The organism is Pseudomonas chaetocerotis (assembly GCF_015712105.2).
GTDB classification, from domain to species: domain Bacteria; phylum Pseudomonadota; class Gammaproteobacteria; order Pseudomonadales; family Pseudomonadaceae; genus Aquipseudomonas; species Aquipseudomonas chaetocerotis.
The window spans coordinates 55991-111353 of sequence record NZ_JACFYX020000015.1; the positions used below are offsets into that span (position 1 = coordinate 55991).

Below are 55363 nucleotides of genomic sequence, written 5' to 3' on the forward strand. Positions count from 1 at the left end.
GAGGGCGGCATTACGTCCTGCACCAGGCCGCCGCGCAGCTCGAACACCGTCACCGGGGCCAGTTCCTTCTGCTTCGCCCGCATCGTCGCGGTCAGCTCGGCATTGCCGGTTGCCTCTGCCTGCTTCAGCGTCGCCGTCACCAGCTTGTGCTTGCTACCGTCCGGGTCGAGCGGGTTGGGCCATACCAGGGAATGCCGGCTCAGCTCCACGCCCTCCGGCACACGGAACATCAGGCGGAAGCGCGCCGGGTTGCCCACCAGCGTCGGGTACACCGCCGCCAGGTCATCCAGCTGCAGGTCGAGCACATGCAGCAGCACATGGCGCGTGTACTCCACATGGTCCACGTCCAGCGAGCAAACGCGGCTCGGCCCGAGCACCACGCCCATATTGTGGTTGGGGTTCTTCGTCCAGAATTGTTCGGCCTTGTCGGCGTCGGTGAAGTAGCCACCCGGCTTGTTCCAGCCGTTGCCCTTCGGCGCCTTCTGGCCGGGCTCGATCTTAACCAGGGCCAGCCCGAAGGCTTCGATGTAGCGCCGCGCCCAAGCAGCCATGCTTCCAGGAGCTTTTGGAGCCGTCATTCTTCTTCCTCGCGCTCACGATCCTGCTGCTGCTCCCACTCGCACATGCTCACATGCTCGAACCAAGCGTCCTCGTCGCGGAACTCGTAACGATCACAGTGCGGGCAATCCGCGTAGAAAACATCCTCATCCACGGCTCACCTCCGGCAGCTCCTGCCAGCCGAGCAACTGAGCGGCAGGCACGTAGGTGTGGGAGATGGCAGTGTCATTCCACTGCCCGAGGTACAGGTCTATTTCCAGTTCGGTAACGCAGAACTGGCCAGCAGGTTCGTTCCAGATCGCGAGGCACGCCCATGGCATACCGATATCAGCCAGAATCAAACGGTCACGCGGCACAGTGGCCGCTGGCTGCCACTCAACCACGGCGCACCTCCTGCCGGCTCTGGCACTCCACGCAAAAACGGCAACCCGGCACTGCTTTGCGCCGGGCTTCGGGAATGTCGTCACCACAGCTGTCGCACTCGGTCGCGCTCTCGCCCTGGTAAATCACACGGTTATCGATGGCCTGCTGCAGGCGCTCTTGCTGCACCGCCTCGGCCATCTCCAGATAGCGCTCATCCATCGTGGCGTTCCCCCCCGGCCAGCATGGCCTGCTCGGCGCCGGCAATGATCCCGAGAATCTTGCGGATCACCTCGTGCCCGTGGTGCTTCAGCGCTTCCACCTCATGCCGCTGCCAGCGATTGTCCGCCGCCCCGTCATGCAAGCTGCCCACGAAATCTGCCAAGCGCCCCGTCAGCTTGGCCAGCGCTTGCAAGGCGTCGTTAGTCGCTTCAACCGGCACCGGCTTGAACCACACCACACCGGCCGGACGATTGAGGGCGTCCAGCAGACGCGGGTCTTGGGTCAGGCGGATGATGTCTTCAAGCTCGTCCGGGTTTGGCCAGCGGCGTTCCTCGGTCGGGTTCAGCTTCTTCTGCAGGGTGTCGTAACCCGTTACCAGGTCGAGATGCATATCAGTGGCCAGGGCGCCAATGCCGCCCCGATAGTCGCGCCCCGCGCGGTAAAGCGCATGGCGCAGGGAGAGCACCGGGCCAGCGCCCGGCAGCAGATCTTGTCGGCTCATACCTACCCCAAGCCGGCCCCAGGCGGGGCCGGCTGTTGTGTGCTGTGTCTGCCGAGCTGGGCAGTCAGAGTTGCCCCTCTCGACCCCTTCCGTGCCGAGGGTCAGAGTCCCCGGCGCGGTACTACCTAAAACCGCCGTTTAACGACATAGCCAGGCAACCAGGGTTTCCCCTACTATTCCGGCTACGGCGACTCGATGTTTCCACGTGCTGTGTCGGCATCGAGCGTCGTGCGCCAGTCGAGGGGTCAGAGCCTCGCCTGGCACCGGTGCAAGGGGTCAGAGCCTTGCACCACCCCGCTCGCCTGTGTGTCAGAGCTCAGGCGAGCACCCCGCTGGCCCCTTCGGGGGCCGGCACCTTAAGCCGCCTTGCGGCGGCTACCAACCGGACGAATCTCGTAAGCCTGCCAGCCACCAGAAGGCAGCTGACGAACACGAATATCGCGCCCGGACTTGATCATCTGGGACACCGCACTCTGCGTTACCCCGATCATCACAGCCAGTTCAGGCTGCGTTTTACCTTCAGCAAATGCGGCCAGGGTCTGGCCAGTAAATTCATCCATCACCATGCCCTCGATGGGTAGTGCTGACGATATTAGTGCCACTTCTTTTAATTGGCAAGAAAAAGAAGTCCGACTGTTTGCTGCGAATAAGCGGTGCTTATACAGTGTGCGTATGGACATAACACCCGAAATACAGCAAGCCGAAGCAGCGGCTCTCAAAGCCATCATGAAGGCGCGCAAGCAGGCCGATGCCACCCTCACCCAGGATCGCATCGCGGATCTTTGCGGCTGGTCCGGCCAGAGCGTCGTCAGCCAGTACGCCAACGGCAAAATCCCGCTGAACATACCGGCCCTGATCAAATTCTCCCAAGTGCTCAACTTCGACCCGATGGACGTCAGCCCGAGGCTGGCCAAGCTATTCGGCGATAAAAGCCATCCGCCGTCACAGATCGCCTACCAGCTAACCCGCCCAGCGCAAGAGCACCCGCACGCGGTAACTGAACACGCCGCTATATATCCCATCGAGGTATGGGACGATGACACACCACTCGGCCCAGACGAGGTCGAGCTGCCCTTCTTCAAGGAAGTTGAGCTGTCAGCTGGCAAGGGATCGGAAGTAATGCTGGAAACGAGCGGTAGGAAGCTGCGATTTGGGCGCCGAAGCCTGCAACGCAAAGGCGTAGAACCATCGTCCGCAGCCTGTGCTGCAGTCACTGGCAACAGCATGGAGCCTGTGCTGCCTGATGGCTCCACAGTCGGTATAGATACAGGCCGCAAGCAGGTGCAGGACGGCAAGATGTACGCCATAGACCACGCCGGCCAGTTGCGCGTAAAACTTCTCTATCGCCTTCCTGGTGGAGGCCTGCGCGTGCGCAGCTACAACGATACCGAGCACCCCGATGAGCGCTATGAAGGCGAGTATGTGGCCGAACACATCCGCGTCATCGGCCAGGTGTTCTGGTACTCGGTGCTGCTCTGACCTAAAGCATCACCCGATCAAGCCGCCGTCTGGCGGCTTTTTCATGAGCCCAATAAATTTTATAAGTATCACTGTTGACTTGATGAATTAGTAAAGCTAATTTTGCACCCGTACCCCCACTCTGACCTCTGGAGTACGCGATGCAACAGACACAGCACACATCCGCCCAGGTGCTCCTGCACCCGGCATGCACCACCAACCCGGACGCCGTCCGCGCTGTTCAGCAGGCCACTGGCCGCTTTGTAGTGCTCGTAGGCGGCCGCCCCACGCTGAAGCAGCCCCAAACCCTGCCCGCCTTCGAGGACTTCGGCCCTTGGGGAGGTGCAGCGTGAGCACCCACAACGAGCACGAACTCAACGCCTATCGCGCCCGCCTGCTCAGCCTGCTGACGCGGGTTCGCACTGCGCCCGACCTTACATCGCTGGACGCCGACTTCTACATCGTCCTCGGCTGGATCAGCGCCGCCCACTGCCTGGGCGCGATCCGCATCGGCGCAAGTGACAGCCTGCATGAGCTGGCACTCAACGCCAGCCAACATCGCGCCGCCGAGTTCGCCCAGCAGGCCGAGGCGCGCCGGATGTCCAGTGCTCAGGAGCGTGCAGCATGACCTACACCCTGACCCAGCAGTCCATCCACGGGCTGCGCCGTGCACTCAACGCGCCCATGGCTCTGCAGGCCACGCTCCACCTTGAGCGCCCTGCCTCGCGCGTTGCGGTCATGCTTGAGCTTGAGCAAGTCGCGGACAAGCTGGCAGTCAGCATCGTGCTGGGCCATCACCGTTCGACAATCCGCCTGCAGGCCAACGACCCGGCCAATACCGCCCACATCTGCGAGCAGATCGAAGCCATCGCCAACGGCACAGCCGACACCGCCGAAACCGGCGCGATTGGCACCCCGACTGCCCCGGCACGTGAGCCGTTCGCCCTCGACGCAAACGACGAGGCCAGCCTGCGCCACTTGGTGCGCATGGGCGGCACTCGCCACTTGCAGTGCGGCGTATCGATCACCGTGCACAACACGCTGCAATCCATGCAGCGCGACGCGCTGGTGACAACACAGGTCGGCACCGCGCACCTGCAAGCCGGCACACCGGGCGAGCTGTACGTGGTCGCCGCCCAGCACATCGAAGCCGCGTTCAACGCAGCCTGAGGCCCGCCGCCATGAACCGCACCGTGAGAGAGGCCGCCCAGGTACTGGGCATCGCCGAGAGCCAGCTACGCGCCCACCTGCGCAGCATCAACGCCCTCAACCGCGACGGCACCCTGGCAGCCCGCCACATCGGCGGCGGCAAGCTGTTCATGGATCCGCGCGTGACCACTATCAAGCGCATCGGCATCCGCAAGCACTACGCCACACTAATGGTCACCGAGGCCGGTATCGACTGGCTGGCCAAACAGCTCGGCATCGAAATCACCGAAGTACCCGCAAAGGACAGCGCCGCATGAACAAGCCCAACCCAATCGCCGACGCCATTGGTGTCGTCAAGCTGGTCAGCCTGCACCACGCCAACCCGGGCACCGTCAGCGCCGCCACCGTGCGCGACGCCGCAGATGAATGCATCCAGCGCCTGCAGGGCATCCCGCCCCAGGCGCTGGAGCTGGCCGCGCTGTACTGCGCCCTGTTCGCCCTGCTGCCACATCGCTGGCTGCCTTACGTCACCCTCACCGGCGACACCGAGCGGCCCTTTGGCGCGGTGATCACCGACGAGGCCGGCAACATCGCCGCCACCACCATCGGCAAGAGCGTCGAAGGCGTCACCGCAATCATCGCCACCAAGCTCAGCCGCCCCACGGCGGGGTGCGGGGAGGTGGCGCAGTGAGCACAACACTTGCCCTGCTTCAGCTGCGCCACAAGGCCAACAGCCTGCCGCTGGATGAAGTCCGCGCCGAGTACTTCTCGCACATCAAGACCGAGAAGCGCCTGCGCCACCTCATCCGCACCGGCGAGGTGCCGCTGGCCACCTTCAGGATTTCCGATTCGCGCCTGGCGCCGCTGCACGTGCGCCTGGCCGACCTCGCCGCCTACCTCGACGCTCGCGCCGAGCAAGCGGCTTAACCCCCGCGCCCGGCGGTACCGGGCAACTCTCTGACAATCGAGGCACAGCACATGAAACCCACTGACAGCTCAGACTTCATCCAGTCCCTCAACGCCGGCGTATTCGCCGAGCAGTTCGGCCGCGCCGTTTCCGACGTCGCCGCCGGCGTGATCGACCACGGCAAGGAAGGCACCGTAACCCTCACCTTCAAGTTCAAGCAGATCGCGCAGACCAACCAGGTGAACGTGACGCACAAGCTCGACTTCTCGCAGCCGACCAAGCGCGGCAAGAAGCGCGAGGACACCACCCTCGACACCCCGCTGTATGTCACCCCCGAGGGCCTGCAGTTGATGCAGACCAACCCGACCGATCAGCTCTTCCGCAAGGAAGACACGCCCGTTCACGCGCGCAGCTGATCACCCCGAACCGCAACACAGCACCACCTAACCATCCTTACTCTGACAAGGACTACAACGATGTTCGATCACAAAACCCTTGAAACCCTGAACGCCCAGGCCCTGGCGGCCGCCCAGGTGCGCATCCAAACCAGCGGCAACCAACTTATGGTTCTGCCGGGCAGCTGCACCACCCTGAATCTGGAACAGTTTCAGCACGGCCGCGACCGCTTCCGCGGCGCGCTGCACACCCACGCCCTCAAAGCCTTCGCGGCCTACGTCGAGCGCCACATCGGCGGCGAAGACGACAAGAGTGCATCTGGCTTCGTCGATCAGGATGCCATGCGCGCCACTGTCATCTTCAACCTGGGCACCCCGGACGATGCCGGCCACGGCGACGACCGCGCAACCCTCACCCTCAAGCCTACTGCCGCCTACAAGGCGCTCACCGAGATGGTTGGCCGCTCGCTCAGCCAGCAGCAACTAGCCGAGTTCCTCGAGGACTGGGCGCCGCACATCACCGCCAGCGCGGGCGACCAGAAGCTCAACACCCTCGCTGCTATCAACGCTGTGCGTCGCATGCAGATCAAGGCCACCTCGGAGCTGAACAGCGAAGTGGGCGACATGAGCAACCGCCGCAGCGCGATGGAAGAGATCGAAGCGCGCAGCCTCGAAACCCTGCCGACCACCTTCGTGTTCAGCACCAAGCCCTACGACCCGCTGAGCGTCGCCGACATCACCCTGCGCCTGTCGGTGATCACCGGCGAGAAGGCCCCGGTGCTCAAGCTGCGCTGGGTCGGCCAGGAAGCCCAGCAAGAAGCCTTCGCCGAAGAGTTCCAGCAGGTGCTCGAAGGTGAAATCGGCGGCCTGCTGCCGCTGACCATCGGCACCTACCAGCAAGGCAACTAATCCCCAACTCCCTGCGCCAGAGACTCTGACACCTGGCGCAGGGCACCAACGGAGACACAGCACATGACCGTTTCACTCATCACCCTCGCCGTTATCGGCGCACTCGCCATCATCGCCCTGCTCGGCCTGGCTGCACTGGCTTACGTCAACGCACAGACCGCCCGCACCAGCGGCTATGACCAAGGCTACGACGACGCCCGCAAGGCAGCCGCCGACTACACCGCCAGCCTCGAGGAACAACTCTCCGGCGCCGTAGGCCGCCTGGCCAAGGCCAACCGCGAGCATGACCAGCAGCTGCAGGACGCCGACCGCCGCATCGCCATCTACGCCGGCCGGAGCTACACCCGCACAGAGCTGGACTCTATCCGCCGCGCAGCCAAGCACCTCAAGGTCGCCGCCCTCACCTACGACCAACTTAAAGTTGCAGAGATACTGGATCTGAGCGACCAGGCGCAGCGCCACCTCACCGTATGCGGCGAACTGGAGCAGATCGCCCAACGCATCGAGGATCAGCTCGAAGGCAACGCCCCGACCGCACTGCCCAATACCCAGCAAGAAGCAGAAGCCGCCCTGCTTAAAGCGGCTGCCTTCGCCGCTGGCGTACCCAACGGCAAAAGCTGGCTCGTCTACGGCCCCGAACGCTGCGGCAAAACCACCAACGCCCAGGCCATCGCCGCCGCTCTCGGTCTGACGGAGATCGTTGACGACTGGCAGCCAGGCGACCCCGCGCCGATCACCAAAGCCTTGGTACTGACCAACGACCTCGGCCCTGACTTCCCGCCTTTCTACCGCCGCGTGCTCTCGTATGACCAGGCCATGTCGCTGGTGGCTGCAGCCAAGGCAAAGCAGGGGGTGGCAGCATGAAAACCCTGTGCATCTACCACGCCAATTGTGCCGATGGCTTCGGCGCCGCCTGGGTCGTTCGCCAAGCCCTGGGCGCCGAGAATGTCGACTTCCACGCCGGCCACTACGGCAAGCCCGCACCGGACGTTGAAGGCCGCGACGTGATCATCGTGGACTTCTCCTACCCCTATGAACTGCTGGTGCTGCTCGGCCACCAGGCGCGCTCGATCCTGATCATCGACCACCACAAGACTGCGGCCGAAGCGCTGGCCCAACTGCCAACGGCCCCGTCCTGCTTCGCCGAGTGGGCGCCCTCTACCCAGCGTGTGGGCACCGTGTTCGACATGAATCGCAGCGGCGCCGGCCTCACCTGGGACTACTTCAACCCAGGCCAGCCCCGCCCTGCCCTGATCAACCACATCGAGGACCGCGACCTCTGGCGCTTCAAGCTGGAGGGCACGCGCGAGATCCAGGCCAACCTGTTCAGCTACCCCTACGACTTCGAGGTATGGGACGCGCTGATGAACACGCCGACCAGCCAGCTACTGGCGGACGGCAAGGCCATCGAGCGCAAGCACCACAAAGACGTGGCCGAGCTGGTGGCGGGCAGCAAGCGCCGCATGGTCATCGCCGGGTTTGACGTGCCGGTAGCGAACCTGCCCTACATCCACTCCAGCGATGCCGGACACCTGATGGCCATCGGCGAACCCTTCGCCGCCTGCTACCAAGACACCAGCGAGCACCGCTACTTCTCCCTGCGCAGCACCAGCATGGGCCTCGACGTGGGCGAGATCGCCAAGCAGTACGGCGGTGGCGGCCACCGCAACGCGGCCGGCTTCAAGGTGCCGTTCGATCATGAGCTGGTGACAGGCCACGTGCAGGCGACGCTGGAGAGCACAGACGAGCTGAGCGCCGAAACCCTGGTCATCACCAAGGCGCAGCTTGAGGCCATCCGCCGCGATCTCGACGCCTGCCAAAAGGTCATCTGGCTGGCCGGCTGCCGGCCACGCGTACCAGGCGGCTTCGATCCAGCTTACGTGACTGACGCGCAAGAGCGCCTGGCTGAGATCGACGCACTTATGGGAGGTGCCCGCCCATGACCTGGATCCTCACCAACCAAGGCCAGCGCTTCGAACTTATCGACCCGTCGCCAGACATGGTTCACCCGGCTGACATTGCCCACAGCCTGGCCCATCAGTGCCGCTTCAACGGCCACACGGGCACCCACTACTCGGTAGCGCAGCACTGCTACCTGGCCTCTGAACTGGTCGCCCCCGAGCACCAACTTGCCGCCCTGCTGCACGACGCCACTGAGGCCTACGTAGGCGACATGGTACGTCCGCTCAAAATGGAGATGCGCAACTACGCCGAAGCCATGCACATCGAGGACGTCTATGGCGCCATCGAGCGCCGCGTCTGGCTCGCCATCTGCGCCCGCTTCGACCTTGAGCCCGAGCTGCCCGAGGAAGTCCACGAAGTGGATATGTACATGCTCGCCGTTGAGCGCCGCGACCTCATGCCGGAGCACTCTGACGCCTGGGATTGCATTCAAGGCATCGAGCTGCCCGCCTGGCGCATCAAGCCCTGGAGCGCAGCAGAAGCCCGTGACCGCTACTTCCAGCGCCTGCTTTCGCTGCTGAGCACCACCCACCGCGCGAGGGCTACAGCATGAGCACCGTTCACGACCCAATGAAGGCGCCGATCAGCCTGCACGGCCTCGGCTTCATTCAGGTGCAGCTCCAGGCCGGGCAGCGCCTGCACGTTTGGCACCCAGACCTGCCGCGGCGTAGCTGCTTCGAGCACTCAGCCATCCACAACCATCGATTCGACTTCACCAGCACCGTGCTGGTTGGTACGCAGATCAACATCGACTACGGCGACATTCCCGAAGGCGCCTATCACAACGTGCCACCAACCCACGTTCTGTATCTGCACGAAGGCGCCCGCTCGGCCAATGGCGGCAGGCCCTGGACCCCAAACGGCAAGGTGTGCATGAGCGAGCTGGAGTGCACCGAGATCCGCGCCGGCAGCAGCTATCACATGAAGGCTTACAGGTTCCACCGAACCGAGCCAGGTGGCGACGGCAGGGTGGCCACCCTCATGACCAAGGGCTGGGAAGGTCCGAAGGGCGCGCAATCCAGCTGCCTGATCGGCATCGAGCCCGACACCGACTTCGACCGCTTCCAGCTCAGCCCGGCCGAGCTGTGGGCTTATGTGATTGATGTCCTGGGTAGCCGCGGAGGTGACCTATGAAAATGGCCAAGCCCTCGGCCCGCGATATCGAGGCCGCAGAAGAACTGCACCAGTTGCTGCAGATGCTCGATGCCCGCTTCGGCGGGCCATTCCAGAATCACGAAGCCGGCGATGACCTCGCCATGCTGCTGGACAACGGCGACAACGCCTTCGACAGCGACAACCTCCAGCATCTGCAGACGCTCTATAACCACCTGGCGCGCCTGCTACGCAACGCGCCCAACTTCTACGGACGCGTTATCGGCGGCATGGTGTGGGTGATCATGAACGAGGCCAACCAGATCCTCGACCCGGAGTCTGACTGCATCGACCTGCACCCGCGCTTCCAGCAAATGGCAGACCAGCTCAAGGAAGCCGAGCGCGGCAACGCCGCCTTCAACGCAGTGATCCAGTACATGCTCGGCGAAGGCTACAGCGAAGAACCCATGGAATTCTTGCGCGTCTGGAACGACGGCAACTTCGACGCCCTGCGCAATGAATGGCCTAAAGCCCCAGCCGAAATCTACTACGCCGACCCGCTGGCGGATCACGGTGCAATCGAGGCCAAAGCGGAGGCCAGCAGCCATGACTGAACGCGCCCCACTCCCACGCACTGGCGACGACATGGACTTGCCAGCCGGCAAAACCTGCGGCGACTGCGCCCATTGCCGACGCTGCACGCTGATGTTCGGGCATATCCCTGCCGACGAATCCTGCGACTGGTCGCCGTCCCGATTCACCCCCAAGCGCACGGAGGCGCCGCAGCCATGACCGCCACCACCTACCGCATCCACCCCCAACCCAGCTTCAACTTCGGCGGCCTGGTCATCGACAACTTCGCCGGTGGCGGCGGCGCATCCACCGGCATCGAAATGGCCCTCGGCCGGCCGGTGGATATCGCAATCAACCACGACCCCGAAGCGATCGCCATGCACGAGATCAACCACCCCCACACCAAGCACTACTGCGAGAGCGTGTGGGAGGTCGACCCGCGCGAGATCACTGGTGGGCGCCCTGTCGACCTCTGCTGGTTCAGCCCGGACTGCAAGCACTTCAGCAAGGCCAAGGGCGGCAAGCCGGTCAAGAAAGAGATTCGCGGCCTCGCCTGGGTGGCCATCCGCTACGCCGCCACCGTGCGCCCGCGCGTCATCATGCTGGAGAACGTCGAAGAGTTCGTCACCTGGGGTCCGCTCGCCGAGGGTCGCCCCTGCCCGAAGAACAAGGGCCGCACCTTCAACAGTTTCGTCAACGCCCTGCGGCGTCACGGCTACCAGGTGGAATGGCGCGAGCTGCGCGCCAACCAGTTCGGCGCCGCCACCATCCGCAAACGCCTGTTTCTGATCGCCCGTTGCGACGGCCTGCCCATCGTCTGGCCCGAACCGACACACCTGCCGATCGGCAGCCCCGAGGTCAAAGCCAAACAAACCAAGCCCCAGCGCCTGGCAGCGGACATCATCGACTGGTCGCTGCCCTGCCCGTCGATTTTCACCCGTAAGAAGCCCCTGGCCGAGGCCACCCTGCGACGCATCGCCCGGGGCATTCAGCGCTATGTGATCGATGCGGCAGAGCCCTTTCTGGTCAAGGTCAACCATGGCTATGACTATTTCCGTGGCCAACCCCTGGACGAACCGCTGCAGACCATCACCAGCAAGCTGGGCACCGGCCTGGTAGTGCCGACCCTGGCCCCCTTCATCACCGAACACGCCAACGCCAGCACCCAGCGCAACATGCCAGTGGAAGCCCCACTGCGTACCATCTGCGCCCAGGTCAAGGGCGGCCACTTCGCCGTGGTTGCCCCCACCCTGGTGCAGCTCGGCTATGGCGAGCGCCCAGGCCAGGCGCCACGCGCGCCCGGGCTGGACAAGCCACTGGGTACCGTAGTGGCCGGCGGCGGCAAGCATGGCCTGGTGGCGGCTTTCCTCGCCAAGCACTACGGCGGCAACTACACAGGCCCGGGCGCACCGCTGGACGCCCCCGCGCCAACCGTCACCACCGTGGACCATAACGCCCTGGTCACCAGCCACCTGGTCAAGCTGCGTAACAACTGCATCGGGCAGGACGTGCGCGAGCCCATCCACACCCTGACCACGGGCGGCCACATGGGCGAAGTCCGCGCCTTCCTGCTCAAGTATTACGACACCGCAGTCGGCCAAGCCCTGGACGAGCCCCTGCACACCATCACCACCAAGCACCGCCTGGGCTTGGTGATGGTCAAGGGCGAGCCCTACCAGATCGTCGATATCGGCATGCGCATGCTGGAGCCCCACGAGCTCTACGCCGCTCAGGGCTTCCCAGCCAACTACATCCACGACCGCACCATAGGCGGCAAGCGCCTGAGCAAAGCCAGCCAGGTACGCATGTGCGGCAACAGCGTCTGCCCCCCAGTCGCCGCCGCGCTGGTACGCGCCAACCTCGTTGAACAGCAGCAGAGCGAGGTGGCGGCATGAGCAACCTCAGGCGCATTACCACACCGAACGGTGCCCCACTGCAGAACCTCGAACTGCCGTCTCGCTGCGATCAGTGCGGCAACCCGCGCAACAAGGGCAACCACCGGCGCTGCTCGCAACGCCGGCAGGCACTCAACAAGCACAAATGGATGGGCAGACCATGAGTTGCACCATCACGTACATCACCAACGCCCAGCCTGGGCAGGATGACCGCGCTCATAAGCGCGGTCGGATCCCGCGCAAGCCGGTGCAGTGGCAGGCTAGTGTCTGGATGATTGCTCCAGGCGGCGAGAAGACCACGCACTCCATCACCGTCCCGGCCTGCACCGCACAGGATCTTATCCCTGCTATTGGTGACCGCATCGATGACCTGGCGCGCGAGAACGGTCAGCTTTGCGTCCAGTTCGGCTGGACGGCAAGCGCCCACGGCGGCTTGAAAAAGAATCGCAAGGGAGGAAAACGCTGATGTTCCTCACAGAGTCCGAACTTCAAATCCTCTCCGGCAAGGTGAAGCCCAGCGCCCAGGTGCGCTGGCTCAAGGCCGAGAAGATCGCCCACATCATCGGCGGGGACGGCAAGCCCAAGGTGCTGCGCGACCTGGTGGTTGCACGCCTCGGTGGCACCGCCCAAACTCGCCCTGAACCACAGCTCCGCCTGGCTTCCTGATCATGCGACCACGCAAGAAAGACAGAGACCTGCCCGCCAAGGTCTACCGCAAGCACGGCGCCTTCTACTACGTTCACCAGAACAAGTGGGAGCGCATCGGCAGCACGCTCGAGGAAGCGCTGGAGACCTACGCCCGCAAGGTTGCCGCTGCCAGCACCGGCGCCGGCATGCCCAAGCTGATCGACGACGCCCTGGGCGAGATCAAGAAGACGATCAAACCCAACACCCTGGAGCAGTACGAGGCCGCCGCCCGCCGGCTCAAGCAGATACTGGCCGAGTTCGAGCCGTACCAGCTGAAGTCGAAGCACGTCGCCGCCATCAAAAACAGCATGTCCGATACCCCGAACATGGCCAACAGGGTGATCAGCTTCCTGCGCAGCGTCTGCGCCTATGGCGTTGAACAGCAATTGATGGACAGCAACCCCTGCGTGGGCATCCGTCGCTTCGAGGAGAAGAAGCGCGACCGCTACCTCACCGACGCCGAGCTGGCTGCCATCCTCGCCGTGTCGACGGAGAATATGCGCGTCATCTACCTGATGGCCTACCTCACCGCGCAGCGCATCAATGACGTGCTCAGCATCAAGCTGGCCGACATCACCGAAGAAGGTATTGCCTTCAAGCAGCAGAAGTCGGACAAGCGCCTGATCGTCGCCATGACGCCAGACATCAAGGACGTCATCGCCCGCACCAAGGCCTTACCGCGCTCCGCCCGTGGCCTGACCCTGTTCACCACCAAGCGCACCTGCAAGCCTGTGATCTATGAAACGGTGAAGCAGCAATTCAAGAAGGCCGCCATGCGCGCTGGCGTGAAAGACGCTACCCTGCACGACCTTCGAGCGAAGTCGATCACCGACGCCAAAAAGCAGGGCCACGACCCGCAAAAGCTGGCCGGTCACTCGTCCGCCCGAATGACAGAACGATACATCCGGCTGCGCGAAATCGACGTCGCCCAAGGCCCTGCACTGGCCAAGATCGCAGCCGACGAACGGTAACTCAGAGCAAAAAGTATTAGACACAAATGCTCTGTCAAATAGACAACTTACGCTAAGTTATTGATTTATGGACGTTTCAGCTCACACCCCGATGATGCAACAGTACTGGAAGCTGAAGAACCAGCACCCGGATCAGTTGATGTTCTATCGCATGGGTGACTTCTACGAGATTTTCTACGAAGACGCGAAGAAAGCAGCCAAGCTGCTCGACATCACCCTGACCGCACGCGGCCAGTCGGCCGGCCAATCGATTCCCATGTGCGGCATTCCTTTCCATTCGCTCGAAGGCTACTTGGCCAAGTTGGTCAAGCTCGGCGAATCGGTGGTGATCTGCGAACAGATCGGCGACCCGGCCACCAGCAAGGGTCCGGTGGAACGTCAGGTGGTGCGTATCATCACCCCCGGCACCATCAGCGACGAAGCCCTGCTCGATGAGCACCGCGACAACCTGCTTGCTGCAGTCCTGGGTGATGAACGCCTGTTCGGTCTGGCCGTGCTGGATATCACCAGCGGTCGCTTCAGCGTGCAGGAGATCAAGGGCTGGGAAAACCTGCTGGCCGAACTGGAGCGCCTCAGCCCCGCCGAGCTGCTGATTCCGGACGACTGGCCGCAGGGCCTGCCCGCCGAGAAGCGCAAGGGCTCGCGCCGCCGCGCCCCCTGGGACTTCGACCGCGACAGCGCCTTCAAGAGCCTGTGCCAGCAATTCAGCACCCAGGATCTGAAAGGCTTCGGCTGCGAGAACCTGACTCTGGCCATCGGCGCCGCCGGCTGCCTGCTCAGCTATGCCAAGGAAACCCAGCGCACCGCCCTGCCCCACCTGCGCAGCCTGCGGCACGAGCGCCTGGACGACACGGTGATCCTCGACGGCGCCAGCCGCCGCAACCTGGAACTGGACATCAACCTCGCCGGCGGCCGCGACAACACCCTGCAATCGGTGATGGATCGCTGCCAGACCGCCATGGCCAGCCGCCTGCTGGGCCGTTGGTTGAACCGACCGCTGCGTGATCGCGCGGTGCTGGAAGCGCGCCAGGACGCCATCGCACGCCTGCTCGATGGCTATCGCTTCGAAACGCTACAGCCGCAGCTCAAGGAAATCGGCGACCTGGAGCGCATCCTCGCCCGTATCGGCCTGCGCAACGCCCGTCCACGCGACCTAGCCCGCCTGCGCGACGCCCTGGCCGCGCTCCCCGAGCTGCAGTTGGCGATGACCACACTGGACACTCCGCATCTGCAACAACTGGCCAGCAGTATCGCCACCTACCCGGAACTAGCCGACCTACTGGCTCGCGCTATCATCGACAACCCGCCGGCGGTGATCCGCGACGGTGGTGTGCTGAAGACCGGCTATGACGCAGAGTTGGACGAGCTGCAGGCCATGAGCGAGAACGCCGGACAGTTCCTCATGGATCTGGAAACGCGGGAGAAGGAACGCACCGGCCTGGCCAACCTCAAGGTCGGCTACAACCGCGTGCACGGCTACTTCATCGAGCTGCCGACCAAACAGGCCGAGTCGGCGCCGGCTGACTATATCCGCCGGCAGACGCTCAAAGGCGCCGAGCGCTTCATCACCCCGGAACTGAAGGAGTTCGAAGACAAGGCGCTGTCGGCCAAGAGTCGCGCCCTTGCACGGGAAAAGATGCTCTATGACGAGTTGCTCGAGCGCCTGATCGGCCACCTGGCGCCACTACAGGACAGCGCCGCCGCCCTCGCGGAACTGGATGTACTGAGCAACCTGGCAGAGCGCGCACTGAATCTCGACCTGAACCGCCCGCGCTTCGTCGACGAGCCGTGCATGCGCATCGACCGGGGCCGTCACCCGGTGGTCGAGCAAGTGCTGACCACTCCCTTCGTGGCCAATGACCTGGATCTCGACGACAACCGGCGCATGCTGATCATCACCGGGCCGAACATGGGCGGTAAATCCACCTACATGCGCCAGACCGCACTGATCGTGCTGCTGGCCCATATCGGCAGCTTCGTCCCCGCTGCGGCTTGCGAACTGTCGCTGGTCGACCGCATCTTCACCCGTATCGGGTCGAGCGACGACCTGGCCGGCGGCCGCTCGACCTTCATGGTAGAAATGAGCGAAACCGCCAATATCCTGCATAACGCCAGCGAGCGCAGCCTGGTGCTGATGGACGAAGTCGGACGCGGCACCAGCACCTTCGACGGCCTGTCACTGGCCTGGTCGGCAGCCGAGCACCTGGCCCGCCTGCGCGCCTTCACCCTGTTCGCCACCCACTATTTCGAGCTGACCGTGCTACCGGAAAGCGAGTCGGTGGTGGCCAACGTGCACCTCTCGGCCACCGAACACAACGAGCGCATCGTCTTCCTCCACCACGTTCAGCCAGGCCCCGCGAGCCAGAGCTACGGCCTGGCCGTGGCGCAACTGGCCGGCGTACCGGGCACAGTGATCAGTCGTGCGCGCGAGCACCTGGCGCGCCTGGAAGCCACCAGCCTGCCTCACGACCTGCCACGCGAGGAACCCGGCCAAGCGCAAACACCGATGCAGAGCGATCTGTTCGCCAGCGTGCCGCACCCACTGCTGGAGCAATTGACCAAGATCAATCCGGATGATCTGACTCCGCGCAAGGCGCTAGAGCTGTTATATACATGGAAGACGCAGATCTAACGCTCAATACAACAAACTGCTAGAATCGCGCGCAATTTTACGACCGCCCGGTTTACAGCCTGAGCCGCGGCCACATACAGAGCGCCTGGCAGCCCTCCACAGAAAGGGTCCAGGCCGCCGCCCGAGGAGAGAATCAGACATGACCTTCGTCGTCACCGACAACTGCATCAAGTGCAAATACACCGACTGTGTGGAAGTCTGCCCGGTGGACTGCTTCTACGAAGGCCCGAACTTCCTGGTCATTCACCCGGACGAGTGCATTGACTGCGCCCTGTGCGAGCCGGAGTGCCCAGCGCAAGCGATCTTCTCGGAAGACGAGGTACCGGAAGATCAGCAGGAGTTCATTGAGCTGAACGCCGATCTGGCCGAAGTATGGCCGAACATCACCGAGAAGAAAGAGGCGCTGCCGGATGCCGAAGAGTGGGATGGTGTAAAGGACAAGCTGCAGCATCTGGAGCGCTGAGTTCACCCAGAAACACGAAGACCCGCCAAGCGCGGGTCTTTTACTTTCAGAGCCGATGTGGTGACTGACAACGCCCAACAGGGTTGCCGCCCAAAATAGCGGGCAAAAAAAAGGGGCGGCTTGCGCCGCCCACTTTTATTCCCTTATCCCTTTGTTTCCCAACTCATCGTCCTGATGAATCGCTTCTTGCGATGTTCCTGATCGTCATCCTGATGATCTGTGCTTGTCCCTGTGCACGGGTGTGATATTAGCCGTTCCAGGCACCTGCACAACCCGACCAACATTCATCCCGCCTGCTCGAAGAATATATAAGACCCTTAAAAAACAATTACTTATAAGTTAATCCGGCACTAATCCAGACTTTTCAGCACAAACACTGACAGCACCTGTAAGCGATGACTTACATGGACGCGCATAAAAAACCCGGCCGGAGCCGGGTTCGTGATCGAAGCGAAGCCTCACTGAAACAAGGCGTCGCTGGACAAGCCGTTCTTCTCCAGGATTTCCCGCAAACGCTTGAGCGCCTCGACCTGAATCTGCCGCACCCGCTCGCGAGTCAGACCGATTTCCTGACCCACTTCTTCCAGGGTACAGCTTTCATGACCACGCAGACCGAAGCGGCGCACCACGACTTCCCGTTGTTTGTCGGTCAGGTCGGAAAGCCACTGATCGATGCTTTGCGACAGATCATCGTCCTGCAACAGCTCGCAAGGATCGGTCGGGCGATCATCGGTCAGGGTGTCGAGCAGTGTCTTGTCCGAGTCGGGACCGAGCGAGACGTCCACCGAGGACACTCGCTCGTTAAGGCCAAGCATGCGCTTGACCTCACCCACCGGCTTTTCCAGCAGGTTGGCAATTTCTTCCGCAGAAGGCTCATGGTCGAGCTTCTGGGTCAGCTCCCGAGCCGCACGCAGGTAAACGTTGAGCTCCTTGACCACATGAATGGGCAAACGGATGGTCCGCGTCTGGTTCATGATGGCACGTTCGATGGTCTGGCGGATCCACCAGGTTGCATAGGTCGAGAAACGGAACCCCCGCTCCGGATCGAATTTTTCCACGGCGCGAATCAAGCCGAGGTTGCCCTCCTCGATCAGATCGAGCAGAGAGAGACCACGATTGACGTAACGCCGAGCGATCTTCACGACCAGGCGCAGGTTGCTCTCGATCATGCGCTTGCGCCCGGCAGGATCACCCTTCTGCGCCAGACGCGCGAAGTGCACTTCCTCTTCGGGAGTGAGTAAGGGAGAGAAACCAATTTCGTTGAGATAGAGCTGAGTGGCGTCTAGCGCCCGGGTGTAGTCGATGTATTTGTGCTGCTTGGAGGGGGTGGCGTTCTTGGCCTTGGTACGTGCGACCGGTGCTTCCACCTCATCGCCCTGAACCTCGCCGAAAACGATGCCTGGCTCCATGAGGAGCAGTTCATCGTCGACGTCAAACTCCGGCGCTTCTTTTTTGATGAGAGCCATTGTTGTTGTCCCTAGCTGAGTTCGACAACAGACTCTGGCGGAACCGTCCTGGCCACACCTGAGCCCGTCCCTCCTACGTGATGGAACGGGTCAGCGACGGATCAACGACGTGGCAGATATTGCAGCGGATCGACAGGTTTACCTTGGCGGCGAATCTCGAAGTGCAGCTTCACCCGGTCGGCCCCTGTGGACCCCATTTCGGCAATGCTTTGCCCGGCTTTGACCTGCTGCCCCTCCCGTACCAACAACCTGCGGTTATGACCGTAAGCACTTACGTAGGTATCGCTGTGCTTGATGATGATCAACTCGCCGTAGCCCCGCAAACCACTCCCGGCGTACACCACTGACCCATCAGACGCAGCTAAAACAGGCTGTCCTAATTGCCCTGCGATATCAATGCCTTTATTCAAACTACCGTTTGAGGAAAAACGACTGATCACTGCGCCCTCGGTTGGCCAGGACCACCCACTGGCAGAGCGACTCACAGGTGTTACTGGTGTAGTCGCTGGCGTGTTGGCTGCCGGCGGGCGGGCAGGTTGAGTTGCAGGTGGCGCAGTCACGGCAACCGGCGGACGACTGGGCACTGGCTGGGTGACAACGGGCGAGGTGGCTGGAGACGGTTTCGAAACGACTGGCTGAGAGCTGCCCAACGGGCGGTTGTCGAAACGGATCGTCTGCCCCACGCGGATCAGATAAGGGTCGCGCAAGCCATTATGAGCAGCGAGTGCCTTCCAATCCCAGCCAAAACGAAAAGCGATCGAATAGAGCGTATCGCCGCGCTGCACCACATAGTGACCGTTGCGCACGGGCTGACGCTGCACCACCGGAGCACGCCCCTGATTCTGCCCACGGTCGACCACCTGCACACCGCCAGGAGGCGAACTGACGCAGCCGACCAACGCGGAGGCAGCAAGTATCGCGAGCAGCAGACGAGCGGCTGCAACTGCGCGGACTAGCACGTGAAGGACGGTCCAACTCACCCAACTGCTCCCTGAATGATTCCGAGTACGGCGCCTATTGTGCCGTATTTATTCCGTGCGGCCAGCATCGACCGGCCGACGACTTGCCAGCCATTCCAGGCCCAGCACCAGGACGATACCGCCGATTGCCAGCAGCACGGCGAGCAACAGCTGCGGGTCCTGACCACTGATTTCGGCAAAATGTCCCGGCAGCAGATTGTGCTCCAGTAGCGGGACCTGCTCGCCCTTGCTGTCGATACGCCAGCTCAGGGTTTCTTTCCAGGGCCAGACCTTGTTCAGCGAACCCAGCATCAAACCGACCAGAAACGCCAGGCTCATGTCGCGCCAGCGTGACAGCAGCCAGCTGAGCAAGCGAGCGAAACTGAGAATTCCAACCAGACAGCCGCTGGCGAATACAGCCAGGACCAGCATATCGAGGTCTTTCACCGCGCCCAGCACCACAGAATAGAGGCCGAGCAAAAGCAGGATGAAGCTGCCCGAGATACCCGGCAGGATCATCGCGCAGATGGCGATGGCGCCGGCCAGGAACAGGGTTGCCAGGTCACTGCCCCACTGCATTGGGGAGGCGACGGTGATCCAGTAGGCGAAAGCCAGACCAAGCAGAAAGCTCACCGCCCTGCTCCAGTTCCAGCGTTTGATCTCTCGCCCGACCAGATAGGTGGACACCAGAATCAGGCCAAAGAAGAACGACCATACCGGAATCGGATGATGCTCCAGCAGATAGGTGATCAGCCGCGCGAGCGTGAGGATGCTGGTCAGGATGCCGCACAGCAGCACCAGCAGGAATGTCGCGTTGGCCATCTGCCAGGCGTCTTTGACTCGACCGCGCAGTAACAGCAGGAACGCTTCGGGAATGCTGGCGATGGAGCGCAACAACTCGTCATAAATGCCACTGATAAAAGCGATGGTGCCACCGGAAACGCCGGGCACGACATCTGCAGCGCCCATCGCCAAGCCCTTGGCATAGAGCAGAAAATGTTTCTTCATGGATCCTTCCGCAGCGAAAAAGCGATCAAGCCAGCGGCCCGTTGAGTAGTGGCACGAAGCGCACCGCATCGAGCACGTGACGGGAAAAACCATCCTCTTCACGCACGATCAACAGCAGTTGCTGCACATCGCCACTGCCGACCGGAATGACCAGGCGTCCACCTGGTGCCAGTTGATCAAGCAGGGCCTGCGGCACTTGCGCGGCGGCAGCGGTGACGATGATGCCGTTATAAGGACCGAGCGCGTTCCAACCTTCCCAGCCATCACCCCAGCGAAAGACCACGTTGCGCAGCTTGAGTTCGGCCAGACGCTCCTTGGCGCGGTCCTGCAGCACCTGAATGCGTTCCACCGAGAATACCCGCTCGACCAGTTGCGCCAGTACGGCAGTCTGGTAACCGGAACCGGTGCCAATCTCCAGCACCTTGTCCAGCGGCCCCGCTGCCAGCAGCAGCTCGGTCATGCGACCGACCATATAGGGCTGGGAAATGGTCTGGTTATGGCCGATGGGTAGTGCAGTATCTTCATAGGCGCGATGCGCCAGGGCCTCGTCGACGAACAGATGGCGCGGCGTACGGCGGATCACCTCCAGTACCTGCGCGTTGGACAACCCCTCCTCGTAGAGGCGCTGAATCAATCGTTCGCGGGTGCGCTGCGAGGTCATGCCGATCCCGCTGCGCTGCATCTCGTCCTGTCCACGCATCAGAAGATGCCCTCCAGCCAGCCATCCATAGATTCGAGGGCCTCATTGAACGTGCGATCGAGCCGTAGCGGCGTGATCGATACATAACCTTGCATCACGGCATGGAAATCGGTGCCCTGACTGCCGTCCTCGACATCACCGGCGGCAGCGATCCAGTAACCTTCCTTGCCACGCGGGTTGACCACCTTGACCGGTGCAGCCGCGCGCGCGCGATGCCCAAGACGGGTCAGCTGCACGCCACGGATATGTTCCAGCGGCAGGTTCGGCACATTGACGTTGAGCACCGTGCGCGGTGGCAAATCCAGGGTCGCATGTGCCTCGACCAGCTTGCGCGCGAAATAGGCAGCAGTAGGCAGATTATCGGGCAGACGCGAAAGCAGCGAGAACGCGAACGCCGGCTTGTTCAGAAAACGTCCTTCCAGCGCTGCGGCGACGGTGCCGGAATAGAGCACGTCATCACCCAGGTTGGCACCCAGGTTGATGCCGGAGACGACCATATCCGGCGTTTGCTCGAGCAAGCCATTGAGGCCCAGGTGCACACAGTCGGTAGGCGTGCCATTGAGACTGATGAAGCCATTGGCCAAGATCATGGGATGCAGCGGACGGTCGAGCGTCAGCGCACTGCTGGCACCGCTCTTGTCTTCGGCAGGCGCGATCACCACGCAATCGGCATAGTCAGCCAGCGCTTGGTGCAACGCAGCGATACCGGGCGCGTTCACCCCGTCGTCGTTGGAAATCAGAATTCGCATGGAGTATCCGTCTGCCCTGCTGGCACCAGATCGAGCAATTCGCGCACCACCACGGTGGCGAAACACCCGGCCGGCAGGACGAATGCAAGTTGCAGAATATCGGGTTCGGGATAATGCCATGACAGGCCGCCAATGGGGAGGCGCAGAATTCGCCGTTCGTGCGCCATGTCCGCCTTGATCAGCCATTGCACCAGTTGCGCAGCGTCATCGGCCACGCTTTGCTCGAGCTGCTGGGTAGCGCCGCTGGTCGGCAGAGCGCCATCGCCCCACAGCGGCCCGGTGGGATGCAGATCGAGAATGGCCAGGCGCGGGTCCACGCACTCGGCCTCACCGGCCATGAAGAAACTGCGGCTGGCAGTGAAGGCCAGCAAGTCACCCATCTGTGCCTGGTTCCAGGTGCCCGCAGCGACGCGCTTGGCCAGCACCTGATTGAACAGATAGCTGCGCACCGAGGACAGCAGGCGCGAACGCAGGTTGCGCTGCATCGGTAGCTCCAGGCGCGCGGCAAAATCGCGAGCCTGTTCGACATTGCCGCCATCGAAGCCGAAGCGTTGCAGGCCGAAATAATTGGGCACGCCTTGCGCAGCGATACGCTGCAGGCGCTGCTCCAGCGCATCGCGGTCCGCCTCCAGGGCCGTCAGGCGCAAGGTGAAACCATTGGCGGCATGGGCACCGCGCTGCAATTTTCGGTTGTGCCGCTGGCTGCGCAGGATGACCAGATCATCGCCCTGCGCGGCCGCCAGATCGGGATCGGCCTTGCCCGGCAGGTGCAGGCTGAGCCACTGCCGGGTCAGCGCCTGACGATCCTTGAGGCCCGCATAACTGACCGCCTTGAGCGGCAGGCCGGCAGCACGGGCGACACGCCGGGCGGCCTCTTCGGTATTCAGGCCGCGCTTTTCCACCCATAGCCAGAGGTGCTCGCCCTGCCCAGTGAGTGGGATGTCGAGCACCTCGTCGACCTGAAAGTCCTCGGCCGTGGCCTTGAGCACCGCGCGCCCGCAGGCATCGCCGTGGGCACGCGGCCCGAGCAATTGCAGCTCCTTCATGCCTTGACCAGCAGGGCCACGGCGTGCACCGCGATACCTTCCTCACGACCGGTAAAACCCAGCTTCTCGGTGGTGGTGGCCTTGACGTTGACCTGATCCAGCTCGATGCCCAGATCCTCGGCGATGCGCTCGCGCATGCTCTGAATGTGCGGAGCCATCTTCGGCGCCTGGGCGATGATGGTAGCGTCGACGTTACCCACCGCGTAGCCCTTGGCACGCACCAGCCCCATCACATGGCGCAACAGCACGCGGCTGTCAGCGCCCTTGAAGGTCGGATCGGTATCGGGGAAGTGCTTGCCGATATCGCCCAGCGCCACGGCGCCAAGCAGCGCATCACTCAGGGCGTGCAGCAGCACGTCACCGTCGGAATGAGCGACAAGACCGAATTTATGGGGAATCCGTACGCCGCCGAGGGTGATGAAATCGCCTTCGCCGAAGCGGTGTACGTCATAGCCATGACCGATACGCATAAAGAACAACGCCCTGAAAAAGTCAGGGCGTGATTCTAACCGCATTGCCCGTAGCCCGGATGAAATCCGGGAAATTCGCACCCCGGATTTCATCCGGGCTACGCCGGCTGCCGCTGCTGGGCGCGCCATGCGCACCAAGGGTCAGAGTTTGCCCTGATGCGCGCAGCACAGATCGACCTACGTCAACGCCTCGGCGTGATGACGCAGGTGGTCGTCGATAAAGCTGGCGATGAAGTAATAGCTGTGGTCATAGCCAGGCTGCATTCGCAGCATCAGCGGATGACCGACAGCCTTGGCGACCGTCTGCAACGCCTGGGGTTTGAGCTGGCCCTCGAGGAAATCGTCACGATCACCCTGATCGATCAGAATCGGCAGCTTCTCGCTGGCCTCGGCGATCAGCACGCTGGCATCCCACTCACGCCAACGCGAACGCTCCTCGCCCAGGTACAGAGAGAAGGCCTTCTCGCCCCAGGGGCAGTTCATCGGATTGCTGATCGGCGCAAACGCTGACACCGACTGATAATGCCCTGGATTCTTTAGCGCGCAGATCAGCGCCCCGTGACCACCCATGGAGTGACCGGCGATGCCGCGCCTGTCCGAAACCGGGAAGTTGGCTTCGATCAGCGCCGGCAACTCCTGCACCACGTAGTCATACATGCGGTAGTGCCGCGCGAAGGGTTCCTGGGTCGCGTTGACATAGAAGCCGGCACCCAGACCGAAGTCGTAGGCGCCGTTGGCGTCATCGGCCACCCCCTCGCCACGCGGGCTGGTGTCCGGCGCGACGATGATCAGCCCCAACTCGGCGGCCATGCGCTGGGCGCCGGCTTTCTGCATGAAATTCTCGTCCGTGCAGGTCAGACCACTGAGCCAGTACAACACCGGCAGCTTGGCGCCCTGCTCGGCCTGAGGCGGAAGGTAGACCGCGAACACCATGTCGCAATTGAGGCTGCTAGAGCGATGGCGATAGCGCTTGTGCCAACCACCGAAGCTCTTGTTGCTGGAAACGATTTCGAGGGTCATGAGCATCTCCCGTAGGGTGCGCCGTGCGCACCACTTGATCCGGGTGCGCATGGCGCACCCTACAGTCAGGTCACCCTGAAGTCAGAAATGAATGACGGTGCGGATGCTTTTGCCTTCATGCATCAACTCGAACGCCTCGTTGATGTCTTCCAGCGGCAGATTGTGAGTGATGAAGGTATCCAGCGGGATTTCACCACTCTGCGACTTCTCGACATAGCTGGGCAGCTCGGTACGCCCCTTGACGCCACCGAAGGCGCTGCCACGCCATACGCGGCCGGTTACCAGTTGGAATGGACGGGTGCTGATCTCGGCACCGGCCGGCGCCACGCCAATGATGGTCGACTCGCCCCAGCCCTTGTGGCAGCACTCCAGCGCGGCGCGCATCAGCTGCACGTTGCCGATGCACTCGAAGCTGTAGTCGACGCCACCGTCGGTCATCTCGACGATGACCTCCTGGATAGGCTTGCTGTGCTCTTTCGGGTTTACGAAATCGGTGATGCCCAGCTCACGCGCCACCGCCTCTTTGGCCGGATTGATGTCGATACCGATGATGCGCGAGGCCTTCGCCATCTTGGCGCCGATGATGGCAGCCAGACCGATGCCGCCCAGGCCGAAAATGGCCACGGTGGAGCCTTCAGTGACCTTGGCGGTATTGAGCACCGCGCCGATACCGGTGGTTACACCGCAGCCGAGCAGGCAAACCTTCTCCAGCGGTGCATCCTTGGGAATCTTGGCCAGGGAGACTTCCGGCAGCACGGTGTACTCGGAAAAGGTCGAGCAGCCCATGTAGTGGTAGACCGGCTCGCCGTTGTAAGAGAAGCGGCTGGTGCCATCGGGCATCAGGCCCTTGCCCTGAGTGGCACGCACCGAGCTGCACAGGTTGGTCTTGTTGGATTTGCAGAATTTGCACTCGCCGCATTCGGCGGTGTACAGCGGGATCACATGATCGCCGACTGCCAGCGAGGTAACGCCCTCGCCCACTGCCTCGACGATACCGCCACCTTCGTGACCGAGAATGCAGGGGAACACGCCCTCGCTGTCCTGACCGGACAGGGTGTAGGCGTCGGTGTGGCAGACGCCGGTCGCGACGATACGCACCAGCACCTCGCCGGCCTTGGGCGGCGCCACATCGACTTCGACGATTTTCAGGGGTTCATTCGGGGCGAAGGCGACGGCAGCACGAGACTTGATCATGGCAGTTCTCTCAGGGAGCGTGGACAGTGGTCGGCAGTCTAGTTCATGTCCAATACGAGATAATCAACAGCAGAGCAAAACATTATTGCCGTACAGGGATAATATTGAGCCTCCTTACATTGCCCGCAAGCGGGCTCCTACAGGTGCAGCCGGATGCAATCGGGAGCACAGGAGAAGAAGCATCGATGAATCGCTGGGAAGGACTCGACGAATTCGTCGCCGTGGCTGAGTGCGGGCAATTCAGTGCCGCGGCCGAGCGCCTGGGATTGTCCACCTCGCAGGTCAGCCGCCAAGTAGCACGCCTGGAGGAACGCCTGCAGAGCCGCCTGTTTTATCGCAGCACCCGGCGAGTAGCCCTGACCGAAGCCGGCCAGCTATTCCTGCAACACTGCCAGCGCCTGCAGGATGCCCGCGAAGAAGCGCTGCGAGCGGTCGGCGATCTCGGCGCTGAACCCAAGGGGCTGTTGCGTATGACCTGTGCAGTGGCTTACGGCGAGCGCTTCATCGTGCCACTGGTCAACGATTTCATGGCGCAGCATCCGCAGCTGCGCGTGGAAATCGAACTGTCCAACCACCAGCTCGATCTGCTGCACGAAGGCCTGGACCTGGCCATCCGCCTGGGGCGCCTGCAGGACTCGCGGCTGATGGCCGCGCGTCTCGCACCTCGCGAAATGTATCTGTGCGCTGCTCCCGACTATCTGCAGCGCTACGGGCGCCCGCACTCGCTATCCGAGCTGGCCCGACACAACTGCCTGGTGGGGAGCAGCGACCACTGGAGCTTCGCCGAGAACGGCCGGGAAACCCAGGTGCGAATACAGGGTAACTGGCGCTGCAACAGCGGCCAGGCCGTGCTCGACGCAGCGCTGCGCGGCTTTGGCCTGTGCCAGCTGCCGGATTATTACGTATTGGAACATCTGCGCAGCGGACGACTGATCTCTCTGCTGGAGCAGCATCGCCCACCCAATACAGCCGTCTGGGCGCTCTATCCGCAACAGCGTCATCTCTCGCCCAAGGTACGCCAGTTGATCGACTCGCTGCGCAAGGGCCTGAGCCGGCATGCCGAGTACAGCGGCCCTGCCTGACGCTGTGCAATGACCCTGTCACCCGGCTGAACAGTCATGGAATGTCACAAGCCGGCGCGAAACTTGAGCGAGGCGACCGCGTCACACTCCATGCACTCCGCCCATGCGGGGCCTCACGAACTCAGCGACATGAGGACATGGTTATGCAGGTTCTGGTCAACAGTGGTAAGCACGTCACCTCCTCGATGGACTTCAGGGACGGCATTGGCAGTCGCATCCGGGACAAGCTCCAGCGCTATGAGGATCACCTCACCCGGATCGAAATTCATCTCTCCGACGAGAATGCGCTCAAGAGTGGCCCACAAGACAAACGCTGCAAGGTCGAGGCGCGGATGAAAGGACGCGATCCACTGACGGTCTCCCACGATGCCAGTGAACTGCAGCAGGCGATCGACGGCGCCATGAACAAGCTGACCAACGCACTGGATCGCACTATTGGCAAAGACGCCAAACCCTGGACGCACTGATGCGGTAAATCCAGTTCAACGGTCTTGCGGCCATATGGACTGCAGATAGTGCAGATCTTCCGGGCGGGTGACCTTGAGGTTGTCCGCCCGGCCTTCTATCAGACGTGGCGCTTGCCCCGTCCATTCCATGGCCGAGGCTTCATCGGTCACTGCCACGCCTTCTTTCAGCGCTTGCGCCAGCGCTTCGCGCAGCGCGCCCAAGCGGAACATCTGCGGCGTGTAGGCCTGCCAGATCACGCTGCGATCCACGGTCTCGGCCACGCGTCCGTCGCTTGCGGCACGCTTGAGCGTATCGCGCGCCGGCACTGCCAGCAGGCCGCCGACCGGATCATCGGCCAGACTGTCCAGCAGGCGCTCAAGGTCTTCCCTCGCCAGGTTGGGTCGTGCTGCGTCATGCACCAGCACCCAATCCTCGGCGCGTGCGCCCTCTGCAAGTAGCGCTTGCAGCCCCGCCAATACCGAATCGGCCCGCTCGCGACCGCCAGGTGCCCGGCGGACACGCAGATCACGCGCCAGTGGCAACTGCGGCCAGTACGGGTCATCCACGGAAACGCACACCACCGCGCCCAACAGGCCGGGATGGTCGAGAAAACAATACAGGGTGTGTTCGAGAATGCAGCGACCGGCAATCTGCAGGTACTGCTTGGGACGGTCGGCGGCCATACGCGCACCGACACCGGCAGCCGGGATCACCAGCCAGAATTTCGTGGTCATTCGGTCAGCAGATAGAGGGTTTCACCCTCTTTGAGCATGCCCAACTCCTGACGCGCGCGCTCTTCCACCGTCTCCATACCGCGCTTGAGCTCCATCACCTCGGCCTCGAGGATGCGGTTGCGCTCCAGCAGCCGCTCGTTCTCGCCCTTCTGTTCAGCGATCTGCTGTTGCAGACGGCTGGCAGCAGCAAGGCTGCCGTCGCCGACCCACAGTCGATACTGCAGACCGGCCAGCAACAGGATCAGCACGATGAACAGCCAATACGGACTACGCATGGAGCGGCTCGCAGATAGAGTCATCGGCATGGTAGGGGCTGCGTTCATGCTTGAAAAGAAGCCGTCTGATGAGTGACATGGAGTTTCGGTACCTGCATCCGTGCATTGGTTCCCAGAGGCCGATAAAACGCACTGCGGGTTCGCAATGGTAGGGTGCGCCGTGCGCACCAGCAATCCGACATCGACGCTGATGCCCACGGCGCACCCTACCAAGCAGCCATCGCCTACAAAAAAGGGCGACTCGCGTCGCCCTTCTCCGTCACGCGCAAATCAACCGCGGAATTCGGCACGGCCCTTGTACGGGGCCTTACCGCCCAACTGCTCTTCGATACGCAGCAACTGGTTGTACTTGGACACGCGGTCAGAGCGGCACAGCGAACCGGTTTTGATCTGACCGGCAGCAGTGCCCACGGCCAGGTCGGCGATGGTGCTGTCTTCGGTTTCACCGCTGCGGTGCGAAATCACGGCGGTAAAGCCTGCAGCCTTGGCCATCTGGATGGCTTCCAGGGTTTCGGTCAGCGAGCCGATCTGGTTGAACTTGATCAGGATCGAGTTGCCGATCTTCTCGTCGATGCCGCGCTTGAGAATCTTGGTGTTGGTGACGAACAGGTCGTCGCCTACCAGCTGCACCTTGGCGCCGATCTTGTCGGTCAGCACTTTCCAGCTGGCCCAGTCGGACTCGTCCATGCCGTCTTCGATGGAGATGATCGGGTAACGCTCGGTCAGGCCAGCCAGGTAGTCGGCGAAACCTTCACCGCTGAATACCTTGCCTTCGCCGGCCAGGTCGTATTGACCGTCCTTGTAGAACTCGCTCGATGCGCAGTCCAGCGCCAGGGTCACGTCGTCGCCCAGGGTGTAGCCTGCGTTGGCCACGGCCTCGGCGATGGCAGCCAGGGCATCTTCGTTGGAGGCCAGGTTCGGTGCGAAACCACCCTCGTCACCTACGGCAGTGTTCAGACCACGGGCCTTGAGCACGGCTTTGAGGTGGTGGAAGATCTCGGCGCCCATGCGCAGTGCGTCGGCAAAGTTCTTGGCGCCAACCGGCTGCACCATGAACTCCTGGATGTCGACGTTGTTATCGGCGTGCTCGCCACCGTTGATGATGTTCATCATCGGCACCGGCATGGAGTAGACGCCCGGTGTGCCGTTCAGATCGGCGATGTGCGCGTACAGCGGCACGCCCTTGGCCTGGGCGGCAGCCTTGGCGGCAGCCAGGGACACGGCGAGGATGGCATTGGCGCCCAGAGTCGCCTTGTTCTCGGTACCGTCGAGTTCGATCATCGCGCGGTCCAGAGCCTTCTGATCGATGGCGTCTTTGCCGAGCAGCAGATCGCGGATCGGGCCGTTGATGTTGGCGACGGCTTTCAGCACGCCCTTGCCCAGGTAACGGCTCTTGTCACCATCACGCAATTCCAGCGCTTCGCGCGAGCCGGTGGAAGCACCGGACGGAGCGCACGCGCTGCCGACAATGCCACCTTCCAGAATTACATCCGCTTCCACGGTGGGGTTGCCGCGGGAGTCGAGAACCTCACGACCCTTGATGTCGACGATCTTTGCCATTGTTGTTTGCACTCCAAGGTTTGACGATAAGACTGCAGCAGCGGGCTGCGCGGGGCCGCCGACCACCCCGAGGGGCGGTCGACGACACAGTCTGACTCACGGGTCAGGGGGATCTTTTCTGGGGCGGCACTTTACCGGATTGCGTGCGGTTCAGGCAGTCTCGATCGGCGGAAAACTCTTGATCAGATCGTCAAGCTGCTTGAGCTGGGTGAGGAACGGCTCCAGCTTGTTCAGGCGCAAGGCGCACGGGCCATCGCACTTGGCGTTTTCCGGGTCCGGATGCGCTTCGAGAAACAGACCGGCCAGGCCCTGGCTCATGCCAGCCTTGGCCAGGTCGGTAACCTGGGCGCGGCGACCGCCAGCAGAGTCGGCGCGACCACCTGGCATCTGCAGGGCGTGGGTCACATCGAAGAACACCGGGTACTCGAACTGCTTCATGATGCCGAAGCCGAGCATGTCCACCACAAGGTTGTTGTAACCGAAGGAGGAACCACGCTCGCAGAGGATCAACTGGTCGTTACCGGCCTCTTCGCACTTGGCCAGGATGTGCTTCATTTCCTGCGGCGCGAGGAACTGAGCCTTCTTGATGTTGATTACCGCGCCGGTCTTGGCCATGGCCACCACCAGATCGGTTTGCCGCGAGAGGAAGGCCGGCAGCTGGATAATGTCGCACACCTCGGCCACGGCAGCCGCCTGGTGCGGTTCGTGAACGTCAGTGATCACCGGTACGCCGAAGGTCTTCTTCACTTCCTCGAAGATCTTCATGCCCTCTTCCAGGCCAGGGCCACGGAAGGAGGTGACGGAGGAACGGTTGGCCTTGTCGAAACTGGCCTTGAACACGTAGGGGATGCCGAGTTTCTCGGTCACCCGCACGTACTCCTCACAGGCCTGCATGGCCAGGTCACGCGATTCGAGCACGTTGATGCCACCGAACAGCACGAACGGCTTGTCGTTGGCGATCTCGATGTCACGAACCTTGATGATCTTCTGAGCCATGGATCAGACCTTTTTCGCTTTGTGCGCCAGGGCAGCGTTGACGAACCCGCTGAACAACGGGTGACCATCGCGCGGCGTCGAGGTGAATTCGGGGTGGAACTGGCAGGCGACGAACCACGGATGATCCGGTGCCTCGACCACCTCGACCAACGCACCATCGCCGGAACGACCGGTGACCTTGAGGCCCGCCTCGGTCAGCTTCGGCAGCAGGTTGTTGTTGACCTCGTAACGGTGACGGTGACGCTCGACGATCACGTCTTTTCCGTAGCAGTCGTGCACCAGCGAACCGCCCTGCAACTGGCAGTCCTGCGCACCCAGACGCATGGTGCCGCCCAGGTCGGAGTTCTCGCTGCGCTGCTCGACACTGCCTGCGGCGTCTTGCCATTCGGTGATCAGACCGACCACCGGATGCTGGCTGGCCATGTCGAATTCGGTGGAGTTGGCATCGCTCCAGCCCACGACGTTACGGGCGTACTCGATGACCGCCACCTGCATGCCGAGGCAGATACCCAGGTAGGGAATCTTGTTCTCACGTGCGTATTGCACGGTCTTGATCTTGCCTTCCACGCCACGCAGACCGAAGCCGCCGGGCACCAGGATGGCGTCGACACCTTCGAGCAGCGCGGTGCCCTGGTTCTCGATGTCTTCGGAGTCGATATAACGCAGATTGACCTTGGTGCGGTTCTGGATGCCGGCGTGGCTCATCGCCTCGATGAGCGACTTATAGGCGTCCAGCAGCTCCATGTACTTGCCGACCATGGCGATGGTGACTTCTTTTTCCGGGTTGAGCTTGGCATCGACCACACGATCCCACTCGGACAGGTCAGCACCGCCGCACTCCAGACCGAAACGCTCGACGACGAAGTCATCCAGACCCTGGGCATGCAGCACGCCCGGAATCTTGTAGATGGTGTCGACGTCTTCCAGGCTGATCACCGCACGCTCTTCGACGTTGGTGAACAGGGCGATCTTGCGCCGCGAGGACACGTCGATCGGATGATCGGAGCGGCATACCAGTACATCAGGCTGCAGGCCGATGGAGCGCAGCTCCTTGACCGAATGCTGGGTCGGTTTGGTCTTGGTCTCGCCGGCGGTGGCGATGTACGGCACCAGGGTCAGGTGCATCAGCATCGCACGCTTGGCGCCCACTTCCACGCGCAGTTGGCGAATGGCTTCGAGGAACGGCTGCGATTCGATGTCGCCGACGGTACCGCCAATTTCCACCAGGGCCACGTCGGCATCGCCGGCGCCCTTGATGATGCGACGCTTGATTTCGTCGGTGATGTGCGGGATGACCTGAATGGTCGCACCCAGGTAATCACCACGGCGCTCCTTGCGCAGTACATCTTCGTACACGCGGCCGGTGGTGAAGTTGTTGCTCTTGCTCATCGTGGTGCGGATGAAGCGCTCGTAGTGGCCCAGATCGAGGTCGGTCTCGGCGCCGTCGTGGGTGACGAACACCTCACCGTGCTGGAATGGGCTCATGGTGCCCGGATCGACGTTGATGTAAGGGTCCAGCTTGAGCATGGTGACCTTCAGGCCCCGCGCCTCCAGGATGGCCGCCAGTGAAGCCGAGGCGATGCCTTTCCCCAATGAAGAAACAACACCACCCGTGACGAAGATGTAGCGCGTCATGAAAAACCCTAGAAGTCTGCGTTTAAGCGGTCAGTGCCGCCGGGGAAAGCGAAGGAGCGCCATCAGTGCGAACAATGGCAAACTCGCCAAGCTCCCTGAGGGAGTCGGCAAAAGCTGTAGTAAGACGGGAGCGTAGTCTACCCGAAAGGCCTTACCAGCTCAAACCTTGCGCACAGATAGGCGGCGACCAGTGCAGATGCGCCCCGTTCGCCTCGATTCCTGCCGGGTGCGACAGATTCGCCACCGCCATCAACTCGCTGCCTTCGAACAGCAGCGGCAGACGCGGGCGTACGAATGCCGGCACGCGCAGTTCATTGAGCAGACGCTTGAGATCACGACTGCCACGCCCCGGCACCCGCAACGACTCACCACCCTGGCGATAGCGCAAATGCCAGCGACCTTGCGGCAACTCACCCTGTAGATGCACATGACCATTGCCGGGAAGTGCGACCGACGCGCAAAACCGGTCGCAGGGCAGATCGAGAGGATCGAGTGGCCGCAGCCACTGACCACTGAGCCACCAGAGCCGACCATCGGCACGGTGCAACTCACCATCGGCCAGCTTCCAGATCGGCGCCGCATCCAGACCTGCATCACGCAGATCGCACCAACCTGCCCAGTGATCGCTGTCGGGCATGCGCGTCAGCGGCGCCAACCAGTGACGCAGCAGATTGCGCTGACGTGCATCGCTCAGAGCGCTCACCGCCGACAAATCCAGAGAGGGCAGTGGCAGCCAGGGACATGCCGAAACGCCGCGGGCAGCCGCCAGGTCCATCTCGGCCAACTCTCCCAGCAACTGCTGAGCCTCCGACAGATGGCTTGCGCTGCGCGCCAGACTGATCGAGGCCTGCGGCCAGCGCTCAGCCAGCACTGGCATCACCCGCCGCCGCAGGAAGTTGCGACTTAACCGTTCGTCGGCATTGCTCGGGTCCTCGATCCAGGCAATGCCATGCCCCTGCGCATAGGCCTGCAGCTCAGCCCGGGAACAGTCGAGCAGCGGCCGAACCAGCCTGCCCTGCCCCAACGGCCGACTGGCCGGCATCGCCGCCAGCCCGCGCACACCAGCACCGCGCAACAGGCGAAACAACAGGGTTTCGGCCTGATCATCGCGGTGCTGGGCACTGAGCAACACATCGCCCGTGCCCAGCCGCTCGCTGAAAGCCTGATAACGCGCACTACGTGCAGCCTGCTCCACGCTGGCACCTGGCGCGACCTGAACCCTGACAACGTCGAGAGCGATGCGCAAATGCTCGCAGACACGCGCGCAATGCTCGGGCCAGGCGTCGGCCGCAGCCTGCAGACCATGATGGACATGAATGGCAGAAATCGGCGGCAGGTTCTCGCGCCGGGCCCAGTCGGCGAGCAGGTGCACCAGCACGCTGGAATCCAGGCCGCCAGAAAAGGCAATGCGCCACGCCGGGGCCGCGCGCCAGGGCTGCAGGGCCTGGCGTAAGCGAAGTTCGAGAGCAGTCATCAGCGAAGCTTAAACAACAACGGGCCCGAAGGCCCGTGGTGATGTGCAATGAAATTAAGTAGGGTGCGCCATGCGCGCCCAAATACCGGCGCTACCGTCATTGGTGCGCACAGCCTGGGCGGCCCCGCGACACCCTACAAAAGCCATCTACGCCAGGCACATTAGCCCGAACTCAGGCGATGCCGTAACTCATCAGTCGGTCATAGCGACGCTTGAGCAGTGCCTCGGTGTCGTGCTTCTGCAGGCTGGCCAGCTGCTTGATCAGTTCCTGGCGGATCGACTCCGAAGCCGCCGCCGGGTCACGGTGCGCGCCACCCAGAGGCTCGGCGATGACCTGATCAACAATACCCAGATCCTTCAGCCGCTCGGCGGTAATGCCCATGGCTTCGGCGGCATCCGGCGCCTTCTCGGCGGTACGCCAGAGAATCGAGGCGCAACCTTCCGGTGAGATCACCGAGTAGGTGGAGTACTGCAGCATGTTCAACTGGTCGCAGACGCCGATGGCCAGCGCACCACCGGACCCACCCTCACCAATGACGGTGGCGATGATCGGGGTTTTCAGGCGCGCCATCACGCGCAGGTTCCAGGCGATGGCCTCGCTCTGGCCGCGCTCCTCGGCATCGATGCCCGGGTAGGCGCCGGGGGTGTCGATGAAGGTGAGGATCGGCATCTTGAAGCGTTCGGCCATTTCCATCAGGCGGCAGGCCTTGCGGTAGCCTTCCGGACGCGGCATGCCGAAGTTGCGGCGCACCTTCTCGCGCACTTCACGGCCTTTCTGGTGGCCGATGATCATCACCGGCTGTTCGCCCAGACGGGCAATGCCACCGACGATGGCAGCGTCGTCGGAGAAGTGGCGATCGCCGTGCAGTTCATCGAACTCAGTGAAGATGTGCTGGATGTAATCCAGGGTGTACGGGCGACGCGGATGGCGTGCCAACTGGGCGATCTGCCAGCTGGTCAGGTTGCCGAAAATGCTTTCGGTCAGGGTGCTGCTCTTGTCCTGCAGGCGGGCAATCTCATCGCCGATATTCAGCGAGTTGTCGTTACCAACCAGGCGTAGCTCTTCGATCTTGGCTTGCAGGTCGGCGATCGGCTGTTCGAAATCGAGGAAATTCGGGTTCATAGTCATCCGTCTTGCGTCGACGGCCAAGTGGCCGGGGAGCTGTATCCATTAGGCGTCCTACCTTAAGGGATAGGACGCAGCGGGTCGACACCCGCAGGTGTCGATGCCAACACAAAGGGGGATTTTCCCCTCTTGCATCAGCGGTAGTGCAAAAAGACGTTGTCGCGCCCGAACTGGTCACGCAATGCCTGAATCAAAGTGTCAGCCGGGTCGATTCGCCAGGCATCGCCGAATTGAAGCAAGGCCCGTGCCTCCTCGCCACTGTAGTCCAGCGTCACCGGACAGGCGCCCTTGTGCTTGCTGCACAGCTCGGCCAGCCAGCGCAGCCGATCACCCTTCAATGCCTCACTGGCAACCTTCACCCGCAGGCTGTCGGCCAGCCCCGTACGCGCCTCTTCCAGGCTCATCACGCGCTTGGCACGCAGACGCAGGCCACCGGAGAAGTCGTCGTTGCTGACTTCGCCCTCGACCACCACCAACGCATCGTTCTGCAGCAACGCCTGGTTGCTGGCGAAGGCATCGGCGAACAGGGAGGCTTCGATACGCCCGGAGCGGTCGTCGAGGGTGATGAAACCCATCTTGTCGCCCTTCTTGTTCTTCATTACCCGCAGGTTGACGATCATCCCGGCGATGGTCTGGGTGTCGCGTGCCGGCTTCAACTCGACGATGCGCTGGCGGGCGAAACGGCGAATCTCGCCTTCGTATTCATCGATGGGATGGCCGGACAGGTAGATACCCAGGGTGTCCTTCTCGCCTTTCAGACGCTCCTTGATCGGCAGCTCGCGTGCCTTGCGGTGATTGGCGTAGACGTCCGCCTCGGGTTCGGCGAACAGGCCACCAAACAGGTCCATGTGGCCGCTCTCGGCGCTGCGCGCGGTCTGTTCGGCGGATTGCACGGCCTCTTCCATGGACGCCAGCAGCACGGCACGGTTCTTGTCCACGCTGGCCTGGTAGGCCTTGAGCTCGTCCTGATAGCACGGACCGAGGCGATCCAGCGCACCGCTGCGAATCAACGCTTCAAGGGTGCGCTTGTTGATGCGCTTGAGGTCGACGCGATTGCAGAAGTCGAACAGATCCTTGAACGGTCCGCCTTCGGCGCGGCATTCGACGATGGCCTCGACCGGCCCCTCGCCCACGCCCTTGACCGCACCCAGGCCGTAGACGATACGACCGTCGTCGTTGACGGTGAACTTGAACTCGGACACGTTCACGTCCGGCGGATCGATGCGCAACTTCATGTTGCGGCACTCCTCGACCAGGATCACCACCTTGTCGGTGTTGTGCATATCCGCCGAGAGCACCGCTGCCATGAACGGCGCCGGGTAATGCGCCTTGAGCCAGGCCGTCTGGTAGGACACCAGCCCGTAGGCAGCCGAGTGCGACTTGTTGAAGCCATAACCGGCGAATTTCTCCACCAGATCGAAGATGTTACCCGCCAGATTGGCGTCGATGCCATTGCTGGCGCAACCTTCGATGAAGCCGCCGCGCTGCTTGGCCATCTCCTCGGGCTTCTTCTTGCCCATGGCACGCCGCAGCATGTCCGCCTGCCCCAGGGTGTAGCCACCCATGACCTGGGCGATCTGCATCACCTGCTCCTGATACAGGATGATGCCGTAGGTGGGCTTGAGCACCGGCTCGAGGCCGGCGTACTGATAGTCCGGGTGCGGATAGGACAGCTCAGCACGGCCGTGCTTACGGTTGATGAAGTCGTCCACCATGCCGGACTGCAGCGGGCCCGGACGGAACAGCGCCACCAGTGCGATCATGTCCTCCAGGCAGTCGGGCTTGAGCTTCTTGATCAGCTCCTTCATGCCGCGCGATTCAAGCTGGAAGACCGCAGTGGTCTCCGCCTTCTGCAGCATGTCGTAGGTTTTCTTGTCATCCAGCGGGATGAAGTCGATGTTGACCAGATCCTCGTCCGGCGCACCGTCGCGCTTCTGGATGCGGTGAATGGTCTCCATCGCCCACTTGATGATGGTCAGGGTACGCAGACCGAGAAAGTCGAACTTGACCAGGCCGGCCTGCTCGACGTCGTCCTTGTCGAACTGGGTCACCAGGCCACCGCCCTCTTCATCGCAGGCGATCGGCGAGAAGTCGGTGAGCTTGGTCGGCGCGATCACCACGCCGCCGGCATGTTTACCGGTACCACGCACCACGCCTTCGAGTTTGAGGGACATGTCCCAGATTTCGGCGGCTTCTTCGTCGTTCTTGAGGAAGTCGCGCAGCGGCTCCTCCATCTCGTAAGCCTTCTCCAGGGTCATGCCCACTTCGAAGGGGATCATCTTCGACAGACGGTCGGCCAGGCCATAGGACTTGCCCTGCGCGCGGGCCACGTCGCGCACCACCGCCTTGGCCGCCATCGAGCCGAAGGTGATGATCTGGCTCACCGCGTTACGCCCGTATTTCTCGGCCACGTAGTCGATCACCCGGTCGCGGCCGTCCATGCAGAAGTCGACGTCGAAGTCGGGCATGGACACCCGCTCGGGGTTGAGGAAGCGCTCGAACAGCAGGTCATAGGCCAACGGGTCGAGGTCGGTGATCTTCAGTACGTAGGCCACCAGCGAACCGGCGCCCGAGCCACGGCCCGGACCGACCGGCACGCCGTTGTTCTTGGCCCACTTGATGAAGTCCATCACGATCAGGAAGTAACCGGGAAAGCCCATCTGGATGATGATATCGAGTTCGAAATTGAGGCGGTCGATGTAGACCTGCCTCTTGGCCTCATAGTCCGGCGTGTCCTTGGGCAGCAGAACTTCGAGACGTTCCTCGAGGCCCTCGAACGAGGCATGGCGCAGGTAGTCGTCGATGCCCATGCCATTGGGCGTGGGGAAATCCGGCAGAAAGTATTTCCCGAGCTGCACATCGATATTGCAGCGCTTGGCGATCTCGACGGTGTTCTCCAGTGCCTCGGGCAGGTCGGAGAACAGCTCCCACATTTCCGCGGCGCTTTTCAGGTACTGCTGATCGGAGTAATGCCGTGGCCGGCGGGGGTCGTCGAGGGTACGACCTTCACCGATACAGACGCGTGTTTCGTGCGCCTCGAAGTCGCCCTGCTTGATGAAGCGCACATCGTTGGTCGCCACCAGCGGCGCCTCGACGCGATCGGCCAATGCCACCGCCGCATGCAGGTACTCTTCATCGCCAACTCGGCTGGTACGCTGCACTTCCAGATAGAAGCGATCCGGGAACGCGGCCATCCATTCACGCAGGCGCACTTCGGCCAGCGCTTCGTCACCGCCCAGCAGCGCCTGACCGACTTCGCCTTCACGCGCGCCGGATAGTGCGATGAGGCCTTCGGCGGCCCCCTTGACCCAGTCACGCTGGATGATCACCAGGTCGTTGCTCTGCCCTTCGGCCCAGCCACGGGAAATCAGTTCGGTGAGATTGCGGTAGCCCTTGGCGTTCATCGCCAGCAGGGTCAGGCGCGTCAGAGGGCCGTCTTCCTCGGCGCTGGCCATCCAGATGTCGGCGCCGCAGATCGGCTTGACCCCGGCGCCCATGGCCGTCTTGTAGAACTTCACCAGCGAGCACATGTTGCTCATGTCGGTGACCGCCACCGCCGGCATGCCGGCCCCGACGACGGCCTTGATCAGCGGCTTGACCCGCACCAGACCATCGACCAGGGAGTATTCGGTGTGCAGACGCAGGTGTACGAACGCTTGAGTCATGGGCGGCCTTGCAGGTGAAAACGACAAAGCGCGGATTGTAGCTTAAGAGGGTCTGGCTGAGGGCCAGAGCTTCATCAGCTGCGGCATTTCCCGGATTGCAGCCGGGCTAGGTCACTAAACGCCTTCCAGCAAGGCGCGCACCGGGGCGAAGGAACGCCGATGAATCGGTGTAGGTCCCAGGCGTGTCAGCGCTTCGAGATGAACGGGCGTGGGGTAGCCCTTGTGACCGGCGATGCCGTAACCGGGATAGAGGCGGTCCATCTCGAGCATCTCGCGGTCGCGACTGACCTTGGCCAGGATCGAAGCCGCGGCTATTGCCGGCACCCGGCTGTCGCCCTTCACGACCGGGGCGCTCGGCACCGCCAGCTGCGGGCAACGATTGCCGTCGATCAGCGCCAGTTTCGGCGTCACTTTCAGTCCTTCGACGGCGCGCTGCATCGCCAGCATGGTGGCATGCAGGATATTCAAGCGGTCGATTTCCTCCACCTCGGCGCGGGCGATGCACCAAGCCAGAGCTTTCTCGCGAATCTCGTCGAACAGCGCTTCACGACGTGCCTCGGAGAGTTTCTTCGAGTCGTTCAGGCCGATGATCGGGCGAGCCGGATCGAGGATAACCGCAGCCGTGACCACGGCACCGCAGAGCGGGCCACGGCCCACTTCATCGACGCCGGCGACCAGCTCTTCTACCAGGGTAAAGTCCAACCCCAGTTGCATCAGGCGCGTCCGGCCAGTTTGAGCACCGCATCGGCAGCTGACAACGACGCATCGCGACGCAGCGCTCGGTGAATCACGTCGAAGCCTTCAGTCTGAACCTGCCCGCCGTCGATCAACGGCGCCACGGCCTGAGCCAGCGCCTCTGGAGTCGCCGCATCCTGAATCAGCTCAGGGACCAGCAGGCGCTCGGCCAGCAGATTGGGCAGCGAGATATAGGGGCTCTTCACCAGGCGCTTGAGGATGCGATAGGTCAGCGGCGCTACACGGTACGCCACCACCATCGGCCGTTTGTACAGCAGCGCTTCCAGGGTCGCGGTACCAGAAGCGATCAGTACCGCGTCGCAAGCAGCCAGCGCCTCGTGGGAGCGACCATTGAGCAGCGTCAACGGCAAATCACGCCCGGCCAGCATCTGTTCCAACTGCTCACGGCGCTCGGGTGTGGCGCAAGGCAGCAGGAAATGAATACCAGGGCGCAGTGCGCGCAGACGAATCGCTGCATCCAGAAACAGCTCCCCGAGACGCGCGACTTCACCGCCACGACTGCCGGGCATCAGGGCCACCACCGGCTCGTCCGGCGGCAGGTCCAACGTCTCCCGCGCGACAGCACGATCAGCCTGCTGCGGAATCGCATCGGCCAGCGGATGACCCACGAAGCGCACCGGCACCTGATGCGCGTCGTAGAACTGCGCCTCGAACGGGAACAGGGTCAACATCAAATCGCAGGCTTCACGGATCTTCAGCACGCGCTTCTGCCGCCAGGCCCAGACCGAAGGGCTGACGTAGTGCACGGTCTTGACGCCGGCACGACGCAGCTTGAGCTCCAGCCCCAGGTTGAAGTCGGGCGCATCGATACCGATGAACACATCAGGCTGCGCGGCGATCAGGTCGCGGGCCAGTTGCCGACGGCGCCCCAGCAGCTCGAATAGACGCCCCAGCACCTCGACCAGGCCCATCACGGCCAGGCGCTCCATCGGGAAATAGGATTTGAGGCCTTCGGCTTCCATTCGCGCGCCGCCAACACCGATGAACTCGGCATCTGGATAGCGCTGCTTGATGGCCTGCATCAGGCCGCAGCCGAGAATGTCACCGGACGCCTCACCGGCGACCAGTGCGACGCGAAGAGGTCTGTTCATAGGAATCAGCGGGTGATGCCGCGCGTGGAGGCCTGGATCGAATCACGGAAGATCGCCACTTCCGGGAACTGAGCAGCAGATTCGGCCAGCTCGGCCAGTGCCTGCTCGACGGTCAGTCCCTGGCGATAAACCAGCTTGTAGCCTTTGCGCAACGCGGCGATGGCCTCGTTGGAGAAACCACGACGACGCATGCCCTCGAAGTTCATGCTGCGCGCCTCGGCCGGGTTACCGAATACGGTAACGAAAGCTGGCACATCCTTGCCAATCGCAGTGCCCATGCCCGAGAAGCTGTGCGCACCAATGCGGCAGAACTGATGCACCAGGGTATAACCGGACAGAATCGCCCAGTCATCGACCCAGACATGTCCAGCCAGTGCCGTGTTGTTGACCAGAATGCAATGATTACCGATCACACTGTCATGGCCGATATGGGCATAGGCCATGATCAGGTTGTGGTCGCCAATGGTGGTTTCGCTGCGATCCTGCACGGTACCACGGTGAATGGTGACCCCCTCACGAATGGTGTTGTGATCACCGATCACCAGACGCGTCGCTTCGCCCTTGTATTTCAGGTCTGGCGTGTCTTCACCGACCGAAGAGAACTGGTAGATGCGGTTGTGCTTGCCGATCACGGTCGGCCCTTTGAGCACGACGTGCGGGCCGATGACTGTACCCTCGCCAATTTCCACATCGGCCCCGACAATGCTCCAAGGGCCAACGACGACGTCGTCGGCCAATCTGGCACTGGGGTCGATGATCGCGCGGGGGTCAATCAAACTCATAGCTTGCGTTCCGCGCAGATGATTTCAGCGGAGCAGACTTCCTTGCCATCGACAGTCGCTCGGCACTCGAATTTCCAGATGCTGCGACGGTCGCTCAGGTACTTGGCTTCCAACGTCAGTTGATCGCCCGGCAGCACCGGCGAGCGGAAGCGCAGCTTGTCGGAACCGACGAAGTAATACAGGGTGCCATCGGCCGGCTTCACGCCCATCATCTTGAAACCGAGGATACCGGCCGCCTGGGCCATGGCTTCGATGATCAGAACGCCCGGCATGATCGGGTGCTCGGGGAAATGGCCGTTGAAGAACGGCTCATTGATGCTGACATTCTTATAGGCGCGAATCTGCTTGCCTTCGACGTCCAGGTCCACCACGCGGTCCACCAGCAGGAACGGATAGCGGTGCGGCAAATATTCACGAATTTCGTTGATGTCCATCATGTCCGGTTAAGCCTGTAAGAAAAGAAAAGAGCACGGTCACACCGTGCTCAGGCATCAGATGAGACGTTTGCCGTCTGGGTCACGGCGGCCAGCTGTTTTTCCAGCTCACGCAGTCGCTTGGCCATATCATCCAACTGACGAATACGGGCCGCACTCTTCTTCCACTCGCCCGCCGGTTGCATGGCAGTCCCTGAAGAATAAGCGCCCGGTTCGGTGATCGAACGGGTCACCATGGTCATGCCAGTGACGAACACGTTGTCGCACACCTCGATATGACCCACCATGCCCACACCGCCAGCGATCATGCAGTTCTTGCCGACCCTGGTACTACCGGAAATACCGCAGCAGCCGGCCATGGCAGTGTTGTCACCAATCTGTACGTTGTGCGCGATCATGATCTGGTTATCCAGCTTCACGCCATTGCCGATCAAGGTATCGGACAGCGCACCGCGATCCACCGTGGTGTTGGCGCCGATCTCGACGTCATCACCGATGGTCACCCCTCCAATCTGCGCGATCTTCTGCCAGACGCCCTTCTCATTGGCGAAGCCGAAGCCTTCACCGCCGATCACCGCGCCGGACTGGATCACCACACGCTTGCCGATCTGCACATCGTGGTACAGCGTCACGCGCGGAGCCAGCCAACCACCCTCCCCGATCACGCTGCGCGCACCGACCACGCAGTGCGCACCGACGCTGACCTCGGCGCCGATACGCGCGCCGCTCTCGATCACCGCAAAGGCGCCGATGCTGGCAGTCGGATCGACCTCAGCATCGCCTGCAACCTGGGCAGTAGCATGGATGCCGGGAGCGGCCTTGGGCTTGCGGTCGAACAGGTGCGAGAGCTGGGCGTAGGCCAGATAAGGGTTGGCAACGATCAAGGCATCGCCAGCGTACGCTTCGGCATCGGCTGCGGTCAGCAGCACGGCACCAGCCTGGGTTTGCGCCAAGAACTTGCGGTACTGGGCATTGGCCAGGAAGCTCAATTGTTCGGGCCCGGCCTCCTGTAAGGTGGCCAGGCCCGTGATGACCTTAGCTTCGGCGCCACGCAAGGTGGCGCCCAGGCGCTCGGCCAATTGGCCGAGGGTAAATGTCGCAGTCATGCTCAACGCATCTGATTCATGCGCTCGATGACCTGGCGAGTGATGTCGTACTGAGGTTTGACATCGATCACCGCACCGCGCTCGAGCACCAGGTCGAAGTTACCGTTCTTGATCACTTCTTCGACGGCCTTGTCCAGGTTCGGCTTGAGCTTGGCCAGCATCTCACGGTCAGCGATGGCCTTGGCTTCGTTCAGCTCCTTGGACTGGAACTGGAAGTCACGGGCCTTCTGCTTGAATTCGAGTTCAAGGCGCTCGCGCTCGGCCTGCTGCATCTTCTCGCCGTCCTTGACCATACGATCCTGGATGCGCTTGGCGTCACTTTCCAGCGTCTTGAGCTTGTTCAGCTGCGGGCCGAATTTTTTCTCGGCATCGACTGCGTAACGCTTGGCCGCATCCGACTCGAGCAGCGCCATCTGATAGTTCAGCACGGCCACCTTCATCTCGGCGAACGCCGGAGTGGCGATCAGGGCGGCGGTGAACAGAACCAGTTGAGTCAACTTACGCACAATGCACTCCTGCAACAAAACTGTTGGCTTTCTGTGAAACGAGATTAGAAGGTTTGCCCCAGAGAGAACTGGAATACCTGAGTATCGGCATCATCCGGCTTCTTGATCGGCATGGCCAGACTGAAGCTCAACGGGCCCAGCGCAGTGATCCAGGTCAGACCAACACCCACGGAGCTGGCCAGGTTACTGAAATCGATGTCGCAGCTCTCGCTGAGCCTCTTCTGAGTCGACGAGCAGTTGGTATCGAAGACGTTACCCACGTCCCAGAACAAGGCGGTACGCAGCGAACGCTGATCCTTGACGAACGGCAGCGGGAACAGCATCTCCACACCGCCCTGCACCAGAACATTACCACCGAACGGCAGCGGATCCTGATCCGGGTCAGCCAGTGTGCCGGGCTTGGTACCCGTGCTAGGCGTGCTGCGTGGGCCCAGACTGCTGTCCTCGAAGCCACGCACCGAGTTGAAGCCACCCGCGTAGTAGTGTTCGTAGAACGGCAGCTCAGCGGTAGAGCCATAGCTGTCGCCATAACCCAGCTGGGTATGGAAGCGCAGGGTGTAGTTGTCGCTGATCGGGGTGAACAGCTGACCACGGTAGTCGAGCTTGTAGAACGACAGATCGCTACCTGGCAGTGTGGTTTCCAGCACCAGGCTCTGCGAATGACCACGGTTGGCCAGCACACCACGGTTCAGGGTCGACTCGGACCAACCGATGGAACCCTTGAAGTTCAGGTAATTGTCACCCTCGGCGTCAATGAAATCGAAAATCTCGTCGACGGTGTAACGGCCGGTGTCGATGCTGTCCTGCTGCACGGTCAGGCCGTAGGTCAGACGCGCAGTTTCGCTGATCGGATAGCCGATGTTGATACCTGCACCCAGGCTGTCGACCGAGTAGCTGGATACGTCGACGTCGAGCTCATCGTAATCGGTGGTGCGGTAGAAGGCGTTGTAACCCAGGCTGACACCATCGACGGTCCAGTAGGGGTCAACGAAGCCGAAGCTGTATCGGGTCTGGTATTCGCTACGGGTCAGGCCGATGCTGACGCGGTTACCGGTACCGAGGAAGTTGTTCTGGCTGATCGAACCACCGAGGATCAGACCGGCGTTCTGGGCGAAACCGACGCTGGCAGTGATGGAGCCGGACGGCTGCTCTTCGACGCTGTAGTTGACGTCGATCTGATCATCGGTACCCGGCACCTGCGGGGTTTCGACGTTGACTTCCTTGAAGAAGCCCAGACGTTCCAGACGCACCTTGGACTGGTCGATCAGGTAGGTCGAGGCCCAGCCACCTTCCATCTGGCGCATTTCGCGGCGCAGTACCTGGTCTTCGGACTTGGTGTTGCCACGGAAATTGATGCGATTGACGTAGGCGCGCTTGCCCGGATCGACGAAGAAGGTGATCGAGACGGTGTTGTCCTCGTCGTGCGCTTCCGGCACGCCGTTGACGTTGGCGAAGGTATAGCCTTCGTTACCCAGGCGGCGGGTGATCAGCTCACTGGTGGTGGTCATGATCTTGCGTGAGAAGACCTGCCCTTCCTTGACCAGCAGCAGTGCACGCACGTCTTCTTCCGGGACCTTGAGGTCACCGGACAGTTTCACGTCACGGACGCTGTACTTCTCGCCCTCTTCGACGTTGACGGTGATGTAGACGTGCTTCTTGTCCGGGGTGATGGATACCTGGGTGGAGCTGATATCCATGTTGATGTAGCCGCGGTCCAGGTAGTAGGAGCGCAGACGCTCGAGGTCACCGGACAGTTTCTCGCGGGCATACTTGTCGTCGTTCTTGAAGAACGACAACCAGTTGGTGGTCTTGAGCTCGAACAGGTCGACCAGATCTTCATCGGAGAACACGGTGTTGCCGACCACGTTGATGTGGGAGATGGCAGCAACGGTGCCTTCGTTGATGGTGATCTTCAGCGCCACGCGGTTACGCGGCTGCGGAATCACTTCGGCTTCGATCTCGGCCGAATAGCGCCCCTGAGCGACATACTGGCGCTGCAGCTCGTTGCGTACACCCTCGAGGGTGGCACGCTGGAAGATCTCGCCCTCGGCCAGACCAGACTGGTTCAGGCCCTTGAGCAGATCTTCGGTGGTGATGGCCTTGTTGCCTTCGATCTCGATACCGGAGATGGAAGGACGCTCGACCACGGTAACCACCAGCACGTCGCCATCGCGACCGAGCTGGATATCCTGGAAGAAGCCGGTACGGAACAGGGAGCGAGTGGCATCGACCAACTGGCGATCATCGACCTGTTCGCCCACATTCAGGGGCAGTGCGCCGAATACGCTGCCGGCGGATACCCGCTGCAGGCCGTTGACGCGTATATCGGAGATGGTGAAGGACTCGGCGTGAACTTCGGCGATCATCAATGCGGACAGTACCGCAGGTAGCAGCAGACGTTTCATGAAGTCCTTTCTTATTCCAACTGACGATAAAAACTGCCGCTCAAGCGACACTTCTTTTAAATCTCAAGAACGTATTCAGCAATGCTCACAGGCGGCTGAGGTCGTTGACCAGGGCAAGCAACATGACCCCGATGACCAGACTGATGCCGATCTGCATCCCCCAACCCTGAACCCGCTCAGACAAGGGGCGACCACGCACCCACTCGACCAGATAAAACAGCAGATGCCCACCATCCAGTACGGGAATGGGCAGCAGATTGAGAACCCCCAAGCTAATACTCAGATATGCAAGGAATTTCAGGAAATCCCCCAGCCCTGACTCAGCTGAAGCGCCCGCCACTTTAGCAATGGTTATCGGCCCACTCAAGTTTTTTACCGAGAGCTCTCCGAACAGCATTTTCTTCAGCGAATCGAGGGTCAGCAGGCTCATGGACCAGGTTTGCCGCATGCCTTCGACAACCCCCTCGAGCGGACCGAAGCGCACCTCACGAAGCATCTCCGGCGGCCATTCGACGCCCTGCACACCCGCACCCAGGTAGCCACTGCGGGCTTCCCCTTCTACGCGCGAAGCCAGCGTCAGCTGCACGTCCTGCGCTTGCCCGGCGCGCTCGAAGCGCAACGTGACCGCTTCGCCCGGCAATGCCCGCACACGGTCGACCAGGTCCTGCCAATCGGCTAGCGGCTCACCATCGAGCGCCAGCAGTCGATCTCCGGCTTGCAGACCCGCTGCATGGGCAGGCCCCTTGGAATCGACCTCTGCCAGCACCGGCTCCAGCACCGGACGCCAGGGACGAATGCCCAGCGAGCCAATCGGGTCCGGCTCGTCGGCACCGCGCAGCCAGTTGTCCAACTGCACCTGCTTGGACGTCTCGACGGTAGAGCCCGGCTCGAGCACACGCAGATCGAGCGTACCGCTCTCACCCAGACGACTTACCAGTTGCAGATTGACCGCCGCCCAGCCGCTGGTGGCCTCGCCGTTGACCGCAACGATCTCCTGCCCTGCACGCAGCCCGGCCACTTGCGCCAGGCTGTCCGGCTGCACACCACCGATAACCGGCCGCACCTGCTGACTGCCGAGCATGGCGACGAACCAGAAGAACAACAACGCCAGCAGGAAATTGGCCAGAGGACCTGCAGCCACGATAGCGATGCGCTGACGCACGCTCTTGCGATTGAAGGACTGCTCGACGAGCTCAGGTGGTACATCGCCCTCGCGCTCGTCGAGCATCTTGACGTAACCGCCCAGCGGAATGGCCGCCACCACGAATTCAGTGCCCTGGCGATCGTGCCAGCGCAACAGCGGTGTGCCGAAGCCAACGGAGAAGCGCAGTACCTTGACGCCACAACGCCGAGCAACCCAGAAGTGTCCGTACTCGTGAAAGGTCACCAGGACACCCAGTGCGATCAGGGTGCCAAGCAGCATGTACAACCCACTCATTTCACTTCTCCAGCTCTACGAGCCGCTCAAGTTCCGGCCAGGCCGATACGGGCGTCATCAACGACCAGCTAGCCACTGCCCAGCCAGTTCACGCGCACGGGCATCGGCCTCGAATACCGCATCGAGCGCTTCGACAGCCTGCACAGGCTGGGCGTTCAACACGGACTCAATCATACGCGCGATATCCACGAAACGGATGCGCCGCTGCAGGAAAGCCTCGACCGCCACCTCATTGACGGCGTTGAGCATCGCCGGTGCACTGCCACCGGCCTGCGCCGCCTCCCGCGCCAGGCGCAGACAGGGAAAACGCTGCTCGTCGGGGCGCTCGAAATCCAGACGACCGACGGCAAACAGGTCCAGAGGCGATACGCCCGAGTCGATGCGCTCCGGCCAGGCCAACGCATGAGCGATGGGCGTGCGCATATCCGGATTACCCAACTGGGCCAGCACCGACCCGTCGATATAATCGACCAGCGAATGAATCACGCTCTGCCGATGGATGACCACTTCGATCTGCTCGGGGCGGGCATCGAACAACCAGCAGGCCTCGATCGACTCGAGCCCCTTGTTCATCATGCTGGCCGAATCGACCGATATCTTGCGCCCCATCGACCAGTTCGGATGCGCACAGGCCTGCTCTGGAGTGACGCACTCCAGATCGGCCAACGGCGTTTCGCGAAAAGGCCCACCAGAAGCCGTCAGCAGTACGCGACGCACACCAACAGCTGGAAGCCCTCGCGAATAGTCACCGGGCAAGCACTGGAAAATGGCGTTGTGTTCACTGTCGATAGGCAACAGCACCGCCCCACTCTGCTTGACCGCCTGCATGAACAAGGCGCCGGACATCACCAGCGCTTCCTTGTTCGCCAGCAGCACTTTCTTGCCGGCCTGCACCGCCGCCAGCGTTGGCTTGAGGCCTGCAGCGCCAACGATGGCCGCCATCACGCAATCGACGGCGGCGTCGGCAGATACCGCGCACAGCCCTGCTTCGCCGACCAGTACCTCGGTCGCCAGCCCGGCAGCAAGCAGATTGTTCTGCAACTCAAGCGCAGAAACGTCATCAGGCACCACCGCGTAGCGCGGCCGATGCTGCACGCACAACACCTGCAACTCTGCCAGGCGCGAAAAGCCCGTCAGCGCGAAAACGCTGTAGCGCCCGGGATGGCGCGCAATCACATCCAGCGTACTGAGGCCGATGGACCCGGTCGCCCCCAGCACGGTGACCTGCTGCACTGCGCTCACAGCGAACCCCAGCCTGCCAGCCAGAGCAATGCAGCGAACAGCGGAATGGCCGCCGTCAGACTGTCGATGCGATCCAGCACTCCACCATGCCCCGGCAGCAGATTGCTGCTGTCCTTGATCCCGGACTGACGCTTGAACATGCTCTCGGTCAGATCGCCAACCACGGAAATCAGCACCACCACAGCAGCACCTGCCAGAGTCAGCAGCAGCCCACTGACGGACCAGCCTTGCTGCAGCCCGACCAACAGGGTGATCAACAGGCTGGCTGCGAGGCCACCATAGAGCCCCTCCCAACTCTTGCCCGGGCTGACCTTGGGCGCCAGCTTGCGCTTGCCGAAGGCCTTACCGGAGAAATAGGCGCCGATGTCCGCCCCCCAGACCAGCACCATCACCGCGATGATCAGCGCATTGGCCTGCGGCCACTGCTTGAGCAGGATCAGCCCCTGCCAGGCCGGCAGCAGGATCAGCAAGCCGATCAGCAAACGCCCCGGCACACCACCCCAGTAACGACTGCTATCGGGGTAGGTCAGCACCAGGAAGGTCGCTGCCAACCACCACAACACCGCCACCGCCAACAGCACTGGCGCGAACACCGGAACCAGGTAAAGCGCACCGAGCAACACGGCCACCACTGCGGCATAGGCTACGCGTTTGGGCTGTGCCTCGAACCCCGCCAGGCGCGCCCATTCCCAGGCCCCCAACGTGACTACCGCACCGATGAACAGGGCAAAGGCACCGCCGTCGAGCAGAAAAAAACCGCCCAGGGCGATGGGCAACAGCACCAGCGCCGTGATGATTCGTTGTTTCAACATTAAGAGCGCGCCTCAGCTTCCACCTGCTCGCTGGTCTTGCCGAAGCGACGCTGGCGGGTAGCGAAATCAGCCAGCGCCTTGCGCATGGCCTCGTGCTTGAAGTCCGGCCAATAGAGGTCGGAGAAGTACAGCTCGCTATAAGCCAACTGCCAAAGAAGGAAGTTACTGATGCGGCGCTCGCCGCCCGTACGGATGCACAGGTCGGGCAGAGGCAGGTCACCGGTAGCCAGACAGCCCTGGATCAATTGCGGGGTGATGTCCTCGGGCTGCAAATGACCCGCCTGCACTTCACGCGCCAGGCGCTGAGCGGCCTGGGCGATATCCCACTGACCGCCGTAGTTGGCCGCGATCTGCAGGATGAAACGACGATTGCCAGCCGTCAGCAGCTCGGCTTCGCGCATGGCGGCCTGCAACTCGGGATGAAAACGCGAGCGATCACCAATGATGCGCAGGCTGATGTCGTTATCCAGCAGGCGCCTGGCCTCACGACGCAGCGCCCCCAGGAACAACTCCATCAGCGCACCGACCTCGTCGGCCGGACGCTGCCAGTTCTCGCTGGAGAAGGCGAACAGGGTCAGTACCTCGACGCCCGACTCGGCACACACCTCGATCACTGCGCGAACCGCATCGACCCCGGCCTTGTGCCCAGCCACACCCGGCAACAGGCGCTTCTTCGCCCAACGATTGTTGCCATCCATGATGATGGCGACATGCCGCGGCACCGCCCCCTGCTTGTTCTTGTCCATGTATGGGCGCCCAGCCGTCAAACGGCCATCAGGTCCGCTTCTTTGACCTCGAGCGCCTTGTCGACATCACCGATGAACTTGTCGGTGATCTTCTGCAGCTCGTCAGCGGCGCGACGCTCTTCGTCCTCGCTGATTTCCTTGGCTTTGGACAGTTTCTTCAGCTCGGCCAGGGCATCACGACGCACGTTGCGCACAGCGACCTTGGCATCTTCGGCGACGCCACGCGCCTGCTTGGTATAGCCCTTGCGGGTTTCCTCGGTCAGCGCAGGCATCGGCACGCGAATGGTGGTACCGGCGCTGCTCGGATTCAGACCCAGATCGGAGGTCATGATGGCCTTCTCGATGGCGGCACTGAGAGTCTTGTCATGCGCAACGATCTTCAGGGTGCGCGCATCCTCAACGGTGATCGCTGCCACCTGATTGAGCGGCATGTCGCTACCCCAGGCCGGCACCTTGATGCTATCGAGAATGCTTGGGTGGGCACGACCGGTTCGAATGGAGGCCAGGTTACGACCCAGCGATTCCAGGGACTTGCCCATGCGCTCCTGAGCGTCTTTCTTGATGTCGTTGATCATTGTGCATCCTCCTCGATCAGAGTTCCTTCGGCGCCACCCACTACAACGTTAAGCAGTGCGCCGGGCTTGTTCATGTTGAAAACCCGCAGCGGCATGTTGTGATCGCGGCACAGGCAGATGGCGGTCAGATCCATCACGCCCAGCTTGCGATCGAGCACCTCGTCATAGGTCAGGCGCTCGAACTTCTCGGCATGCGGGTCCTTGAACGGGTCGGCAGTGTACACGCCATCGACCTTGGTCGCCTTCAGTACCACGTCCGCATCGATTTCGATGGCGCGCAGGCAGGCAGCCGAATCGGTGGTAAAGAAGGGGTTGCCGGTGCCAGCAGCGAAAATCACCACCTCACCGGTCTTCAGGTGGCGCATGGCCTTGCGGCGGTCATAGTGATCGGTCACGCCGACCATGGAGATCGCCGACATGACGATGGCCGGGATGTTCGAGCGCTCCAGCGCATCACGCATGGCCAGCGCGTTCATCACGGTGGCCAGCATGCCCATGTGGTCGCCGGTGACGCGATCCATGCCGGCTGCGGACAGCGCCGCGCCACGGAACAGGTTGCCACCACCGATCACCAGACCAACCTGCACGCCGATACCGACCAGTTGGCCGACTTCCAGCGCCATGCGATCGAGCACCTTGGGATCGATGCCGAAATCTTCCGAGCCCATCAGGGCTTCGCCGCTAAGTTTGAGCAGAATGCGTTTGTAGCGAGGTTGGCGACCAGTTGTCTGCTGAGCCATTGCAAGTCTCTCCTGCGGCGATATGAAATTCGTCAGCAGCGCCTCTGAGGGCTGCAGTTATCCGGCACTTCGACAGCGCCAACGGCCGTTCGTTGAAACGACCGATACTTTATTCGTCACCCCTTATTCGGCAAAGAGGCCGCCCGCGTAAACGGGCAGCCTCTTTGGGGCACATGCCGAAAAACCGATTACTGCTTGCTGGCGGCCAGCTGGGCAGCAACTTCTTCAGCAAAGTTGTCGACCGGCTTCTCGATGCCTTCGCCTACTTTGAAGTAAGTGAAGGAAACGATTTCAGCGCCGGCCTTCTTGGCCAGCTCACCGACCTTGACCTCAGGGTTCTTGACGAACGCCTGCTCGACCAGACTGGCTTCTGCCAGGAACTTGGAGATACGGCCAGCAACCATCTTCTCGGCGATATCGGCAGGCTTGCCCTTGAGCTTCTCTTCGTTCAGTTGCAGGAAGACAGCCTTCTCGCGCTCGATTGCTTCAGCCGAAACATCGCTTGGCAGCAGGAACTCCGGGTTGCTTGCAGCAACGTGCATCGCGATGTCTTTGGCCAGCTCGACGTCGCCGCCGTTCAGGACAACGGCAACACCAATCTTGTTGCCGTGCAGGTAGGAACCGACAACGTCACCCTCAACGCGCACAAGGCGACGGATGTTGACGTTTTCGCCTACTTTGGCAACCAGAGCGGTACGCTCGGCTTCCTGAGCCTCGATCAGCGGAGCGACATCGGTCAGCTTGTCGGCGAATGCCTTGTCCACACTGCTGGTGACGAAGTTCTTGAAGTCGTCCTGCAGAGCCAGGAAGTCGGTCTGCGAGTTGACTTCGATTAGGACCGCGGCCTGACCGTCGGCCTTGACGGCGATAGCGCCTTCAGCTGCAACGTTGCCAGCCTTTTTGGCGGCCTTGATGGCGCCGGAGGCGCGCATGTCATCGATGGCTTTTTCGATGTCGCCGCCAGCCTTGGTCAAGGCCTTTTTGCAATCCATCATGCCTTCGCCAGTACGCTCGCGCAGTTCTTTAACCAGGGCTGCAGTAATCTCTGCCATCTTGAAAATCCTCTCGGTAGGTCTTCAACCATTCACCCGCATGGCGGGCGATCAAATCTGTGAGTGGCAAAAAGGGGGCTTAGCCCCCTTCTTGCACAGCGCGTAACGCTAGATGCTTTGCGTTACCGCTTAGCCTTCGGCGCTCTCGGCAGCCGCGGCTTCTTCGACGAACTCTTCAGTGCCGCCGCCAGCATTGCTGCGACCACGGATCACGGCGTCGGCCATGGCACCCATGTACAGCTGGATGGCGCGGATGGCGTCGTCGTTACCCGGGATGATGTAGTCAACGCCTTCCGGGCTGCTGTTGGTATCGACGATGCCGATAACCGGGATGCCCAGCTTGTTGGCTTCGGTGATAGCAATGCGCTCGTGGTCAACATCGATCACGAACAGAGCGTCCGGCAGACCGCCCATGTCCTTGATACCACCCAGGCTGCGATCCAGTTTTTCCAGATCACGGGTACGCATCAGGGCTTCTTTCTTGGTCAGCTTGGCGAAAGTACCGTCCTGGGACTGAACTTCCAGCTCACGCAGACGCTTGATCGAGGCGCGGATGGTCTTGTAGTTGGTCAGCATGCCACCCAACCAGCGGTGATCGACGAACGGCGAGCCACAACGAGCAGCTTCTTCGCGAACGATCTTGCCAGCGGAACGCTTGGTGCCGACGAACAGGATCTTGTTCTTGCCAGCAGCCAGCTTCTCAACGAAAGCCTGGGCTTCGTTGAACATCGGCAGGGTTTTTTCGAGGTTGATGATGTGAATCTTGTTACGCGCGCCGAAAATGTACTTGCCCATTTTCGGGTTCCAGTAACGGGTCTGGTGGCCGAAGTGCACACCGGCCTTCAGCATATCGCGCATATTGACTTGGGACATGGTAGTTCCTTGATAAGTCGGGTTAGGCCTCCACGTATCCCAGCTTCCAACCCTCGAACTTGTCGAAAGGCACCCAGGAAACCGTGTCGATACGTGTGTGGGTTTGAGCTTTCGGGCTTAGTGCCCGTAAAGCGGCGCGTTTTATACCACACAATGCCGGCTCAGGCTACAAAAGCTGGCAAACAACGCAGTAACGCCTCGCAGCGGTTGCAGCGCCTTTGGGGCTGGCACGGTGAAGCTGCTAATATATCGCCCTTTCCGTTCGTGCCCGAGAGCTTCATATGACCGTCACCATCAAATCCGCCGAAGAAATCGAGAAAATGCGCGTGGCCGGCCGCCTGGCCGCCGAAGTGCTGGAGATGATCGGTGAACACGTCAAGCCAGGCGTCACCACCGAGGAAATCGACCGCATCTGCCACGACTATATCGTCAACGTGCAGCAGGCCATTCCCGCACCGCTCAATTACAAGGGCTTCCCCAAGTCGATCTGCACCTCGATCAACCATGTGGTGTGCCACGGCATCCCCAATGACAAGCCGCTGAAAGACGGCGACGTGCTGAACATCGACGTCACCGTGATCAAGGACGGCTACCACGGCGATACCAGCAAGATGTTCATGGTCGGCAAGGTCGCCGAGTGGGCCGAGCGCCTGGCCAAGGTCACCCAGGAATGCATGTATAAAGGCATCGAGTTGGTCAAACCCGGCACCCGCCTGGGCGATATCGGCGAAGTCATCCAGAAGCACGCGGAAAAGAACGGTTTCTCCGTGGTCCGCGAATACTGCGGCCATGGCATCGGCGCGGTATTCCATGAAGAGCCGCAGGTGTTGCACTACGGCAAGGCCGGTACCGGTATGGAGCTCAAGGAAGGCATGACCTTCACCATCGAGCCGATGATCAACCAGGGCCGCCCGGAAACCCGCCTGCTCGGCGACGGCTGGACCGCCATCACCAAGGACCGCAAGCTTTCGGCACAATGGGAGCATACCGTGCTGGTCACCGCTGACGGCTATGAGATCCTGACCCTGCGCAGCGACGACACCCTGCCGCGCACCTCGGCCTGATCACCATCCGTGGGGTGCGCCGTGCGCATTATTGAAGCTTGTGGTGCGCACAGCGCACCCCACCCTATATAAGGAAGGCAACTGCATGCCGCAGATGGACCCCGAACTGTTTGACCGTGGTCAGTTCCAGGCCGAGCTGGCCCTGAAATCCAGCCCCATCGCTGCATTCAAGAAGGCCATCCGCGGCGCGCATGACGTGCTGGATGCGCGCTTTCGGGCCGGTCGCGACATTCGCCGCCTGGTCGAAGACCGCGCCTGGTTCGTCGATCAGATCCTGCAGGAAGCCTGGAAACGCTTCACCTGGAGTGAAGATGCCGACATCGCCCTGCTCGCCGTTGGCGGCTACGGCCGCGGTGAGCTGCACCCCTATTCGGATATCGACCTGCTGATCCTGCTCGACAGCAGTGATCACGAAATCTTTCGCGAGCCCATCGAAGGCTTTCTCACCCTGCTCTGGGACATCGGCCTGGAAGTCGGCCAGAGCGTGCGCTCGGTCGACGAATGCGCCGAAGAGGCGCGCGCCGACCTGACGGTGATCACCAACCTGATGGAAAGCCGCACCATCGCCGGCCCGGAGCACCTGCGCCAGCGCATGCAGCAGGTGACCAGCACCGACGCCATGTGGCCGAGCAAGCACTTCTATCTGGCCAAGCGCGAGGAACGCAAGGCGCGCCACGGCAAGTACAACGACACCGAGTACAACCTAGAACCCAACGTCAAGGGCTCACCTGGCGGCCTGCGCGATATCCAGACCGTGCTCTGGGTGGCGCGCCGCCAATTCGGCACGCTCAATCTGCAGGCCCTGGTCAGCCACGGCTTCCTGCTGGAAAGCGAATACGCCCTGCTCTCCTCCAGCCAGGAGTTCCTGTGGAAGGTGCGCTACGCCCTGCACATGCTGGCCGGGCGCGCCGAGGACCGTCTGCTGTTCGATTACCAGGTGAAGATCGCCGCCCTGTTCGGCTATCAGGACGGCGACGGCAAGCGCAGCATTGAACACTTCATGCAGAAGTACTACCGCGTGGTGATGGGGATTTCCGAGCTGTCGGACCTGATCAACCAGCACTTCGAGGAAGTCATACTGCGCGCCGGTGAAAGCGGCCCGGCCACGCCCCTGAACAGCCGCTTCCAGGTGCGCGACGGCTACATCGAAGTCACCCACCCGAACGTCTTCAAGCGCACGCCCTTCGCCATCATCGAGATCTTCGTGCTGATGGCGCAGCACCCGGAAATCAAGGGTGTACGCGCCGACAGCATCCGCCTGCTGCGCGACAGCCGCCACCTGATCGATGACGAGTTCCGCAAGGACATCCGCAACACCAGCCTGTTCATCGAACTGTTCAAGTGCAAGGAAGGCATTCACCGCAACCTGCGCCGGATGAACCGCTACGGCATTCTTGGCC

General features: G+C 62.0%; 64 protein-coding genes (2 of these 64 cut by a window edge). 26 read left to right on the forward strand and 38 right to left on the reverse strand.

What is annotated here, in order from left to right:
* From H3221_RS22260 to H3221_RS22285, 6 genes are all read right to left on the reverse strand, one after another.
* On the reverse strand, positions 1-578 hold the beginning of the coding sequence (locus tag H3221_RS22260) for a bifunctional DNA primase/polymerase (RefSeq protein WP_196475917.1). 2203 nt of this gene lie to the left of the window's left edge; only the first 578 of its 2781 coding nucleotides appear in the window; its start codon is at positions 576-578; its stop codon lies beyond the left edge, outside the window.
* Positions 575-712, reverse strand: a complete 138-nt coding sequence (locus H3221_RS22265; RefSeq protein ID WP_196475918.1) for a hypothetical protein — start codon at positions 710-712, stop codon at positions 575-577. Before H3221_RS22265 ends, H3221_RS22260 begins: the two co-directional genes overlap by 4 nt.
* Positions 705-941 carry a hypothetical protein gene (locus tag H3221_RS22270; RefSeq protein WP_196475919.1) on the reverse strand — a complete coding sequence of 79 codons (237 nt, stop codon included), beginning with the start codon at positions 939-941 and terminating at the stop codon, positions 705-707. Before H3221_RS22270 ends, H3221_RS22265 begins: the two co-directional genes overlap by 8 nt.
* Complete coding sequence (locus H3221_RS22275) at positions 934-1140, reverse strand: TraR/DksA C4-type zinc finger protein (protein WP_196475920.1); 207 nt, start codon at positions 1138-1140, stop codon at positions 934-936. Before H3221_RS22275 ends, H3221_RS22270 begins: the two co-directional genes overlap by 8 nt.
* Positions 1133-1642, reverse strand: a complete 510-nt coding sequence (locus H3221_RS22280) for a phage regulatory CII family protein (RefSeq protein ID WP_196475921.1) — start codon at positions 1640-1642, stop codon at positions 1133-1135. Before H3221_RS22280 ends, H3221_RS22275 begins: the two co-directional genes overlap by 8 nt.
* 356 nt (positions 1643-1998) lie before the next feature.
* Positions 1999-2202, reverse strand: a complete 204-nt coding sequence (locus tag H3221_RS22285) for a Cro/CI family transcriptional regulator (protein ID WP_224490746.1) — start codon at positions 2200-2202, stop codon at positions 1999-2001.
* Positions 2203-2314: 112 nt separating this feature from the next.
* Here H3221_RS22285 and H3221_RS22290 point away from each other — a divergent pair, with 112 nt between their 5' ends.
* The 22 genes from H3221_RS22290 (at position 2315) to fdxA (ending at position 16735) form a co-directional block, all read left to right on the forward strand.
* Positions 2315-3121, forward strand: coding sequence for a LexA family transcriptional regulator (locus H3221_RS22290; RefSeq protein WP_224490757.1), 807 nt, complete (start codon positions 2315-2317; stop codon positions 3119-3121).
* A 140-nt stretch (positions 3122-3261) separates the two neighbouring features.
* Complete coding sequence (locus tag H3221_RS22295; RefSeq protein WP_125834627.1) at positions 3262-3453, forward strand: hypothetical protein; 192 nt, start codon at positions 3262-3264, stop codon at positions 3451-3453.
* Positions 3450-3728 (forward strand): hypothetical protein, encoded by a 279-nt coding sequence (locus tag H3221_RS22300; RefSeq protein WP_196475923.1) that lies wholly within the window; start codon positions 3450-3452, stop codon positions 3726-3728. The genes H3221_RS22295 and H3221_RS22300 overlap by 4 nt, the downstream gene beginning before the upstream one ends.
* Positions 3725-4270 carry a hypothetical protein gene (locus tag H3221_RS22305; protein ID WP_196475924.1) on the forward strand — a complete coding sequence of 182 codons (546 nt, stop codon included), beginning with the start codon at positions 3725-3727 and terminating at the stop codon, positions 4268-4270. Before H3221_RS22300 ends, H3221_RS22305 begins: the two co-directional genes overlap by 4 nt.
* A gap of 11 nt (positions 4271-4281) precedes the next feature.
* Complete coding sequence (locus tag H3221_RS22310; protein WP_196475925.1) at positions 4282-4566, forward strand: phage antirepressor KilAC domain-containing protein; 285 nt, start codon at positions 4282-4284, stop codon at positions 4564-4566.
* Positions 4563-4940, forward strand: a complete 378-nt coding sequence (locus H3221_RS22315; protein WP_196475926.1) for a hypothetical protein — start codon at positions 4563-4565, stop codon at positions 4938-4940. Before H3221_RS22310 ends, H3221_RS22315 begins: the two co-directional genes overlap by 4 nt.
* Entirely contained in the window at positions 4937-5176 is a 240-nt protein-coding gene (locus tag H3221_RS22320; RefSeq protein WP_196475927.1) for a pyocin activator PrtN family protein, read from the forward strand. The genes H3221_RS22315 and H3221_RS22320 overlap by 4 nt, the downstream gene beginning before the upstream one ends.
* Before the next feature lie 51 nt (positions 5177-5227).
* Complete coding sequence (locus tag H3221_RS22325; RefSeq protein ID WP_196475928.1) at positions 5228-5572, forward strand: hypothetical protein; 345 nt, start codon at positions 5228-5230, stop codon at positions 5570-5572.
* A 60-nt stretch (positions 5573-5632) separates the two neighbouring features.
* Positions 5633-6460: a DUF2303 family protein gene (locus tag H3221_RS22330; protein ID WP_196475929.1), complete on the forward strand. Its 828-nt coding sequence runs from the start codon at positions 5633-5635 to the stop codon at positions 6458-6460.
* 63 nt (positions 6461-6523) lie between these two features.
* Positions 6524-7324 carry a hypothetical protein gene (locus H3221_RS22335; protein ID WP_224490748.1) on the forward strand — a complete coding sequence of 267 codons (801 nt, stop codon included), beginning with the start codon at positions 6524-6526 and terminating at the stop codon, positions 7322-7324.
* On the forward strand, positions 7321-8403 hold the full coding sequence (locus tag H3221_RS22340; RefSeq protein WP_224490749.1) for a DHHA1 domain-containing protein: 1083 nt from the start codon (positions 7321-7323) through the stop codon (positions 8401-8403). The genes H3221_RS22335 and H3221_RS22340 overlap by 4 nt, the downstream gene beginning before the upstream one ends.
* On the forward strand, positions 8400-8975 hold the full coding sequence (locus tag H3221_RS22345; RefSeq protein ID WP_196475930.1) for an HD domain-containing protein: 576 nt from the start codon (positions 8400-8402) through the stop codon (positions 8973-8975). The genes H3221_RS22340 and H3221_RS22345 overlap by 4 nt, the downstream gene beginning before the upstream one ends.
* Complete coding sequence (locus H3221_RS22350; RefSeq protein ID WP_196475931.1) at positions 8972-9556, forward strand: hypothetical protein; 585 nt, start codon at positions 8972-8974, stop codon at positions 9554-9556. The genes H3221_RS22345 and H3221_RS22350 overlap by 4 nt, the downstream gene beginning before the upstream one ends.
* Positions 9553-10128 carry a hypothetical protein gene (locus H3221_RS22355; protein ID WP_196475932.1) on the forward strand — a complete coding sequence of 192 codons (576 nt, stop codon included), beginning with the start codon at positions 9553-9555 and terminating at the stop codon, positions 10126-10128. The genes H3221_RS22350 and H3221_RS22355 overlap by 4 nt, the downstream gene beginning before the upstream one ends.
* The gene (locus H3221_RS22360) at positions 10121-10306 is read left to right on the forward strand and encodes a hypothetical protein (RefSeq protein WP_196475933.1); all 186 of its coding nucleotides are present in this window, start codon (positions 10121-10123) and stop codon (positions 10304-10306) included. Before H3221_RS22355 ends, H3221_RS22360 begins: the two co-directional genes overlap by 8 nt.
* Positions 10303-11982 carry a DNA cytosine methyltransferase gene (locus tag H3221_RS22365; RefSeq protein WP_196475934.1) on the forward strand — a complete coding sequence of 560 codons (1680 nt, stop codon included), beginning with the start codon at positions 10303-10305 and terminating at the stop codon, positions 11980-11982. Before H3221_RS22360 ends, H3221_RS22365 begins: the two co-directional genes overlap by 4 nt.
* Entirely contained in the window at positions 11979-12146 is a 168-nt protein-coding gene (locus H3221_RS22370; protein WP_196475935.1) for a hypothetical protein, read from the forward strand. The genes H3221_RS22365 and H3221_RS22370 overlap by 4 nt, the downstream gene beginning before the upstream one ends.
* Entirely contained in the window at positions 12143-12448 is a 306-nt protein-coding gene (locus H3221_RS22375; protein ID WP_196475936.1) for a hypothetical protein, read from the forward strand. Before H3221_RS22370 ends, H3221_RS22375 begins: the two co-directional genes overlap by 4 nt.
* Positions 12448-12648, forward strand: a complete 201-nt coding sequence (locus H3221_RS22380; protein ID WP_196475937.1) for a DUF4224 domain-containing protein — start codon at positions 12448-12450, stop codon at positions 12646-12648. Before H3221_RS22375 ends, H3221_RS22380 begins: the two co-directional genes overlap by 1 nt.
* Positions 12649-12650: 2 nt before the next feature.
* Positions 12651-13640 carry a tyrosine-type recombinase/integrase gene (locus H3221_RS22385; RefSeq protein WP_196475938.1) on the forward strand — a complete coding sequence of 330 codons (990 nt, stop codon included), beginning with the start codon at positions 12651-12653 and terminating at the stop codon, positions 13638-13640.
* 67 nt (positions 13641-13707) lie between these two features.
* Entirely contained in the window at positions 13708-16272 is a 2565-nt protein-coding gene (mutS, locus tag H3221_RS22390; RefSeq protein ID WP_196475939.1) for a DNA mismatch repair protein MutS, read from the forward strand.
* A gap of 139 nt (positions 16273-16411) precedes the next feature.
* The gene (gene fdxA / locus H3221_RS22395; RefSeq protein WP_017678218.1) at positions 16412-16735 is read left to right on the forward strand and encodes a ferredoxin FdxA; all 324 of its coding nucleotides are present in this window, start codon (positions 16412-16414) and stop codon (positions 16733-16735) included.
* Between the two features lie 458 nt (positions 16736-17193).
* On the opposite strand, the gene rpoS is transcribed toward fdxA, so the two are convergent.
* The 9 genes from rpoS to H3221_RS22440 form a co-directional block, all read right to left on the reverse strand.
* On the reverse strand, positions 17194-18201 hold the full coding sequence (gene rpoS / locus H3221_RS22400) for an RNA polymerase sigma factor RpoS (protein ID WP_004424060.1): 1008 nt from the start codon (positions 18199-18201) through the stop codon (positions 17194-17196).
* Between the two features lie 101 nt (positions 18202-18302).
* Positions 18303-19181, reverse strand: a complete 879-nt coding sequence (locus tag H3221_RS22405; protein WP_196475940.1) for a peptidoglycan DD-metalloendopeptidase family protein — start codon at positions 19179-19181, stop codon at positions 18303-18305.
* 48 nt (positions 19182-19229) lie between these two features.
* Complete coding sequence (locus H3221_RS22410) at positions 19230-20168, reverse strand: DUF368 domain-containing protein (protein WP_196475941.1); 939 nt, start codon at positions 20166-20168, stop codon at positions 19230-19232.
* Positions 20169-20193: 25 nt separating this feature from the next.
* A complete protein-coding gene (locus H3221_RS22415; protein WP_196475994.1) occupies positions 20194-20829 on the reverse strand; it encodes a protein-L-isoaspartate(D-aspartate) O-methyltransferase in 636 nt (211 codons plus the stop codon).
* A 38-nt stretch (positions 20830-20867) separates the two neighbouring features.
* Positions 20868-21617, reverse strand: a complete 750-nt coding sequence (gene surE / locus H3221_RS22420) for a 5'/3'-nucleotidase SurE (RefSeq protein ID WP_196475942.1) — start codon at positions 21615-21617, stop codon at positions 20868-20870.
* Positions 21605-22663, reverse strand: a complete 1059-nt coding sequence (gene truD, locus H3221_RS22425; protein WP_196475943.1) for a tRNA pseudouridine(13) synthase TruD — start codon at positions 22661-22663, stop codon at positions 21605-21607. Before truD ends, surE begins: the two co-directional genes overlap by 13 nt.
* Positions 22660-23133 carry a 2-C-methyl-D-erythritol 2,4-cyclodiphosphate synthase gene (ispF, locus tag H3221_RS22430; protein ID WP_196475944.1) on the reverse strand — a complete coding sequence of 158 codons (474 nt, stop codon included), beginning with the start codon at positions 23131-23133 and terminating at the stop codon, positions 22660-22662. The genes truD and ispF overlap by 4 nt, the downstream gene beginning before the upstream one ends.
* A 177-nt stretch (positions 23134-23310) precedes the next feature.
* Positions 23311-24153 carry an S-formylglutathione hydrolase gene (gene fghA, locus H3221_RS22435; protein ID WP_196475945.1) on the reverse strand — a complete coding sequence of 281 codons (843 nt, stop codon included), beginning with the start codon at positions 24151-24153 and terminating at the stop codon, positions 23311-23313.
* An 81-nt stretch (positions 24154-24234) separates the two neighbouring features.
* Complete coding sequence (locus tag H3221_RS22440; protein ID WP_196475946.1) at positions 24235-25347, reverse strand: S-(hydroxymethyl)glutathione dehydrogenase/class III alcohol dehydrogenase; 1113 nt, start codon at positions 25345-25347, stop codon at positions 24235-24237.
* 185 nt (positions 25348-25532) lie between these two features.
* On the opposite strand from H3221_RS22440, the gene H3221_RS22445 reads away from it, so the two are divergent.
* Both H3221_RS22445 and H3221_RS22450 read left to right on the forward strand, forming a co-directional pair.
* Complete coding sequence (locus H3221_RS22445; RefSeq protein ID WP_196475947.1) at positions 25533-26429, forward strand: LysR substrate-binding domain-containing protein; 897 nt, start codon at positions 25533-25535, stop codon at positions 26427-26429.
* A 143-nt stretch (positions 26430-26572) separates the two neighbouring features.
* Positions 26573-26896 carry an HPF/RaiA family ribosome-associated protein gene (locus H3221_RS22450; protein WP_160019629.1) on the forward strand — a complete coding sequence of 108 codons (324 nt, stop codon included), beginning with the start codon at positions 26573-26575 and terminating at the stop codon, positions 26894-26896.
* Positions 26897-26911: 15 nt separating this feature from the next.
* Here the strand turns inward: H3221_RS22450 and ispD are convergent, their stop codons facing one another.
* From ispD to rpsB, 23 genes are all read right to left on the reverse strand, one after another.
* The gene (ispD, locus tag H3221_RS22455; protein ID WP_196475948.1) at positions 26912-27610 is read right to left on the reverse strand and encodes a 2-C-methyl-D-erythritol 4-phosphate cytidylyltransferase; all 699 of its coding nucleotides are present in this window, start codon (positions 27608-27610) and stop codon (positions 26912-26914) included.
* Positions 27607-27885 (reverse strand): septum formation initiator family protein, encoded by a 279-nt coding sequence (locus H3221_RS22460; protein ID WP_106734981.1) that lies wholly within the window; start codon positions 27883-27885, stop codon positions 27607-27609. Before H3221_RS22460 ends, ispD begins: the two co-directional genes overlap by 4 nt.
* 270 nt (positions 27886-28155) lie before the next feature.
* Positions 28156-29445: a phosphopyruvate hydratase gene (eno, locus tag H3221_RS22465; protein ID WP_196475949.1), complete on the reverse strand. Its 1290-nt coding sequence runs from the start codon at positions 29443-29445 to the stop codon at positions 28156-28158.
* Between the two features lie 150 nt (positions 29446-29595).
* Positions 29596-30441, reverse strand: a complete 846-nt coding sequence (kdsA, locus tag H3221_RS22470; protein ID WP_017674773.1) for a 3-deoxy-8-phosphooctulonate synthase — start codon at positions 30439-30441, stop codon at positions 29596-29598.
* 3 nt (positions 30442-30444) lie between these two features.
* Complete coding sequence (locus tag H3221_RS22475; protein ID WP_196475950.1) at positions 30445-32076, reverse strand: CTP synthase; 1632 nt, start codon at positions 32074-32076, stop codon at positions 30445-30447.
* Between the two features lie 151 nt (positions 32077-32227).
* Positions 32228-33550, reverse strand: coding sequence for a tRNA lysidine(34) synthetase TilS (tilS, locus tag H3221_RS22480; RefSeq protein WP_196475951.1), 1323 nt, complete (start codon positions 33548-33550; stop codon positions 32228-32230).
* A 172-nt stretch (positions 33551-33722) separates the two neighbouring features.
* The gene (locus H3221_RS22485) at positions 33723-34673 is read right to left on the reverse strand and encodes an acetyl-CoA carboxylase carboxyltransferase subunit alpha (protein ID WP_196475952.1); all 951 of its coding nucleotides are present in this window, start codon (positions 34671-34673) and stop codon (positions 33723-33725) included.
* A 137-nt stretch (positions 34674-34810) separates the two neighbouring features.
* Positions 34811-38341 (reverse strand): DNA polymerase III subunit alpha, encoded by a 3531-nt coding sequence (dnaE, locus tag H3221_RS22490; protein WP_196475953.1) that lies wholly within the window; start codon positions 38339-38341, stop codon positions 34811-34813.
* A gap of 114 nt (positions 38342-38455) precedes the next feature.
* Positions 38456-39055 (reverse strand): ribonuclease HII, encoded by a 600-nt coding sequence (gene rnhB / locus H3221_RS22495; RefSeq protein ID WP_196475954.1) that lies wholly within the window; start codon positions 39053-39055, stop codon positions 38456-38458.
* Positions 39055-40188 carry a lipid-A-disaccharide synthase gene (gene lpxB / locus H3221_RS22500; protein ID WP_196475955.1) on the reverse strand — a complete coding sequence of 378 codons (1134 nt, stop codon included), beginning with the start codon at positions 40186-40188 and terminating at the stop codon, positions 39055-39057. Before lpxB ends, rnhB begins: the two co-directional genes overlap by 1 nt.
* 5 nt (positions 40189-40193) lie before the next feature.
* Positions 40194-40970 carry an acyl-ACP--UDP-N-acetylglucosamine O-acyltransferase gene (gene lpxA, locus H3221_RS22505; RefSeq protein ID WP_160019638.1) on the reverse strand — a complete coding sequence of 259 codons (777 nt, stop codon included), beginning with the start codon at positions 40968-40970 and terminating at the stop codon, positions 40194-40196.
* On the reverse strand, positions 40967-41407 hold the full coding sequence (gene fabZ / locus H3221_RS22510) for a 3-hydroxyacyl-ACP dehydratase FabZ (RefSeq protein ID WP_003244215.1): 441 nt from the start codon (positions 41405-41407) through the stop codon (positions 40967-40969). Before fabZ ends, lpxA begins: the two co-directional genes overlap by 4 nt.
* A 47-nt stretch (positions 41408-41454) precedes the next feature.
* Entirely contained in the window at positions 41455-42516 is a 1062-nt protein-coding gene (gene lpxD, locus H3221_RS22515) for a UDP-3-O-(3-hydroxymyristoyl)glucosamine N-acyltransferase (RefSeq protein WP_196475956.1), read from the reverse strand.
* A complete protein-coding gene (locus H3221_RS22520; protein WP_013716416.1) occupies positions 42513-43016 on the reverse strand; it encodes an OmpH family outer membrane protein in 504 nt (167 codons plus the stop codon). Before H3221_RS22520 ends, lpxD begins: the two co-directional genes overlap by 4 nt.
* Before the next feature lie 44 nt (positions 43017-43060).
* Positions 43061-45421: an outer membrane protein assembly factor BamA gene (bamA, locus tag H3221_RS22525; protein WP_196475957.1), complete on the reverse strand. Its 2361-nt coding sequence runs from the start codon at positions 45419-45421 to the stop codon at positions 43061-43063.
* A gap of 85 nt (positions 45422-45506) precedes the next feature.
* Complete coding sequence (gene rseP / locus H3221_RS22530; protein ID WP_196475958.1) at positions 45507-46859, reverse strand: sigma E protease regulator RseP; 1353 nt, start codon at positions 46857-46859, stop codon at positions 45507-45509.
* A 57-nt stretch (positions 46860-46916) separates the two neighbouring features.
* A complete protein-coding gene (gene ispC, locus H3221_RS22535) occupies positions 46917-48101 on the reverse strand; it encodes a 1-deoxy-D-xylulose-5-phosphate reductoisomerase (RefSeq protein WP_196475959.1) in 1185 nt (394 codons plus the stop codon).
* Positions 48098-48913 (reverse strand): phosphatidate cytidylyltransferase, encoded by an 816-nt coding sequence (locus tag H3221_RS22540; protein WP_196475960.1) that lies wholly within the window; start codon positions 48911-48913, stop codon positions 48098-48100. The genes ispC and H3221_RS22540 overlap by 4 nt, the downstream gene beginning before the upstream one ends.
* Entirely contained in the window at positions 48913-49659 is a 747-nt protein-coding gene (gene uppS / locus H3221_RS22545; protein ID WP_196475961.1) for a polyprenyl diphosphate synthase, read from the reverse strand. The genes H3221_RS22540 and uppS overlap by 1 nt, the downstream gene beginning before the upstream one ends.
* Positions 49660-49676: 17 nt before the next feature.
* The gene (gene frr, locus H3221_RS22550; protein WP_196475962.1) at positions 49677-50234 is read right to left on the reverse strand and encodes a ribosome recycling factor; all 558 of its coding nucleotides are present in this window, start codon (positions 50232-50234) and stop codon (positions 49677-49679) included.
* Entirely contained in the window at positions 50231-50974 is a 744-nt protein-coding gene (pyrH, locus tag H3221_RS22555) for a UMP kinase (RefSeq protein ID WP_004424012.1), read from the reverse strand. The genes frr and pyrH overlap by 4 nt, the downstream gene beginning before the upstream one ends.
* A 188-nt stretch (positions 50975-51162) precedes the next feature.
* Positions 51163-52026: a translation elongation factor Ts gene (tsf, locus tag H3221_RS22560; protein ID WP_196475963.1), complete on the reverse strand. Its 864-nt coding sequence runs from the start codon at positions 52024-52026 to the stop codon at positions 51163-51165.
* 129 nt (positions 52027-52155) lie between these two features.
* On the reverse strand, positions 52156-52899 hold the full coding sequence (gene rpsB / locus H3221_RS22565; protein ID WP_017674791.1) for a 30S ribosomal protein S2: 744 nt from the start codon (positions 52897-52899) through the stop codon (positions 52156-52158).
* A gap of 281 nt (positions 52900-53180) precedes the next feature.
* Between rpsB and map the strand changes: the two genes are divergently transcribed.
* Entirely contained in the window at positions 53181-53963 is a 783-nt protein-coding gene (gene map, locus H3221_RS22570) for a type I methionyl aminopeptidase (RefSeq protein ID WP_045735080.1), read from the forward strand.
* An 85-nt stretch (positions 53964-54048) separates the two neighbouring features.
* Positions 54049-55363, forward strand: the beginning of a protein-coding gene (locus H3221_RS22575; protein WP_196475964.1) for a [protein-PII] uridylyltransferase. It continues 1385 nt past the right edge of the window; only the first 1315 of its 2700 coding nucleotides appear in the window; the start codon lies at positions 54049-54051; its stop codon lies beyond the right edge, outside the window.

Excerpts from the sequence above, each read along its gene's own strand:
- H3221_RS22335 (WP_224490748.1), top strand. The coding sequence starts at position 6,524 with ATGACCGTTTCACTCATCACCCTCGCCGTTATCGGCGCACTCGCCATC.
- dnaE (WP_196475953.1), bottom strand. The coding sequence starts at position 38,341 with ATGACTCAAGCGTTCGTACACCTGCGTCTGCACACCGAATACTCCCTG.
- H3221_RS22540 (WP_196475960.1), bottom strand. The coding sequence starts at position 48,913 with ATGTTGAAACAACGAATCATCACGGCGCTGGTGCTGTTGCCCATCGCC.
- H3221_RS22460 (WP_106734981.1), bottom strand. The coding sequence starts at position 27,885 with ATGCGTAGTCCGTATTGGCTGTTCATCGTGCTGATCCTGTTGCTGGCC.
- H3221_RS22380 (WP_196475937.1), top strand. The coding sequence starts at position 12,448 with ATGTTCCTCACAGAGTCCGAACTTCAAATCCTCTCCGGCAAGGTGAAG.
- H3221_RS22295 (WP_125834627.1), top strand. The coding sequence starts at position 3,262 with ATGCAACAGACACAGCACACATCCGCCCAGGTGCTCCTGCACCCGGCA.
- H3221_RS22275 (WP_196475920.1), bottom strand. The coding sequence starts at position 1,140 with ATGGATGAGCGCTATCTGGAGATGGCCGAGGCGGTGCAGCAAGAGCGC.
- H3221_RS22345 (WP_196475930.1), top strand. The coding sequence starts at position 8,400 with ATGACCTGGATCCTCACCAACCAAGGCCAGCGCTTCGAACTTATCGAC.
- H3221_RS22290 (WP_224490757.1), top strand. The coding sequence starts at position 2,315 with ATGGACATAACACCCGAAATACAGCAAGCCGAAGCAGCGGCTCTCAAA.
- ispF (WP_196475944.1), bottom strand. The coding sequence starts at position 23,133 with ATGCGTATCGGTCATGGCTATGACGTACACCGCTTCGGCGAAGGCGAT.
- H3221_RS22415 (WP_196475994.1), bottom strand. The coding sequence starts at position 20,829 with ATGACCTCGCAGCGCACCCGCGAACGATTGATTCAGCGCCTCTACGAG.
- fabZ (WP_003244215.1), bottom strand. The coding sequence starts at position 41,407 with ATGATGGACATCAACGAAATTCGTGAATATTTGCCGCACCGCTATCCG.
- H3221_RS22325 (WP_196475928.1), top strand. The coding sequence starts at position 5,228 with ATGAAACCCACTGACAGCTCAGACTTCATCCAGTCCCTCAACGCCGGC.
- H3221_RS22355 (WP_196475932.1), top strand. The coding sequence starts at position 9,553 with ATGAAAATGGCCAAGCCCTCGGCCCGCGATATCGAGGCCGCAGAAGAA.
- H3221_RS22315 (WP_196475926.1), top strand. The coding sequence starts at position 4,563 with ATGAACAAGCCCAACCCAATCGCCGACGCCATTGGTGTCGTCAAGCTG.
- map (WP_045735080.1), top strand. The coding sequence starts at position 53,181 with ATGACCGTCACCATCAAATCCGCCGAAGAAATCGAGAAAATGCGCGTG.
- rseP (WP_196475958.1), bottom strand. The coding sequence starts at position 46,859 with ATGAGTGGGTTGTACATGCTGCTTGGCACCCTGATCGCACTGGGTGTC.
- H3221_RS22350 (WP_196475931.1), top strand. The coding sequence starts at position 8,972 with ATGAGCACCGTTCACGACCCAATGAAGGCGCCGATCAGCCTGCACGGC.
- lpxA (WP_160019638.1), bottom strand. The coding sequence starts at position 40,970 with ATGAGTTTGATTGACCCCCGCGCGATCATCGACCCCAGTGCCAGATTG.
- H3221_RS22370 (WP_196475935.1), top strand. The coding sequence starts at position 11,979 with ATGAGCAACCTCAGGCGCATTACCACACCGAACGGTGCCCCACTGCAG.
- eno (WP_196475949.1), bottom strand. The coding sequence starts at position 29,445 with ATGGCAAAGATCGTCGACATCAAGGGTCGTGAGGTTCTCGACTCCCGC.
- mutS (WP_196475939.1), top strand. The coding sequence starts at position 13,708 with ATGGACGTTTCAGCTCACACCCCGATGATGCAACAGTACTGGAAGCTG.
- H3221_RS22285 (WP_224490746.1), bottom strand. The coding sequence starts at position 2,202 with ATGGATGAATTTACTGGCCAGACCCTGGCCGCATTTGCTGAAGGTAAA.
- pyrH (WP_004424012.1), bottom strand. The coding sequence starts at position 50,974 with ATGGCTCAGCAGACAACTGGTCGCCAACCTCGCTACAAACGCATTCTG.
- truD (WP_196475943.1), bottom strand. The coding sequence starts at position 22,663 with ATGAAGGAGCTGCAATTGCTCGGGCCGCGTGCCCACGGCGATGCCTGC.
- kdsA (WP_017674773.1), bottom strand. The coding sequence starts at position 30,441 with ATGGCTCAGAAGATCATCAAGGTTCGTGACATCGAGATCGCCAACGAC.
- fdxA (WP_017678218.1), top strand. The coding sequence starts at position 16,412 with ATGACCTTCGTCGTCACCGACAACTGCATCAAGTGCAAATACACCGAC.
- rnhB (WP_196475954.1), bottom strand. The coding sequence starts at position 39,055 with ATGCAACTGGGGTTGGACTTTACCCTGGTAGAAGAGCTGGTCGCCGGC.
- H3221_RS22385 (WP_196475938.1), top strand. The coding sequence starts at position 12,651 with ATGCGACCACGCAAGAAAGACAGAGACCTGCCCGCCAAGGTCTACCGC.
- tilS (WP_196475951.1), bottom strand. The coding sequence starts at position 33,550 with ATGACTGCTCTCGAACTTCGCTTACGCCAGGCCCTGCAGCCCTGGCGC.
- H3221_RS22310 (WP_196475925.1), top strand. The coding sequence starts at position 4,282 with ATGAACCGCACCGTGAGAGAGGCCGCCCAGGTACTGGGCATCGCCGAG.
- rpsB (WP_017674791.1), bottom strand. The coding sequence starts at position 52,899 with ATGTCCCAAGTCAATATGCGCGATATGCTGAAGGCCGGTGTGCACTTC.
- H3221_RS22445 (WP_196475947.1), top strand. The coding sequence starts at position 25,533 with ATGAATCGCTGGGAAGGACTCGACGAATTCGTCGCCGTGGCTGAGTGC.
- H3221_RS22280 (WP_196475921.1), bottom strand. The coding sequence starts at position 1,642 with ATGAGCCGACAAGATCTGCTGCCGGGCGCTGGCCCGGTGCTCTCCCTG.
- rpoS (WP_004424060.1), bottom strand. The coding sequence starts at position 18,201 with ATGGCTCTCATCAAAAAAGAAGCGCCGGAGTTTGACGTCGACGATGAA.
- tsf (WP_196475963.1), bottom strand. The coding sequence starts at position 52,026 with ATGGCAGAGATTACTGCAGCCCTGGTTAAAGAACTGCGCGAGCGTACT.
- uppS (WP_196475961.1), bottom strand. The coding sequence starts at position 49,659 with ATGGACAAGAACAAGCAGGGGGCGGTGCCGCGGCATGTCGCCATCATC.
- bamA (WP_196475957.1), bottom strand. The coding sequence starts at position 45,421 with ATGAAACGTCTGCTGCTACCTGCGGTACTGTCCGCATTGATGATCGCC.
- frr (WP_196475962.1), bottom strand. The coding sequence starts at position 50,234 with ATGATCAACGACATCAAGAAAGACGCTCAGGAGCGCATGGGCAAGTCC.
- H3221_RS22485 (WP_196475952.1), bottom strand. The coding sequence starts at position 34,673 with ATGAACCCGAATTTCCTCGATTTCGAACAGCCGATCGCCGACCTGCAA.
- H3221_RS22360 (WP_196475933.1), top strand. The coding sequence starts at position 10,121 with ATGACTGAACGCGCCCCACTCCCACGCACTGGCGACGACATGGACTTG.
- H3221_RS22305 (WP_196475924.1), top strand. The coding sequence starts at position 3,725 with ATGACCTACACCCTGACCCAGCAGTCCATCCACGGGCTGCGCCGTGCA.
- H3221_RS22440 (WP_196475946.1), bottom strand. The coding sequence starts at position 25,347 with ATGATCAAGTCTCGTGCTGCCGTCGCCTTCGCCCCGAATGAACCCCTG.
- H3221_RS22340 (WP_224490749.1), top strand. The coding sequence starts at position 7,321 with ATGAAAACCCTGTGCATCTACCACGCCAATTGTGCCGATGGCTTCGGC.
- H3221_RS22375 (WP_196475936.1), top strand. The coding sequence starts at position 12,143 with ATGAGTTGCACCATCACGTACATCACCAACGCCCAGCCTGGGCAGGAT.
- H3221_RS22475 (WP_196475950.1), bottom strand. The coding sequence starts at position 32,076 with ATGACGCGCTACATCTTCGTCACGGGTGGTGTTGTTTCTTCATTGGGG.
- lpxB (WP_196475955.1), bottom strand. The coding sequence starts at position 40,188 with ATGAACAGACCTCTTCGCGTCGCACTGGTCGCCGGTGAGGCGTCCGGT.
- surE (WP_196475942.1), bottom strand. The coding sequence starts at position 21,617 with ATGCGAATTCTGATTTCCAACGACGACGGGGTGAACGCGCCCGGTATC.
- ispD (WP_196475948.1), bottom strand. The coding sequence starts at position 27,610 with ATGACCACGAAATTCTGGCTGGTGATCCCGGCTGCCGGTGTCGGTGCG.
- H3221_RS22410 (WP_196475941.1), bottom strand. The coding sequence starts at position 20,168 with ATGAAGAAACATTTTCTGCTCTATGCCAAGGGCTTGGCGATGGGCGCT.
- H3221_RS22330 (WP_196475929.1), top strand. The coding sequence starts at position 5,633 with ATGTTCGATCACAAAACCCTTGAAACCCTGAACGCCCAGGCCCTGGCG.
- fghA (WP_196475945.1), bottom strand. The coding sequence starts at position 24,153 with ATGACCCTCGAAATCGTTTCCAGCAACAAGAGCTTCGGTGGTTGGCAC.
- H3221_RS22365 (WP_196475934.1), top strand. The coding sequence starts at position 10,303 with ATGACCGCCACCACCTACCGCATCCACCCCCAACCCAGCTTCAACTTC.
- H3221_RS22450 (WP_160019629.1), top strand. The coding sequence starts at position 26,573 with ATGCAGGTTCTGGTCAACAGTGGTAAGCACGTCACCTCCTCGATGGAC.